General features: G+C 51.4%; 35 protein-coding genes, 1 tRNA gene and 1 pseudogene. 16 read left to right on the top strand and 21 right to left on the bottom strand.

The features are described 5' to 3' along the window. Window positions 1-485 precede the first annotated feature (485 nt). The 4 genes from pssA to rluD all read right to left on the bottom strand — a co-directional run bounded on the left by pssA (window position 486) and on the right by rluD (window position 5,863). On the bottom strand, window positions 486-1,331 hold the full coding sequence (gene pssA / locus CWE11_RS10455) for a CDP-diacylglycerol--serine O-phosphatidyltransferase (RefSeq protein ID WP_126777573.1): 846 nt from the start codon (window positions 1,329-1,331) through the stop codon (window positions 486-488). A gap of 134 nt (window positions 1,332-1,465) precedes the next feature. After that, a complete protein-coding gene (clpB, locus tag CWE11_RS10450; protein WP_126777572.1) occupies window positions 1,466-4,039 on the bottom strand; it encodes an ATP-dependent chaperone ClpB in 2,574 nt (857 codons plus the stop codon). Between the two features lie 76 nt (window positions 4,040-4,115). Continuing rightward, window positions 4,116-4,868 carry a peptidoglycan editing factor PgeF gene (gene pgeF, locus CWE11_RS10445; RefSeq protein WP_126777571.1) on the bottom strand — a complete coding sequence of 251 codons (753 nt, stop codon included), beginning with the start codon at window positions 4,866-4,868 and terminating at the stop codon, window positions 4,116-4,118. Between the two features lie 23 nt (window positions 4,869-4,891). Beyond that, window positions 4,892-5,863, bottom strand: a complete 972-nt coding sequence (gene rluD, locus CWE11_RS10440; RefSeq protein ID WP_126777570.1) for a 23S rRNA pseudouridine(1911/1915/1917) synthase RluD — start codon at window positions 5,861-5,863, stop codon at window positions 4,892-4,894. A gap of 122 nt (window positions 5,864-5,985) precedes the next feature. Between rluD and CWE11_RS10435 the strand changes: the two genes are divergently transcribed. Then, entirely contained in the window at window positions 5,986-6,708 is a 723-nt protein-coding gene (locus CWE11_RS10435) for an outer membrane protein assembly factor BamD (protein WP_126777569.1), read from the top strand. Window positions 6,709-6,741: 33 nt separating this feature from the next. Here the strand turns inward: CWE11_RS10435 and glnB are convergent, their stop codons facing one another. The 4 genes from glnB to CWE11_RS10415 form a co-directional block, all read right to left on the bottom strand. Further along, a complete protein-coding gene (glnB, locus tag CWE11_RS10430; protein ID WP_126777568.1) occupies window positions 6,742-7,080 on the bottom strand; it encodes a nitrogen regulatory protein P-II in 339 nt (112 codons plus the stop codon). Window positions 7,081-7,093: 13 nt separating this feature from the next. Next, window positions 7,094-8,713 (bottom strand): NAD+ synthase, encoded by a 1,620-nt coding sequence (locus CWE11_RS10425; protein ID WP_126777567.1) that lies wholly within the window; start codon window positions 8,711-8,713, stop codon window positions 7,094-7,096. 81 nt (window positions 8,714-8,794) lie between these two features. Beyond that, window positions 8,795-9,322 carry a DUF1285 domain-containing protein gene (locus tag CWE11_RS10420; protein ID WP_126777566.1) on the bottom strand — a complete coding sequence of 176 codons (528 nt, stop codon included), beginning with the start codon at window positions 9,320-9,322 and terminating at the stop codon, window positions 8,795-8,797. 18 nt (window positions 9,323-9,340) lie between these two features. Further along, window positions 9,341-9,946 carry a LuxR C-terminal-related transcriptional regulator gene (locus CWE11_RS10415; RefSeq protein ID WP_126777565.1) on the bottom strand — a complete coding sequence of 202 codons (606 nt, stop codon included), beginning with the start codon at window positions 9,944-9,946 and terminating at the stop codon, window positions 9,341-9,343. Window positions 9,947-10,256: 310 nt separating this feature from the next. Between CWE11_RS10415 and CWE11_RS10410 the strand changes: the two genes are divergently transcribed. The 3 genes from CWE11_RS10410 to pdxH are packed head-to-tail and all read left to right on the top strand — an operon-like array spanning window position 10,257 to window position 13,627. After that, window positions 10,257-12,002 carry an amidohydrolase gene (locus tag CWE11_RS10410; protein WP_126777564.1) on the top strand — a complete coding sequence of 582 codons (1,746 nt, stop codon included), beginning with the start codon at window positions 10,257-10,259 and terminating at the stop codon, window positions 12,000-12,002. Window positions 12,003-12,019: 17 nt separating this feature from the next. Next, on the top strand, window positions 12,020-12,982 hold the full coding sequence (locus CWE11_RS10405) for a DUF3369 domain-containing protein (protein WP_126777563.1): 963 nt from the start codon (window positions 12,020-12,022) through the stop codon (window positions 12,980-12,982). A gap of 6 nt (window positions 12,983-12,988) precedes the next feature. After that, window positions 12,989-13,627 carry a pyridoxamine 5'-phosphate oxidase gene (gene pdxH / locus CWE11_RS10400; protein WP_126777562.1) on the top strand — a complete coding sequence of 213 codons (639 nt, stop codon included), beginning with the start codon at window positions 12,989-12,991 and terminating at the stop codon, window positions 13,625-13,627. Between the two features lie 45 nt (window positions 13,628-13,672). Here the strand turns inward: pdxH and iadA are convergent, their stop codons facing one another. The 3 genes from iadA to CWE11_RS10385 all read right to left on the bottom strand — a co-directional run bounded on the left by iadA (window position 13,673) and on the right by CWE11_RS10385 (window position 19,170). After that, window positions 13,673-14,848: a beta-aspartyl-peptidase gene (iadA, locus tag CWE11_RS10395; RefSeq protein WP_126777561.1), complete on the bottom strand. Its 1,176-nt coding sequence runs from the start codon at window positions 14,846-14,848 to the stop codon at window positions 13,673-13,675. Next, window positions 14,849-16,297: a putative basic amino acid antiporter YfcC gene (yfcC, locus tag CWE11_RS10390; RefSeq protein ID WP_126777560.1), complete on the bottom strand. Its 1,449-nt coding sequence runs from the start codon at window positions 16,295-16,297 to the stop codon at window positions 14,849-14,851. It lies immediately after the preceding gene. Between the two features lie 98 nt (window positions 16,298-16,395). Continuing rightward, window positions 16,396-19,170, bottom strand: a complete 2,775-nt coding sequence (locus tag CWE11_RS10385; RefSeq protein ID WP_126777559.1) for a TonB-dependent receptor — start codon at window positions 19,168-19,170, stop codon at window positions 16,396-16,398. A 562-nt stretch (window positions 19,171-19,732) separates the two neighbouring features. Between CWE11_RS10385 and CWE11_RS10380 the strand changes: the two genes are divergently transcribed. Then, entirely contained in the window at window positions 19,733-21,511 is a 1,779-nt protein-coding gene (locus tag CWE11_RS10380) for a cyanophycinase (protein ID WP_126777558.1), read from the top strand. 13 nt (window positions 21,512-21,524) lie between these two features. Here the strand turns inward: CWE11_RS10380 and CWE11_RS10375 are convergent, their stop codons facing one another. Next, on the bottom strand, window positions 21,525-22,592 hold the full coding sequence (locus CWE11_RS10375) for an Ldh family oxidoreductase (RefSeq protein ID WP_126777557.1): 1,068 nt from the start codon (window positions 22,590-22,592) through the stop codon (window positions 21,525-21,527). Between the two features lie 153 nt (window positions 22,593-22,745). On the opposite strand from CWE11_RS10375, the gene CWE11_RS10370 reads away from it, so the two are divergent. The 7 genes from CWE11_RS10370 to aceA all read left to right on the top strand — a co-directional run bounded on the left by CWE11_RS10370 (window position 22,746) and on the right by aceA (window position 31,820). Next, complete coding sequence (locus CWE11_RS10370) at window positions 22,746-23,759, top strand: 6-phosphofructokinase (protein ID WP_126777556.1); 1,014 nt, start codon at window positions 22,746-22,748, stop codon at window positions 23,757-23,759. A gap of 48 nt (window positions 23,760-23,807) precedes the next feature. Next, on the top strand, window positions 23,808-24,725 hold the full coding sequence (speB, locus tag CWE11_RS10365; RefSeq protein WP_126777555.1) for an agmatinase: 918 nt from the start codon (window positions 23,808-23,810) through the stop codon (window positions 24,723-24,725). Continuing rightward, window positions 24,722-26,632, top strand: coding sequence for a biosynthetic arginine decarboxylase (gene speA, locus CWE11_RS10360; RefSeq protein ID WP_126777554.1), 1,911 nt, complete (start codon window positions 24,722-24,724; stop codon window positions 26,630-26,632). Before speB ends, speA begins: the two co-directional genes overlap by 4 nt. Before the next feature lie 143 nt (window positions 26,633-26,775). Further along, window positions 26,776-26,851: transfer RNA gene (locus CWE11_RS10355), tRNA-Phe, on the top strand. 318 nt (window positions 26,852-27,169) lie between these two features. Beyond that, entirely contained in the window at window positions 27,170-28,609 is a 1,440-nt protein-coding gene (gene nhaD / locus CWE11_RS10350) for a sodium:proton antiporter NhaD (protein WP_198675634.1), read from the top strand. 222 nt (window positions 28,610-28,831) lie between these two features. Continuing rightward, window positions 28,832-30,442 carry a malate synthase A gene (aceB, locus tag CWE11_RS10345; protein ID WP_126777552.1) on the top strand — a complete coding sequence of 537 codons (1,611 nt, stop codon included), beginning with the start codon at window positions 28,832-28,834 and terminating at the stop codon, window positions 30,440-30,442. Window positions 30,443-30,482: 40 nt separating this feature from the next. Then, on the top strand, window positions 30,483-31,820 hold the full coding sequence (gene aceA / locus CWE11_RS10340) for an isocitrate lyase (protein WP_126777551.1): 1,338 nt from the start codon (window positions 30,483-30,485) through the stop codon (window positions 31,818-31,820). Window positions 31,821-31,881: 61 nt separating this feature from the next. Here the strand turns inward: aceA and aceK are convergent, their stop codons facing one another. Then, window positions 31,882-33,630, bottom strand: a complete 1,749-nt coding sequence (gene aceK / locus CWE11_RS10335; RefSeq protein ID WP_241971781.1) for a bifunctional isocitrate dehydrogenase kinase/phosphatase — start codon at window positions 33,628-33,630, stop codon at window positions 31,882-31,884. A gap of 122 nt (window positions 33,631-33,752) precedes the next feature. On the opposite strand from aceK, the gene CWE11_RS10330 reads away from it, so the two are divergent. After that, window positions 33,753-34,688 (top strand): LysR family transcriptional regulator, encoded by a 936-nt coding sequence (locus CWE11_RS10330; RefSeq protein ID WP_126777549.1) that lies wholly within the window; start codon window positions 33,753-33,755, stop codon window positions 34,686-34,688. Between the two features lie 51 nt (window positions 34,689-34,739). On the opposite strand, the gene CWE11_RS10325 is transcribed toward CWE11_RS10330, so the two are convergent. The 7 genes from CWE11_RS10325 to CWE11_RS10295 all read right to left on the bottom strand — a co-directional run bounded on the left by CWE11_RS10325 (window position 34,740) and on the right by CWE11_RS10295 (window position 46,179). Continuing rightward, complete coding sequence (locus tag CWE11_RS10325) at window positions 34,740-36,614, bottom strand: S8 family peptidase (RefSeq protein WP_126777548.1); 1,875 nt, start codon at window positions 36,612-36,614, stop codon at window positions 34,740-34,742. Between the two features lie 361 nt (window positions 36,615-36,975). Next, on the bottom strand, window positions 36,976-40,152 hold the full coding sequence (locus CWE11_RS10320) for an amidohydrolase family protein (protein ID WP_126777547.1): 3,177 nt from the start codon (window positions 40,150-40,152) through the stop codon (window positions 36,976-36,978). A 170-nt stretch (window positions 40,153-40,322) separates the two neighbouring features. Further along, window positions 40,323-41,684 carry a GntP family permease gene (locus tag CWE11_RS10315; RefSeq protein ID WP_126777546.1) on the bottom strand — a complete coding sequence of 454 codons (1,362 nt, stop codon included), beginning with the start codon at window positions 41,682-41,684 and terminating at the stop codon, window positions 40,323-40,325. 18 nt (window positions 41,685-41,702) lie between these two features. Beyond that, window positions 41,703-42,611 (bottom strand): EAL domain-containing protein, encoded by a 909-nt coding sequence (locus CWE11_RS10310; RefSeq protein WP_126777545.1) that lies wholly within the window; start codon window positions 42,609-42,611, stop codon window positions 41,703-41,705. An 86-nt stretch (window positions 42,612-42,697) separates the two neighbouring features. Beyond that, entirely contained in the window at window positions 42,698-44,029 is a 1,332-nt protein-coding gene (locus tag CWE11_RS10305) for an MFS transporter (protein WP_126777544.1), read from the bottom strand. 42 nt (window positions 44,030-44,071) lie between these two features. After that, on the bottom strand, window positions 44,072-45,424 hold the full coding sequence (locus CWE11_RS10300) for a hypothetical protein (RefSeq protein WP_126777543.1): 1,353 nt from the start codon (window positions 45,422-45,424) through the stop codon (window positions 44,072-44,074). Between the two features lie 5 nt (window positions 45,425-45,429). After that, entirely contained in the window at window positions 45,430-46,179 is a 750-nt protein-coding gene (locus CWE11_RS10295) for a VC0807 family protein (RefSeq protein ID WP_126777542.1), read from the bottom strand. A gap of 118 nt (window positions 46,180-46,297) precedes the next feature. Between CWE11_RS10295 and CWE11_RS10290 the strand changes: the two genes are divergently transcribed. Together CWE11_RS10290 and CWE11_RS10285 are read left to right on the top strand one after the other, a co-directional pair. Further along, window positions 46,298-47,323 carry a M28 family peptidase gene (locus CWE11_RS10290; RefSeq protein ID WP_126777541.1) on the top strand — a complete coding sequence of 342 codons (1,026 nt, stop codon included), beginning with the start codon at window positions 46,298-46,300 and terminating at the stop codon, window positions 47,321-47,323. A gap of 100 nt (window positions 47,324-47,423) precedes the next feature. Then, window positions 47,424-48,773 carry a serine hydrolase domain-containing protein gene (locus tag CWE11_RS10285; protein ID WP_241971780.1) on the top strand — a complete coding sequence of 450 codons (1,350 nt, stop codon included), beginning with the start codon at window positions 47,424-47,426 and terminating at the stop codon, window positions 48,771-48,773. A 21-nt stretch (window positions 48,774-48,794) separates the two neighbouring features. On the opposite strand, the gene CWE11_RS10280 is transcribed toward CWE11_RS10285, so the two are convergent. Further along, window positions 48,795-49,325 carry a hypothetical protein gene (locus CWE11_RS10280; protein ID WP_126777539.1) on the bottom strand — a complete coding sequence of 177 codons (531 nt, stop codon included), beginning with the start codon at window positions 49,323-49,325 and terminating at the stop codon, window positions 48,795-48,797. Between the two features lie 277 nt (window positions 49,326-49,602). Here CWE11_RS10280 and CWE11_RS10275 point away from each other — a divergent pair. Beyond that, window positions 49,603-49,824, top strand: a pseudogene (locus CWE11_RS10275) (transposase); the annotation flags it as partial. Window positions 49,825-49,938 lie beyond the last annotated feature (114 nt).

Below are 49,938 nucleotides of genomic sequence, written 5' to 3'. Positions count from 1 at the left end.
TGCAAAGTTGCTTCGTCACCCCAATTAAGAGGCCGAAGCGGCTCAACTATATGAATTTCTGGTGTCTTACTTTTTAGTAAGGCTCCTGCTTTCTAAGCTGAACCAGTTGCCAAATTAATGGCTTGGTTGATGCTTGTCGTCGCAAGTGCCCACACAGATTGCTTGGCTTGATAAATTGTTAAAGAACGTTGCTTCTTTCCGAAGCAGGGATGCGAATTTTACGCTCCCGGGCGAGGAAGTCAAGACCTTGGATTCAAAATTTTTGATTCTTCGGTGTTTCTTTCTCGCAGTCACTTTGTCGGTGACAACGGAGGCGCATTATAGAGATCGTTTGGACTTGATCAAGCGGTTTTTTCAAAAAGAATTCTAACCGCTGAATTTCTGAACAAGGCGCTTAGAATTCCAACAAAAAAGGCCGCACGTTTCATCGTAGCGGCCCTTTTCTTTTCGTTTCTGTGTAACGCAAGAAGCGATTTCAGTGAAGATTATTTGTTTTCTTCCTTACTCGCTTCGCTTGTTGATTTCTTTTCGGCCGTTTTTTTGTCCGAACTTGGTTTCGGAGTATCGGCGTGATCATCGCGACCATCATCGGAAGGGTCGCCGATCACATCCTCCAGCTTAAGCTTGCTGACATTCTTGATGGTCATTACTGGCCCTGAGATGGCGTAGGCCGTAAACATCAAAAATAAAACAACCGCTGGAGCGGTCGCAACCACAACAAAGATCAACACGATTAATAGAAGAACAACAAAGTTCACATTACTGCGCCAGTCGACTTCCTTGAATGAGTGGTACTTAAAGTTAGATACCATCAACAGACCACATGCAATGGTGAAAAGCACAACCAAGAGGCTCACGTTGCTCGGATCGATCTCATATTTCGCGCCCACCCATACCAAGCCAGCGATGATCGCTGCCGCACTCGGAATAGCGAGACCTTGGAAATAGCGTTTGTCGGCAGTCGCAAGTGCTGTGTTGAATCGCGCCAAGCGCAGCGCCCCACCCGCAACAAAGATAAAGGCAGCAAGCCAACCGAGCTTCCCTACATCATGCAAAGCCCAATTGTATGCTACGAGTGCAGGGGCAATACCAAATGACACGATATCGGCCATTGAGTCGTATTCCGCACCGAACTCACTCTGAGTATTCGTCATCCGCGCGACACGTCCATCAAGTCCGTCAAATACCATTGCCACAAAAATAGCAATGGCAGCCAACTGAAAGTCACCGTTCATGGACGCGACAATCGCATAGAAACCGGAGAACAAACCTGCTGTGGTCAGCAAGTTTGGCAGCAAATAAATACCGCGACGTTTCGTCTGTTCTGGCATAAATATCCTTGATAACTAATGTTCGGAAGCTCAAATCTTTAACTTTAAGCATATCACACAGGGTTCTTGCTTTGACAAGCGAAATCAAAAAAGCCCCTCGCACATGACCGCCGAGGGGCTATCTTAACCTAGCTTTACTGCGTAATTTCTAGGCCATGTGCTCCAGCATCCACGAGAATAGGTTTACCTACAACCAGTTCTCCATTCAGCAATTTTCTTGCCAGTGGATTCTCGAGCTCCGCCTGAATTGCACGTTTTAGCGGACGAGCGCCGAAGACCGGATCAAACCCGACCTCCGCAAGTTGCGCAAAGGCTGCATCAGACACCTCCAAAGTAAATCCACGCTCTTCAAGCCGCGTCAACAAACGGCTCATTTGAATCCGTGCAATCTTCTGAATGTGTTCATTGTGCAACGGGTGGAACACTACAGTCTCATCGATCCGGTTCAAAAACTCAGGGCGGAATGACTTGTTAAGAACATCCTGCAGCATCGCTTTCATCTCATCATAGTCAACGTCATGAGCATGCTCTTGAATCAAGTGCGAACCCAAATTCGAGGTCATGATAATCACGGTATTCCGAAAATCGACGGTGCGCCCATGCCCATCAGTGAGTCGCCCATCATCCAACACCTGTAACAGGATGTTAAACACGTCTGGGTGAGCTTTTTCCACTTCGTCGAGCAACACCACCGAATATGGACGACGCCGAACCGCTTCGGTTAAATATCCACCCTCTTCATATCCGACGTATCCTGGAGGCGCACCCACTAATCGAGATACCGAGTGCTTCTCCATAAACTCCGACATATCGATTCGTACCATGGCATCATCCGTATCGAACATGAAGCGCGCTAATGCCTTGCAAAGTTCGGTTTTCCCGACCCCAGTAGGACCTAAGAACAAGAATGAACCGATTGGTCGATCAGGATCGCTTAGCCCCGCTCGTGACCGACGGATCGCATTCGAAACCGCAACGACCGCTTCATGCTGACCCACAACCCGGTGATGCAATTCATCTTCCATTCGGAGTAATTTCTCCCGTTCGCCTTCGAGCATGCGCGACACAGGAATACCTGTCCAACGCGAAAGAACTTCCGCAATTTCTTCATCGGTGACGCGGTTTCGCAATAACGTCATGTCTTGCATCTCAGCTTTGAGTGCAGCTTCGAGCTGCCGCTCCAATTCAGGAATTCGCCCGTACTGGAGTTCAGCCATGCGATTGAGATCTCGCGCGCGATTTGCAACCTCTAGTTCGTTTCGCGCCTGATCCAACTGTTCCTTTATATGTTGATGACCTTGCACCGCGAGTTTTTCAGATTTCCATACATCTTCTAACGCTTGATAGTTCGCTTCTAGCTCAGACAACTCGGTGTCGAGTAACTCGAGACGCTTCTTACTCGCATCATCCTTTTCTTTCGCCAGAGCTTGGCGCTCTAATTTCAGTTGAATAATGCGCCGCTCGAGGCGGTCTAAGTCTTCGGGTTTTGAGTCCATCTGCATCCGAATGGATGAAGCAGCTTCATCAATTAAGTCAATTGCCTTATCCGGAAGTTGGCGGTCGCTAATGTACCGATGCGACAGCGAGGCTGCGGCAACAATCGCTGGATCCGTAATTTCCACCGAGTGATGGAGCTCATACTTTTCTTTAAGTCCGCGAAGAATCGCGATGGTATCCTCTACCGAAGGCTCCTCCACGAGTACTTTTTGGAAACGACGCTCGAGCGCGGCATCTTTTTCGATATATTGGCGATACTCATCAAGCGTTGTCGCACCCACACAGTGGAGTTCGCCTCGCGCAAGAGCAGGCTTTAGCATATTACCCGCGTCCATCGCACCATCCGCTTTTCCTGCCCCAACCATAGTGTGCAACTCATCAATAAAGAGAATGACCTGACCTTCTTCTTGTTGGAGCTCGTTCAAAACAGCCTTCAAGCGCTCTTCGAACTCACCGCGATATTTGGCGCCCGCTAACAAAGATCCGAGATCCAGCGAAAGTACTCGTTTGTGCTTCAATCCCTCCGGCACTTCGCCATTGACAATTCGTTGCGCCAAACCCTCTACGATCGCCGTTTTACCCACGCCCGGCTCACCAATTAAAACTGGATTATTCTTAGTTCGGCGCTGAAGTACTTGAATCGCACGCCGAATTTCTTCGTCTCGACCAATCACCGGATCGAGCTTTCCTTGTTCCGCTCGCTCGGTAAGGTCGACGGTATATTTTTGCAATGCTTGACGTTGATCTTCCGCATTCGGGTCATCAACTTTCTGCCCTTTTCGGAGTTGTTGAATCGCTTTCTCAATTCGCTCCGTCGTAAGACCTTGCGACCGTAATAGCTCGCCCAACTTTCCTTTATCTTCTATTGCAGCAAGGACAAAGAGCTCACTCGAGATATATTCGTCTTTGCGCTTTTGCGCATATTTATCGGTGAGGTTAAGTACGTTGGCGGTATCCCGAGATATTTGAACCTCGCCACCTGTCCCCGATACTTCTGGAATCGCGTCGAGTGCTTTTGAAAGTTGCGTTCGGAACGTTGCAAAGTTCACACCCGCATCCTGTAACAGCGGGCGAACCGTCCCACCATCTTGGTTCATCAAAGCCAGCATGATGTGGATCGGTTCAATATATGGGTGGTCGCGACCTAACGCCAAGGACTGCGCCTCTGCGATCGCAGATTGAAATTTACTGGTAAAACGATCCATGCGCATAGTGCACCTCACTCACAAACAAACGTTGCTACTAATGTGGGTGCTTTTTCAGTACTTTCAAGCAGGTTGGAAAGAATTATTTACGGGTCGACGATTCGCTACGCCAGAGTACTGAGGCCATCCGCCCCGTGGCGCCGCCGGCTTTACGATAGGAAAAATAGTGCGTCGATTGTGTGAAGGTACACTCGTTACACGAAGTGACTGCCAGAACACCCTGTGCCTCAAGTTCATTGAGGGCGATCTGATAGAGGTTTGCAAGGAATTTCCCACCGCGGGGGATAAATGCGCTCTGATGACGCGTGTTCCGATGGCTCATTGCGTCAAGAACATCATGACCCACTTCGAACGCATCTGGCCCAATACAGGGACCCAGCCACGCTTGAATCTGATCAGGAGGACACGCAAACATGGCCACTGCGCGTTCAATAATACCAAGCGCAATGCCACGCCAACCGCAGTGTAACAATGCGAGTTCCTGGCCGTCGGACGATGCAAGGAATACTGGGAGGCAGTCGGCCGTGAGAATCGCAAGCACCACATCCGGCTGATTGGTGTAGGCACCATCCGCTTCAGGTATATCTTGCAAACCGCTCGCACCGACTCGCACAATTTGATTGCTATGAATTTGCGATAACCAATTCGGCTCCTGGGGAAGTTTCAATTGGTCCCGCAAACGTGCGCGGTTTTGCTGAACCGATGCAGGCAAATCGCCTACATGTGTTCCTAGATTAAGAGAATCATACGGAGAGACGCTCACGCCACCCGAGCGCAATGTCGTATGCGCCTGCACCGAAGAAGGAACATTCCAAATCGCAGGTAACGTTTTCATCACTCCTCCCTCTCGTCGGGCCATCAGGATTCCGCTTGATGAAGCGCGTTGTCTTCGCGCATAGCAACCAACAGTTGCTTCATATCATCCGGTATTGGCGAGTCCCATTGCATATCCTCACCGGTCCGTGGGTGCTTGAGCGCCAACCGAGTTGCATGCAATGCTTGTCGCTGAAACCCTCGTAAAGCGCTTATAAAAGCGTCGCTCGCTTGCTTCGGTGGACGCGGACGGCCGCCATATTGCGGATCGCCGACCAAAGAATATGACAAATGCGCCATATGCACCCGAATCTGGTGAGTTCGACCACTTTCAAGACGTAAGCGAACGCGCGTATGCGCCCGGAACCGCTCCGCCACACGATAATGCGTTACGGCCGGTTTTCCATTAGGTTTCACCGCCATCAAAGTTCGCTTCGACGGATGCCGTCCGATCGGTGCATCGATGGTTCCGCCTGCGGTCATTACTCCGGTCACAATGGCTTCATATTCACGGGTGATTTCACGTGCTTGCAAAGCGGCGACCAATGCAGTGTATGCCGCAATCGTTTTTGCCACCACCATCAAGCCGGTGGTCTCTTTGTCCAAACGATGCACAATACCAGCACGCGGAAGTTGTTCAAGGGAGGGGCAATGATGCAAGAGTGCGTTTAGGAGCGTTCCATCCGGCGTTCCTGCGCCTGGATGCACGACAAGTCCGGCAGGCTTGTTGAGTACCAATAAGTCATCATCTTCATAGACAATATCAAGGTCGATTGCCTGAGGCTCAGAGAACACTTCGGCTTCCAGCTCAGCTTCTAGCGCAATTTGCTGACCCGCAATCACTTTCTCGCGCGGTTTCGTGACCACGGCACCATCGACTTGGATATTTCCCGCTTGGATCCACGTTTTCAAACGTGAACGTGAGAAGTCTGGGAACATTTCAGCTAATGCTTGGTCCAATCGTGCTCCGAGCAAATGCTCCGGAACTACTGCTGTTTGTTTTACATAATCAGTCATAAAGAACTTGCGCTGTGCATCCTCGTGTCAGTGCGCTACAATCCGAGCTCGGTGCCTAGTGTACTCCAGATGATGAAAAACATCACAGGGAATTCAACGTAAAAAAAGAGACCCAAAGCCCAATGAAAGCAGTTTTACCGATCGTTATCCTCACACTCCTCTTCCTCAGCGGCTGTTCATCACGCCCTCAGGATCAATCGCGCTCGAGTGTTGAGCAAATGTACGAGACCTCGCAAGGATACATTCGCGGTGGCCGTTATGCAGATGCTGCGGCATTACTCCGACAAATCAATAACCAGTTCCCATTTGGACCGTTTGCACAACAAGTCCAGTTGGACCTGATCTTTGTTGAATATAAAATCGGGGAACAGGATCGCGCACTCACCACCATTGATCGTTTCTTGACGTTGAATCCAAATCACGCAGACAACGATTACGTGCGTTACATGCGCGGGCTCGTCCATCTCCAAGCAGAAGGTGCATTCTTCCAAGACCTCTTCCGAATCGACCGAAGTGACCGGAACCCGGTGTATGCGGAAAACGCCTTCCAGGATTTTCGTGAGCTGGTAACTCGCCATCCGGATAGCCCATTTGCAGCGGATGCGCGCCAGCGGATGGTTGGCATTAAAGCCCGCCTTGCTCGCCATGAACTAGCCGTCGCAGAATATTACCTGCGTCGGGGCGCTTACATGGCTGCAGCAAATCGCGGAGTGTATATCGTGGATAACTTCCAAGATGTAAACGAAGTGGAACGTGCTTTGGAGATTATGGTGTCTGCATATTCAGCATTGGGTCTAAATGAGCAAGCAGACGATGCGCGGCAGGTGTTACGCGCGAATTTCTAAAGCGCGCGGCAAGACATCGTAAAAAAGAGGACGCTAGATTGCGTCCTCATTTTCTTCTCCAGTCCGAATGCGGATGACCCGCTCGACCGCTGAGACAAAAATCTTTCCATCGCCAATTTTACCCGTGTGAGCAGTCTCGGTAATCGCTTCAACACACCGCTCAACATCCTCATCAGCCACGACGATCTCAATTTTGACCTTCGGTAAAAAGTCGACCATATATTCGGCCCCCCGATACAACTCGGTGTGCCCTCGTTGACGACCAAAACCCTTCACTTCCGAAACAGTCATACCAGCAATCCCTACCTCAGAGAGTGCTGCGCGCACGTCATCGAGTTTAAACGGTTTGATGATTGCTTCTATTTTTTTCATCTTCCCTTCCTATTTAGGCATCCAAGATTTGCTGAACATACCGACTCGTAATGGGATAACGGCGATCTTTGTTAAAGTTTCTCCGCGTCACCTTAGGTCCAACCGCTCCTTGTCGGCGTTTGTATTCATTTCGCTCTATCAAACGAATCACGTCACGCACGGTCTGTTCATCATACCCTGCTGCCACTAAATCTGCGACTGAGAGATCACGCTCGGCATAACCATCAATGATTTCATCAAGAATATCGTATGGGGGTAAGGAATCCTGATCTTTTTGGTCCGGAGCTAACTCCGCTGACGGCGGACGCGTAATCACACGCTCTGGAATGGCATTTCCAAGGGTGTTTCGATATTCAGACAGGCGATACACCAAACTTTTCGGTAAATCCTTGATGGGCGCAAACCCACCACACATATCCCCGTAGAGCGTGCAATACCCAACGGCCAACTCACTTTTATTCCCAGTGGTCAGCACGAGCGCACCATATTTGTTCGACAACGCCATCAAGAGCACCCCGCGGCATCGAGCTTGCAAGTTTTCTTCGGTCACATCACGGGTGGTGTTCGCAAATAGGGGAGCCAACGTGTCCATAAAGCTATCGACCATCGGCTCTATCGCGACCACATCAAACCGATTTCCAAGCCATTCACTTTGAGTGCGCGCATCCTCAATACTGATGTCGGCGGTGTAACGGTAAGGCATCATCACGGCGCGCACTCGATCTGGCCCCAATGCATCAACCGCGAGAGCGAGCGTCAAAGCCGAATCGATCCCACCGGACAGACCGAGTAACACGGATTTGAAGTTATTCTTTTCAACATAATCACGGAGCGCCATTACAAGCGCTTGATAGAGGCTTTCTTCGTTCTCGAGAGATGGAGGCAGTGTCTGTTTTTGCACTTGCTTCCCGTGAAATTCAGCAGACATTACTGCCTCTTCGCAGTGCGGTAAGTGCAATGCAACATCTCCGTCCGCATCCAAGACGACAGAGTTCCCATCAAACACGACTTCATCTTGACCACCGACTAAATTCACATACACCAGTGGCAATTGATTTTCCTGACAACGGGCCTTCAGAACCTGTAATCGCTGTGGATATTTGTATTCTTCAAATGGGCTAGCATTGACGGACACCAGAATATGGGCCCCTGCTTCCTTGGCTCGTTTGGCCGGCATTTCGTTCCAAAGGTCTTCGCAAATAAGTAAACCGATACGTTCGCCCTTGAGCTCGAAAACAACCGTCTCCGTGCCAGGCGTAAAGTAACGTTTTTCATCAAATACCCCGTAGTTCGGCAGAACTTGTTTGCGATAACGCGCCAGCAATCGACCGTGGTGGAAGATCGAAAGCACGTTCCATACTTGCGTTCCATCCGTTTCTGGATGACCAACAGCCACAGCACAATCGCCCGTTGCTTGTGCGATTTCCTGCAGAGATATTGCGACTGCTTGATGGAGATCCGGACGAAATAACAAATCTTCAGGTGGGTAGCCGGTAATCGCTAACTCGGGGAAAACTAATAAGTCCGTCTCGGGGTGATCAGCCATCACACGCACAATCTTTTGTGTGTTCTCTCGAATTGCGCCCACGGTGCAATTGATTTGGGCCAGACTGATCTTCAATGGGGTCGACATGGCGTTACTCATGATGAAAAACTTGGCTGCGGATCATAGCGTAAGGGGAATATGCGGGCAATGTATGCAATGCGACATGGACTACTGATCAGCCAACAATAAAAAACGCATTCCAGCACTTCGGACATAATACCCAGCGTCTTCGTTCCCTTCAGCAGGCGTTGCAATATCAGCCCACTGGTAATACACATTGCGGTGAACCCGCGCACGCATCCCATCGCGAACTTGAACCGCAGGTAAATTAGCGTCGACAACAAGAGGATGTTCCTCGCTTAATATATAGCGTTCACCCACATTCGTTGTCACTTGGATAATCGGCTCGCCCTGATGATGTTGTTGTTCCCACGAGACGACAACAAAAGGCAGGTCCTCCACCTGAATACCAATTTTTTCAACCGGAGTGACCAAGAAGTAGCGATCACCTTCGCGTTTTAGAACGCGCGCAAATAACTTGACGAGTGCTTGACGACCGATCGGAGAGTTTTCGTAATCCCACTGGCCTGAAGCGCGAATTACAAGGTTGATGTCACCACAGTACGGTGGATTCCATTGATCAACAGGCGCTTTCTCTTGATGTTCAAGTTGTTTCGCAAACGCGGTTAAGTCCATAACAAAACGCCTCTGAACTTAACCTTGGCGGAGTAAATACCATAATGTGGCTTCGGTGCGATTCGAAACCTTAATGGCTTTGAAGATAGCGGACAAGTGAACACGAATGGTGCCTTCGGTAATTCCCAAAATGTTGGCAATTTCCTTGTTTGAAAGCCCTTGCGCCAAAAGTTGCATAATTTCTTGTTGGCGTGGAGAAAGCTTTCGCTCGGCTTCTGATTGCTGGCGATAATTTAAACTTTCCGCCGGTAGGTATGCTTTGTTTTGTAGAAGTCCGTGAATCGCTAATTTCACGTCTTCTGCTGCAGCATCCTTGCGTAAGAAGCTCTTCGCTCCTTGATTTACCGCGCTTTGAATCTCATTCGGTTGGCCACGCCAGGTAAAAAGCACAAGATGTGCACTCGGAGCTAGTTGGTGTAAACGTGAGACCAGATGACGATGGTCAGCATCCGGTAAATCCAGCTCCGTGAATATCAAATCAAAGTGCTCCCCAGACAACAGGTAGCTCTCTGCAACTTCGAGCGAAGTGGCTTCATATATTGCAATGCTTCCCGGGTACGTCGTGATCACGTGAATCAACCCGGAACGGGTAAAGAAATGAGGATCAATGATAAGAATTTTCATAGATGACCGAGTACCGAAGTTAGATGCCTTGAAATCCGTGACAAGGGACACTCCCCACTTTAACAAATATATTAGTGAAGTGTTAGTAACTACGCGAGTTTTCGTTTTTTTTATTGCAATTATTTTGTAAAGGACATCCTTTACATACGGTCAACCAAGCTAAAAAACGTATAGAATTAAGTCCGGTGAAATATTTTGAAAAATTGAGTATAGTGCTCACAGGGAACTAACGATTAAATAACAAACACAAAAGAATTGATCGACTTGGCCGCCAAGCGTTCCCTTAACGGCCCACAAACCGAGGCAAATTATGCAAACACACTTTGCTAAGTTAATTCCGCTTTTCTTCTTGCTTTTCAGCGCTATGCCCGTCGTGAGCGCGCTTGAGGACGCCGACGCCCGCACGCAAGAAAAAGAAAAGAGTTATAGCCGCCACAAGGTTTTTCATAACCTTAACGGCTACACCTTCGCCGGTGGTATCGGCGATTACGCAGAGCTCAACCAGTTCTCTGTGATTGTCGTGCACAAAGGAAAGATTGTTGCCGTAGGTGACGAGGAATTGGTCACCAAATATGAGGGTGCACGCCAATACGACCTACGTGGTCAAACCGTGATTCCAGGCATTGTTGATGCCCATGGCCATATTCAAAGCCTTGGCGAGAATCTCGTACAAATCGATTTGCGCGGAATGAACAGCCGCACTGCAGCGGTCGCCAAGGTAGCCAATTATGCGCATGACCATCAAGACCTTCCGTGGCTGATTGGGCGTGGTTGGAACCAAGAACTGTGGCCAGACCGTCGTTTCCCCAGCAAAAAAGATCTCGACGAAGTTGTCAGCGACCGGCCGGTCTGGTTGGTTCGAATTGATGCGCATGCAGGCTGGGCGAATAGTAAAGCGCTCGAACTTGCTGAGATCACCAAAGACACGCTCGATCCTCCTGGCGGACAGATTATTCGCGATTCAGAAGGCAATCCAACCGGTGTTTTGATCGATACCGCCATGAATATGGTGCAAAACGTCATGCCACCGATTTCCGATGAGCAACTGCGTCACGCCGTGAATCTAGCGTTTGAGCACCTGCTTGAGTTGGGTATCACCCAAGTCCACGATGCGGGTGTCGATACACGCGGTCTCGACTTATTCAAAGAGCTCAGTGAAGATAAACGCCTGCCATTGCGTGTGAATGCCATGATTTCGGCAAGGGATCCCGCATTGATGGACTTGTTGGCTGAGGGCCCATTCCGAGATGCTTACGATCGATTACAGATTAATAGTGTGAAACTCTATGGGGACGGCGCCCTTGGAAGCCGCGGTGCGGCGCTTATTGAGCCCTACTCCGATGACGAGGACAACACCGGTCTGTTAGTTACCCCTGAAGAAGACTTGATGCCGCTGTTTGGTGCAATTCACCAAGCTGGATTCCAAATCAACTATCACGCAATCGGAGACCGCTCGAACAAGTTGGCACTCGATACGTTTGCTGAGATTTTCGCCTTGGAAGCAGAGCAAGAAGAAGCATGGCAAACCGATCCGCGCCATCGGGTCGAGCATGCACAGGTTGTGCGCGTTGGGGATATTCCGCGTTTCCTCGAGCTTGGCATTATTCCCTCAATGCAACCGACCCACGCGACCAGTGATATGAACATGGCAGAAGATCGGGTAGGTTCAGAACGGATTGCCGGTGCCTATGCATGGCGTAGCTTCCTGGATCAAGGCTCGCTTATTGCGGCAGGCTCTGACTTCCCGGTTGAACTTGCAAACCCATTCTACGGCATTCATGCGGCTGTGACCCGTCAAGACCGTGATAACCAGCCTGTCGAAGGTTGGTATCCTGAGCAACGTATGACTATCGAGGAAGCCATCCGCTCGTTCACAATCGATGCGGCCTATGCAGGACACCTCGAGAGCCGCACCGGCAGTTTAGAAGCTGGTAAATGGGCTGATTTTCTGGTTTTATCAGCGGACCCTTTCCAAGCCAAGCCAGAGAATCTCTGGCGAATCCGCGTCGAACAAACTTGGGTTGCGGGAGAGCGACACTTTCAACGTAGCCACTAGCTGGGTGAGCCCCATTTATGTCAGATGACTTTTTGTTTGCAGAAGAAAACTCCCATCAAGAGGCTCCCGCAGTGCGGGAGCCTTTTCACGTATTGATCGTCGATGACGATGAGGAAATCCACGTCATTACACGCATGGCGCTTTCCGACTTCTCGCTTGATAAACGTCCGCTGCAATTTCACTCGGCCTACTCCGGTGAGGAAGCAAAAGCAAAGTTACGCGAACGGAATGACTATGCGTTGATGTTGTTGGACGTTGTCATGGAATCCGATCATGCAGGTCTCGATATCGCTCGGTGGACTCGAGAAGAGCTAAAAAACCGGCTTGTTCGTATCGTATTGCGCACCGGTCAGCCTGGGCAAGCACCTGAAGAAGAAGTCATCGCCAAGTATGATATTGATGATTACAAAGAAAAAACGGAGCTAACTTATCGCAAACTCATGACACTAATGTATTCAAGTTTGCGCGCGTTTCGTGATCTGCAGGCAATTGAGCGGTACAAATGTGGTCTTGAACGAATCATTAAAGCCTCAGCTGAAATTTTTTCCGCGCAATCGGTCCATCAGTTGAGTCAAGGAATCCTTGAACAGCTGGTGGCCCTGTTAACGCGCTCGGATGCTGCAGCCTACTGCAAACTACACCTCGAGGGGTATACCGCAACGGGAACATCAGACACTCCCTTCTCGATTATTGCGGCAACCGGCGAATATAAAGATCATATTGGTGATATGTTGCAGCAAGGTTCAGACAAGCAAGTCATCGAATCTTTGCGCTCGCGCAATGAACCCGTTGCCTATGAAGTCCATAATGAAACCTATTATGGGCTATATCGGACAACCTTGGGTCATTTCTATCTTCTGTATATTCGAGGAATTAGCGAGTTGTCGGAAACCGATAAGCACTTACTGACGTTATTTATGAACAATACCGCCATTGCGTTCGAGCACACTGAGTTGCTCGGGCAACCACGACAAAGCTGAGGTGCTATGAGCTTGCGAGATATTCGTCGCGACTATGAACAGCGACAATTGAACTTCAATGATTTGAATCCCGACCCATTTGTGCAATTTCAACAATGGTTCGATGAAGTAATCGCGAGCGAGTGGAATCTCGATCCCACCGCCATGACCCTCGCAACCTGCGCCAACGATAAGCCGACCCAACGCATTGTGCTGCTCAAGGATATGTCAGCAGATGGATTTGTTTTTTACACGAATTACCAAAGCCAAAAGGGCCAGCAACTTCTCGCGAACCCGAATTGCAGCTTGCACTTCGCTTGGCTCCCGATGGAGCGCCAAGTCACAGTGGAGGGAGCTGCTGAGCGCTTAAGCGAGGCTGAGAATACTGCGTACTTTCAATCTCGACCCCGTGCAAGTCAACTTGCGGCGTGGGCCTCGCAACAAAGTCAGTTTGTTGCCGGACGGGACAAACTTGATGCGCAGTATCGCGAGGTTGAAGCACGTTTTTCTGAGCAAGAAACACTTCCACTTCCGCCATTTTGGGGCGGGTTTCGGGTCCGCCCAACGCAATTCGAATTTTGGCAAGGGCGCGCGGCGCGTTTGCATGATCGCTTCCGCTACCGCTACGCGAGCGACAACTGGGTTCTCGAACGCTTGCAACCCTAATGCGAAACGAAATAAAACCGCGGGCTTTATCCCGCGGTTTTCATTTTATGCAAATGTGGATTTAACGACAGCCTTTCCATCCGAAACAAGACGCTTACCGCGTGACCATACGGAATTCACAGACAAACTATCTCGCTCGAGCAATACAAGATCCGCCGACTTCCCGACTGCCAGTTCCCCTTTATCAGATAGTCCAAGATAACGCGCAGCATTGGTACTCACTGCGTGCAGCGCATGAGAAAGCGGAATCTCATACTGGGTAACGGCTTCAACAAAAGCATCATGCATCGATTGAACACGCCCCATTTTGAGTCCCACCAAGTTCCCGGTCTCGTCAAAGTCGGGGAGGCTCGCGTTCCCATCAGAGCTGAAACTAATCATCTTGTGGGAGAGCCCCGCAGCCAAGGCTCGATGCAGGGATTCCGCCGCACTAAGCTCACCTTGCGCCAATAGCTCTGGGGTCGTGCTTGCTGTGACGTCCAGCACCATCCCCTGATGCGCTAGGTCATAGCCATGCTCGAGTAATTCAATCGAACGATTCATGTGCGTTGGATAAAACTGCGTGGCAGGAACTGGGAAGCGAGTAATCACTTCGCGTAATAGCGCCAACTGCTCGGGTGCTTCTCCAATATGTAAGAACACAATACCGCGCTTTCCAGACAGCATTCCCCCCACCCTCGCGTCGGCGGCAATGCGCGCAAGCTCTTCGGCACTCGGGTGCGATCCACGATGATCAGCAATCGCCACTTCACCCACGCCAATAAATGCATCAATCAACATAATATCGTCGCGCACCGAACCGGTGATGGTCCGTACTGGAACTTCATAGGAGCCGGTGTAACAGTGAACCGTCAGACCTTCGTAGGTCAGTGCATGCGCCTTCGCCAAAAGATCCGGCAACGTTCGTGTCGTTGCATCGGTTCCAAGACACGCTACCAAGGTGGTCACCCCGGCGAGCGATGCATCCGTCAAGGTCATCTCGGGTGTCCGGGTGTGGAAGCCACCCTCGCCACCGCCACCGGTTATGTGCGCAAGCGGATCAACAAACCCGGGAACTGCATAAAAATCCCGACCATTGATTCGCTCAATCTCAATGCCTTGCCCCGCCAGACTAAGATTAGTTCCCATCGCCAAAATCTGTCCACCGGCGACTACGATGTTGGTTGGTCCAAGCGCATGAGGAGCGAACACCTCGGCACCTTCAATTAGAGTTAATTTCATTTACTGGAATCCCGTAAAAACAGCGGCCAGCACGATCAAAATCGAACTCACCATTAAAAAGAGCTGGAAACGCCAAATGGCTCGGACCCACACGGCCCAATCTAATTTGACGGCCCCAAGACAACCAATCAACGCCGCAGATGTTGGCACAATGATATTGGTGAGGCCATCACCAAGCTGAAAAGCAAGAACCGCAACCTGCCGCGTCACTCCCACCAAATCAGCTAGTGGTGCCATCAATGGCATAGTCAGCGCAGCCTGGCCCGAGCCTGAGGTCATGAAAAAATTAAATACCCCCTGAAAAACCAACATAGCAGTTGCAGCGATCGGCTCATTGGCGGCGCCCATCCACTGCCCTGCACCATACAAAATAGTATTCAGCGTTGATGGGCTGGTGGGGTCATCTCCCCCAAGCAACAAAATGATTCCTTTTGCGAACCCGACAATCAGTGCGGCTGGTAGTAAATCTTGTGCACCACGGGTAAAGGCACCGGACATTTCATTGGCCCGCATTCGCCCACTCAGAACTGCAACTAGGCCAATCACAATACCCATCACAAAGAACTGGGTAGCGATTTCGGGGATATAGTATCCGCGCTGGGTTACTCCCCAAATGACCCAGACAATACCCAGCGTGAATAGCACTAAAATAAGTGTATCCACGGGCGTGAACTTACTTTCGAGCTCGACCCCCTGAGCAACCTCGTTTGCCGCGGTTTGACAGCGTGTTCGCGCTGCGTAGCGCAAGGTAAAAATCAGGCCACAGGTAGTGAGAACAAACCAGACGCCCATTCGAAATCCGGCCCCGGAAAGCAATGGAACTTCTGCAATGCCCTGCGCGATAGCCACACTAAATGGATTCATCCACGAGGCTGCAAAACCAATCTGGGTTGCTACATAAGTCACTAACACGACCGTGACTTTATCGTAACCAAGCCGCGTCATTACCGGCAGCAGTACCAAACAGAATGCAATGGCCTCTTCGCCCATGCCAAACACCGCACCGCCCAGCGAGAATACAAAAAACAACAGCACCAAAAACAGCTGATCATATTTTTGTGTTCGCTGGATCAGAGCAAGAATACCCCGCTCAACACTGTGGGTTCGAACAATGATGCCAAAGGCTCCACCCACCAGCAGAATAAAAGCCATTACGCCGATGGCCGATCCCCATTTGGTACCCGAAACCAGTCCTTCGAACGGGATATTAGCAATGCCAATCTCACCTCCCTCCGCAAACCAGCGGAGCGATGCGGCATCGTCGACTCGCTGATAGGAGTCGGCAATGATCACCTCCCGAACTTGTTCTCCCGAGGGTGTCACACGGGTCACAGATTCGGTCTCGAATTGTCCCGCAGGCACAAGCCACACGAGTGCAGCCGCAAGCAGCGCAACAAAAAATAAAATGACGAACGTATCCGGCATTTGCCGGGACATTGACTTGCTCATGAATCACTCTCTTGGTGCAAATGAAACCAATGCTCACCCCACTTGAGAGTGAGCATTGGCAAAGACCTATCGTTTCTTATAGGTCACGCTTCATGCGATTAGAAGCGATACATGGCACTGAGGCGGTAGAAACGACCCATGGTGTCATGGTTGAAGTGATCCACATTCGCACTGGTGCCATAGGCATACGGTGCTTGACGATCGAACAAGTTCTCAATATTAAAGCGAACGATCAGGTTCTCTGAGAACTCATAGCCTACCGTTGTGTTCACTTTGGTCCAACTTGGAACTTTGCGGTTTGCACTAATGCCCAATCGATCCAAGTCCGCTTGGCGGAACCCTTCAATATCATCATCGTAGCTGCTGGTGTACTGCACTCGGACATTTCCAAACCATGCATCACGGCTCCAGCGTAACGTATTGGTGAGGATGGTTTGCGGGTAGCGGAAGGTCCCTTCAAGACGCTCAGGTTCTGCGTTCTGTGACAACTGACGCTCAAACTCTAACAGATGGGTCACATCGGTCAACCAGGTGAAACGAGCAACGCCATCAATATCAAAATGATGGGTGTAGGTCAGATCAATACCTCGGGTCTTCTGGGTCCCCAAGTTCTCCAGTTGTAAGTGAACATCACCCGCTAATCGGCTGGTGACAATCCCGACACCGTTTTCGTCACATTCTTCAAAACCAACACCTTGGCTCACGGTCGCTGGAAGCTCGCCACAGAAACGTAAGCTCGGATCCGACAAGCTACGTTGGAGGAGAAACTCCCCGTCAACACCCACAATATTATTGTGCTCAAACTGCCAATAATCGAAAGTCAACGTAATGTCACGATTGGGGCTGAATGCAAATCCAAAACTCAGTGACTCTGAGTCTTCCGCTTCCAGATCTTCATTACCGAAAACCTTTGTCAGAATATTGCGCTCAACCTGTGTTTCACCACAGTAGTTGCCACGAAACTCTGGCTTACAATCGAGGTTAAAGGAGCTTAGCGTAATCTCAGCACCCACTTGACTCAGTGACGGAGCGCGGAAACTCTGTGCCCATGAACCACGGAATACCCATTCGTCGGTTGGAGCCCAGCGAAGACCCACTTTCGGATTAAACTCACCACCAAAGTCGTTGTAATGGTCATAACGTCCAGCAACTTGCGCATCAAGCGTTTCGGTAATTGGAATAAAGAGCTCTGCAAATGCAGCCCATTGATTCCGACTCGCCGAAGCACCCGTTGAACCGAAGCCAATCACGCCCGGCGTGTAGTTGTTCTCAAAGGTTCCGCGGGCCAGTGGATCAGGACGATCACTGACTTCTTCGCGCCGCGCCTCGACACCAAATGCAGCTGACAAAGCACCATGGCGCAGTTCAGTCAGGTCACCGGAGGTCCGGAAATCAATGGAGTACAGTTTAGACACCCCATTGCGCGGAAGCTGTTCTTGCAATAAATCGAGTACTTGCTGTGAATTATTTGCTTGGCCACCAAACGGGTTATACCAAAGTCCACCATCTCCCGGTGCACAATTTGTGCTGCCATCAGCACAGAGCTCACCAAACAACGAGGCCTCAAAACGTTCCCGATTGAAAATACCGGCAACTGCTTGTTGCTCAGAGCGCGACTCCGAGTAGCTGGCGGCAGACTCCCAGAACCAGTTCCCCCAACTTCCCTCGAGGCCTGATACAAAACGCATGCTGTCAGTCGTGTTGGTAATGGTGCGACCATCTGGGAAGCGGCCCCAACCACGAATTTCATCGAGCGGTGCTTCACCAATGGAATCCCATAAATCGAGGAATCGATCACGCAGCTCGTCTGGCATGTTTGGATGATCAAAGGCTACATCATAGCCTGACCAAGGTGCGCCCGTTGAGTTGCTCGTTGCTTCAGAACGGGTGAACATAAACTCGTTGAACCAAGTCACTTGATCAAATTCATGCGTCACCATCAAACCAGCACCCATAGTCTCAAGCGCCGTGTACGTGGGGAGGAAGGCGTTTTGGTTGTATTCACAATACTCACCAAATGAGCCAACTTTACTTAAATTCTCGGGACATCCAGCCTCAACGTAATCATCATCATCAAAAAAACGAGTATTCCAGCTTGGGAAGGTCCCCTGCTGACTTGGGAAGAAGCTTTGCGCCGTGCGCTCGCGGTCTCGGTCAAATAGCGGCTTACGATCATAATAATCAAAAAATGCAGTCACGTTGGTGTTGCCGAAGTTGCGGCCACTGATCAAGTTCACACTGGTTTTTCCATCGTTCGAACTTGCTTCGGAGTTCCCGTAACTCACATTCAGTTCCGTGCCCTCAAAGTCTCGACGCAGGACGTAGTTGATGACCCCGGCAATCGCATCTGCACCGTAAGTCGCTGAAGCGCCAGTGGCCAGAATATCGATACGCTCAATGGCAGAAAGTGGAATTGAGTTGATATCGACAAAGTTTTCGAAGTTGTTGGCAAACGAGCTCGCACTCACCCGCCGTCCGTTGATCAAGGTCAGTGTTGACGATGCGCCCAGTCCCCGCAGCGAAGCGGCAGCTTGGCCAACCGGTGAATCGCCCTGCAGCGCACCACTTGAAAATGTTGAGAAACTGCCCTCACCACCGCGTGTTTGCCCGACTTCACGGAGTAACTCGGAAACCGTCGTGGCCGATGAATTGCGAATGTCTTCTGCGCTGATACTGATGAGTGGTTGCGCACCCTCAAGATCCACCCCTCGGATCTGTGATCCGGTCACTTGAATGCGCTCAACCCGTTGAGTAGTCGTTGTTGTTTCTTCTTCGGTTACATCTTCATCTTGCGCCAGCGCAGCCCCCATGGAGAGTGCGAGTGCTGAGAGCGACATACCGAGAATAGGATTCCGTAAGCTTCCGTAGTTCATAGCTAACCCCAAATATTTTTTTATAGGTATAAAGCTCCGAATCGAGACGTGAGAACGCTCAGATCGGAGGCCTTTGCTTGAAGCCCACACCCGAACCGCTAGGCGGATCTGGGGTGCAAGGCAGCAAAAATTTTCAATAAAGTTAGGTTCGTGCGGGAAAGTGCACGAGCGACGGACATAGGCCACCGCAACTGACTGTGGTCAGTTGAGTTCCTATTCGTCCCACCACTCGGAGAGGTAAAAACTCTGATAGTGATAGGCTGATAAACGAGGGGCTTTTTTCAACATAAATGCGTGAAAAGCTTTCGCTATCTCCTAAAAATTGCGCAGATAAATTGGCTTAAAATTCCATGCCGTGTGACACGACATCGGACAATTATTTCACAATCAATGCCGCAAGGAAAATGAACTCGTAACATTGACTTCACAGATGATTTAGCATTAGTTTTACACGCTGTCAAACGTCAGGCAATCTGATATTTGCATTACATCTGCTTCGGGCTTGGGTCCTTTTTTACCCACTTTCCGCCTTCTTATAAAAATCAGAAAGATGAGGTTTTTCGTGACACAATTAAAGCCAATCGCCACATTTAAGCGCATTTTATCAACCACGAAAAACACCCTTCAATACAGTTTAACGGTGTCTCTTCTGGCTTTTTCGCCGACCCTTTTTGCCACGAACGAATCGAATGAAACCACTGCAACTGAACCATCATTCGAGTGGAACTTGATGCTGGTCGGCGGTTCCATGAACACCTGTTCAAGCATGTCTCCCCGGCGTTGTGAAAATACCCATTGGATTGATCCCGCGACGATGCGAACTACAACCTATGTCGCTTTAACGACAGAGAATCTCGAACGACTTGCGGCACATGAATCGTGGTCACAGCATAACGAACTACAACGACAACTGATGCGTGCTTTACGGGCAACCGCACGCTCAAATGGAACGCACTTGGAGCTCTCAGAATTAAGCGGGCGTCTACGAAATGGCTACCCAAACCTCTGGCGCGAGCTCGATAACGCGCAGTGGCGCTTGGTTCGCGACATCCTTCAAAAGGCTGAGGCACCTGAACAAGCCGAAATCAGTCGGCCAGAATTAAGCGTCCAGCCTGAAGGCGCTGCCCTGTTTGAAACCTTCGCACGGCGCATTCAAGCCATTGCGGAACGGCAGGACCAGGAGGCTCGCGTACTTGTCGTAACCGCTTCAGGGATGGATTCCTTTGATGCTGTCGACTTTTATCTCAATACTTTTCGTGCATTTGGCATTGATGCACAGTGGCTCCCGATCGACGCTGCGCTCGGTGCAGTACTCTCAAATGCATCATTCGATGATTCCGACGCGCGCACTCGAGCATGTGAGCAACTTGACGAGGTCCGTGCTCAAGTTCAAGGAACCCATGAGCGCGCCCGCGTTTATCCGTGGTTAGCAGAACAGCAACAACAGGTTTGCAAGGATCCGGATACCCTGCTCGCTCTCATCGAATCAGCTCAAGGTATGTTCATAAACGGTGGGGATCAAAGTCTGACGCGCCAAGCATTTATTCACACCGATGGAACTCCGTTTCCCTGGCTGCGCGAGATTCAGCGGCGGGTGCACGCAGGAACCTTTATCGCCGGCGGAACCAGTGCGGGAACCGCCGTGATGACCGAAGCCCCAATGATTACCAACGGAACCAGTCTCCAAGCGCTGAAAGAAGGTGCGGTCGCCATGCCCGGCCCTCCTCCATTTGATTGTGAACGCAACGACACCTGCGCCCCAGCTCAAAATGCGGATAGCCTGACGTACCGGGCAGAAGGCGGTATCGGGTTGTTTCCATTCGGGCTGCTTGATACCCATTTTTCAGAGCGCGGACGGCATGGCCGGTTTACGGTATTGCAAGCATCCACTGGCACACCGATGGCAGTAGGAGTTGATGAAACCACCGCACTGTTAGTCGATACCCGCAGCGGTGATTTCCAAGTACAAGGGGCGCATGGCGTTGTTTTGCTTGAGCAGGCGGCTGCTGAGGCTGAGGGATTTCATGCACGCAAAAGTTATTTACGCCATGGATCGTCGGGTCGTTTCGCAGAAAATGGAGCGCTCGCATCGGTCCATTTCAGTCCGGCTGCGCATCCCGACACGGCGTTTGCAACACCTGGTCGCGGTGAATTGTTGCGGGACCGCACTTTGCTCGGAGCGCTCAATCAATGCACAGGTGGCTCTACGACTTTATTCTCTGGCCAGCATGAAGGGTTCGTCCTGCAACTGAACGCCGATGCACTCACATCCCTTGCCCACATCGACGGTGGGTGTGAATGGGTGCATGGGCTTCTGCTCATTGCACCTCAGACGCCCTAAAGCATGCATCGGTTTAGTCGGTGAGCTCCACCAGAGTTGCTGCGGGCAACGGCACATTAAGTTTTTGTGCCAAATGCTGAAGACGAGGCCAGGTCAACTCATCAAGGAGCACGCCTTCGCGCAGTTGCGTGCGTTTTAGTTCCAAGGCCCGCTCTCCCGGGATTCGCACTGCCGCCTTCGGAATGGCCGGCGCGGATTCTCGGCAGCGGCGCAACAGATCATCCGTCACGGTAAGAAAATCCTGGCGAGTTCCAAACGCTTCGGGATCCGCAACATGCACATATAAAGTATTCATCTCGCCATCAAACGCGCCTTGCAAACGCCCATAGTTTGACAGGCCAAGGGTCAGAATTTCACTCATTAGGCACAAGCCGTACCCTTTATAACCGAGGTCCGTTCCTCCTAAAGGGAGAATGGCGCCGTCGCGCTCAATGTACTCCGCAGGATCGGCAGTGGCCTCACCGTTTTTGGCGATGATTGCTGGCCATGGCAGCTGCTCTTTGCGATCGTAAGCCTGACGAACTTTTCCCGCGGCTGTAATTGAGAAGCTCATATCCAACACCAGCGGTTCGCCACTCGTCGGTGCGGCAAAGCCATAGGGATTCGGGGAAAATACGCGTTGCACACCACCAAATGGCGCCACACTCGATTGAGCTGGGGTCGCAGCAATCATCGAGATGACCATGCCTGCATCGGTCGCGGCCTGTAAATAAGCCGCAAGACTCGCAACATGTTCACAGCGTTTGACGATCACGGTTCCCGTTCCCGCAGCGCGCGCCATGCGAATGGCTGTGCGCACGGCTTTTGGGGCCACATAAAGTCCGGAAAGTCCTTCTGCATCCCACGTTTCGATCGCGGAGCGGCGGCGCAACACTTGCACCTCCCCTTGGCCTTTCATGGCCCGCGACTGCAGTTGCTTCACGTTATAGGGCAGCCGCCGAACGCCATGGGTTCGAAAACCCAGTAGATCCCCTTCAACGAGCGAGGTGGCCATCGCCTCGGCAATTGAATCCGCGGCTCCTGCAGTCCGCAAACATTGCGAAACGAATGACATCAATTGCGCGTGCTGCACCCGAACCATGAAAATCCCCTCTGTGATGAAATGATGATACGCCTGCTTTGCAGTCTATCGCGAAAATCAGACTTGGTCAGCGTTCGATTAGCCGTTAAGCTGTAAGGCTATTTGGTTGTATACTAACGCGAAACATTTGCGCTCAGAAGAAAGGAAGAATGAATGAAGAAAATCGCTGTGATCACAAGCGGTGGTGATGCGCCCGGAATGAATGCCTGTGTACGGGCGATTGTCATTACCGCGTGGCAGCATGATATTCAAGTGATCGGATTTCGTCACGGCTTTCGGGGCATCGTTGATGATCTCAATCAACCCCTGCATCCAGATGATATGCGTTTGGTCAGCCAACGGGGCGGAACCTTTCTGAAGAGCTCTCGTTATCCTGAGTTTCGTGAAGTCGAGAGTGCACAGCGCGCAGCAGCCGTTTTAGACAAGCATCAGATTGATGCCTTAATTGTGATTGGCGGTGATGGCTCGTTTCAAGGGGCGCATCACTTGGCAAAGTATTGGAGCGGCCAAGTGATCGGCGTTCCCGGTACGATCGATAATGATTTGGCGGGAACAGACACCACAATAGGTTTTGCAACCGCGGTCGATACTGCGATGGAAGCCATCGACCGAGTTCGTGAAACGGCCGAAGCCATGGCTCGAGTCTTTTTGATTGAAGTGATGGGTCGCCACGCAGGTTTTATCGGTTTACATGCAGCAATCGCGAGTTCCGCCGAATCGATGCTTTTACCCGAATTGGAGCCGCAACCCAAAATTGCTGAAATCGCAGATAATATTTTAAGAGCACGTGCGTCGTTTCCCGACAGCAGCTATGTCGTGGTTGTTTCTGAGAACTTGTGGCCCGGTGGCGTTGCTGAATTGGCCAAAAGCCTCTCAAAAGCGACTGGCGTCACCTGCCATCCATGTCCCCTAGGGCATATACAACGAGGTGGGCGCCCAAATGCACAAGATCGTATTCTTGCCATGCAACTGGGGCACGCTGGAGTCCTCGCGCTGTTAGATGGGAAGTCGGAAATTATGATCGGCAAGGAACAAGAACACGTAGTCGAAGTTCCCCTTGCCTTGACGTTCAAACGGGATAAGCCGTTAGACCCACGTCTGGTTGATCTACAATTAGGTCTGCAAGGCGTAAATTTCACTTCAAAAAAGGGCGCTGAAACCGCATAATAGCGGCCCTTTTTTGCACACTGAGACACGAGAGAAGGTAATTGCACATTGGCTAATACATTTCCTGTTCCAGTTACGTTAGACGAGCCAGTTCGCGCCTACTTCGGGGCCGATCTCGCAACAGACATTCAATCGAATCAAACCTACCTGATAGGCTTTGGTTTTGACGGCACAGCGTGTTTCCGCAAAGGAACCCGTTATGGGCCCGATGGCCTTCGATCTATTTCGGAAGATATTGAGTCGTATTCACCTTATTTGGATGCGGATCTGGAAGATCATGTGTTTTACGATTTAGGAAATCTCCAACTCGGCGATAGCACAGATGTTGAATCTCAGTGGCGCCATGCGACAGAAGACTTTAATCGGATTTTCGATCCGATTGATTTCGCAGCCGAAGGGATCAAGGTGGTCACGCTCGGTGGGGAACACTCCATCAGCTACGCGCCCATTGTGAAGTACTTGAAGCAGTACCCTGATCTGGTTCTGTTGCATCTTGATGCCCATGCGGATTTGCGCGATGGCTTTACTGGCTATCATTATTCTCACGCCTCCATTATACGCCGAGCGCTTGACCACTTTGGTCCTGACCACCAATTGATCCAGTACGGCATTCGCTCAGGAACGCGCGAAGAATATCAATACATGCGCGAGCATGGGACCGTGCGAACCTCGCGCAAAGATTTTCTAGAGAGCGTCGCGGCAATTCCGGCAGACCGCCCTATCTATCTCACGCTCGACTTAGATTATTTTGACCCCTCTTTCCTGCCGGGAACAGGGACGCCCGAGCCGGGTGGTGAAGACTTCCACTCCTTTGTGAGCTTGGTCAAACTTCTACGCCAACGTAACTTTGTTGGGTGCGATGTGGTGGAGCTTTCTCCTCAAATCGATCCAACCGGAAATTCTGATGTGTTCGCGGCAAAAATTGTTCGCGAACTTTTATTGACCCTGGAGGCCAGCCGAGCATGAGTAATTGGACCATCGAAGACGCTGAAGAGCTATATGGAGTGAAGCGCTGGGGGGCTGGTTATTTCTCAATCGGTGAGCATGGGAATATTCAGATTTCACCAAATCATCGCAAGCCGGATGTCTTTATTGACATGCAAGAAGTGCTCGATGAAATGCAAGCTGAAGGCATTCAATTTCCGGCTGTTATCCGTTTTCACGATATTTTGCGCTCTCAGGTGGAAATCCTGAACGAAACGTTCCGGGAAACGATCACAAACGCGGAATACGAAGGCGAATACGTCGGCGTTTACCCGATCAAAGTGAATCAGATGCGGGAAGTCGTCGAGGAGATCCTCGACGCAGGTGAACCCTACAACTATGGTCTGGAAGCAGGCTCAAAGCCCGAGTTGATGGCGGTGCTTGCATACAACGATAACAGCGAAGCACTGACCATTTTGAATGGTTACAAAGATGAAGACTATCTGACGCTCGCGCTGCTCGGACGCCACATTGGCCGTAAAATGATTGTGGTCGTTGAGAAGTTCTCTGAACTCGAGATGCTTGTGCGTTTAGCCAAGAAACTAAAAATCGATCCAATGATCGGACTGCGCTCCAAGATGATGGTTCGCAGTACCGGCAAGTGGTCGAGCTCCAGTGGCGATCGCGCCAAATTCGGTCTTGGAATTGCCGAGATCGTCAACGCCATTGAGTATTTGAAAGAGCACGACATGCTGCATTGTGCAAAATTATTGCACTTCCATATTGGTAGCCAGTTGTCCGACATTCGGAAGGTCAAAGAAGCCGTAACTGAAGGCGCTCGCTTATACGCGAAGCTCGTTCAGATGGGCGTACCGCTCGAGTATCTGGATATCGGCGGTGGCTTGGGAATCGATTACGACGGAAGCAGTACCACGACAGATTCTTCACGTAACTACTCAACCGAAGAGTACGTCGCGGACGTGGTATACGGCGTCAAGCAGATCTGTGACCTTGAAGACGTCAAACATCCTAACCTAGTGAGCGAAAGTGGCCGTGCCATTACCGCGCATCACAGCTTGGTGGTGACCAATGTCGTGGGTGAAGTAAATCCTGCTGCGACCAATTATGATGTATCACCTACGGAAGGCGAGCACGTTTTGGTCAGCAACATGCGTGAGCTGATCGGCGCCAATGATCTGCACCCACAGGAACGCTTTAACGACGCGGCGGCCTATAAGCAAAGCGCCTATGAAGCATTTAAACTCGGGATTCTAAGTGTTCTCGAGATGGCGAAAATCGATACCATGTATTGGATGACGCTCACGGAGATTCATTCAGCACTGGACGATGAGACGCGTCAAATTCAAGAACTAGAAGAGCTCGAAGACACCCTTGCGAGTCAATACCTCGCGAATATGTCTATTTTCCAATCGGCGGCAGATACGTGGGCCATTGGGCAGCTCCTCCCTATCGTCCCGCTGATTCGTTTGAACGAAAAGCCTCAGGTTCGCGTGTCGATTGCCGACATTACCTGTGATAGTGACGGCAAGATTGGGAAGTATATCGAGAATAATCACATCAGTGACAACATTCCGATGCACCGTCTCAACAAAGGTGAAAGTTACCCGATCGGCATGTTCTTGACCGGTGCATACCAAGACGTCATGGGCGATATGCACAACCTGTTTGGCCGGTTGACGGAAGTTCATATCTTCAGTCATGACGATGAGCCAGGCGCGTTTTATATCGAAGAAATCGTTCCAGGTCACAGCGCTGAGAAAGTACTCGAAACCATGCAGTACAACACTGACTACATGGCAAAGATGGTCAAAAAAGCCATTGATAAGCAAATTCGCAAAGGTCATTTAGCACCCCGTGAAGGCGTCAGATGGACGGACTTTTACGAGCGTTGCTTGTCGGGAAGTACTTACTTACGCTACGACAAATAAAAGGTTCCGCGGGAAAACACAGAGAAATGTGTATTTCCTGAGCAATTAAACGTGAACTGGCAAAAACCGGTTGACTTGCACAGCGCAAACACGTTTAATTGCATCCGTTGTCGCACAGGACACTGTGTCCGGCAGCTCGGTTTGCCCAGATAGCTCAGTTGGTAGAGCAGGGGATTGAAAATCCCCGTGTCGGTGGTTCGATTCCGCCTCTGGGCACCATTTATTCCCGAAAGCCCTGCTCGCAAGAGCGGGGCTTTTTTGTTGCACACGGCTCGCTTCACCCCGTTGCCTCCTCCGGCCTTGGCTTCGATCGTACCTACTTCTTAGTAACCCCAAAAAATGTTAGTCATTCGTTAAATTTATCAATCCATTGCCTAGGGATTGTGGTAATCTTGCGCCGCTTTTTGCGGTCAGCAGAGAAGTTTGCGCGATTAACTTCATCTTGAGCCCAAAATGCCGATAACTCACCTTTCAGGCACCGATCGCGGTCCTCGCTTCGTGTCTGTGTTGCTCGCTTGCTACGAACAGGTTATGACCATGAAATTTGCTCTGCTCCTTCTTGCCCTGCTAACCCTCTTCGTGAGCCCAGCAGCCTTCGCGGCTGCGCCGGAAATGGATTTAACCGGTACAGGGCTTGGATTGTTCGCGCTCTTTATTTTCTCCATCGCCTATCTATTGGTGATGGGCGAAGAAAAGCTCCATATGCGAAAGTCCAAACCTGTGCTGGTCGCCGCTGGCGTAATCTGGATTATTATCGGTTGGATTTACACCCAGCACGGCATGCAAGCAGCTGCAGAGAGCGCATTTCGCACCACGCTCCTTGAATTCGCAGAACTCATGTTATTCCTTCTTGTGGCCATGACCTATATCAATGCCCTCGAGGAGCGCCGTCTCTTTGACGCCTTACGGTCATGGCTGACGCGACGTGGTTTTAGCTATCGCTCGCTGTTTTGGATTACTGGTATCCTCTCGTTTTTTATCTCACCCATTGCGGACAACCTCACCACCGCCCTTTTGATGTGTGCGGTCGTTATGAAAGTTGCCGAGGGAGATAAAAAATTTATCGCACTGAGCTGTGTCAATATTGTCGTGGCCGCAAACGCAGGGGGCGCCTTCAGTCCGTTTGGCGATATCACCACCCTGATGGTTTGGCAGGCAGGATTAGTAAGTATCCATGAATTCTTAGTGCTCTTTATTCCCGCCGTCGTCAATTATCTGATCCCTGCGGTCATCATGAGTTTCTTTGTGGAAGATAAAAAGCCGATCGCAAATGACGAGGTGGTCGAGCTGAAGCGCGGAGCCATCCGCATTACACTCCTCTTCTTGCTGACGATTGCAACCGCGGTTGCCTGTCACACCCTACTCCATTTACCCCCTGTTTTGGGCATGATGATGGGCTTGGGTTACTTGCAGTTCTTTGGTTACTTCCTGCGCATGACCCTGCCCGGTTCCTTGGCACGCAAACGCGCAATGGCCGAACGTGCAGGTGATCAGGAGCGCCTAAAGCGGCTCGGAAGTGTCGTACCTTTTGACGTATTTAGCCGCGTTGCGCGAGCAGAATGGGACACCTTGCTGTTCTTCTACGGCGTTGTGATGTGTGTTGGCGGTCTTGGGTTCTTGGGCTATCTGGCCCTGATGTCCGATTTTCTCTACACCCAATGGGATGCCACCTACGCCAATATCGTCCTTGGCATGGCTTCCGCGGTGATTGATAACATTCCAGTTATGTTTGCGGTGCTGACGATGCAACCTGACATGTCTCACGGGCACTGGCTTCTTATCACACTGACCGCCGGCACTGGCGGAAGTCTCTTATCGGTCGGATCCGCCGCTGGGGTTGCACTGATGGGCCAAGCGCGAGGGTATTACACCTTCATGAGCCATTTAAAGTGGGCACCGGTCATCTTCCTTGGCTATGTCGGTGGAATTCTTGCGCATCTATACTTAAATACGCACTCCTTTACCTTGTACGGATGAGGATTTAAGCCCTTGTTTCGCGTCCTGCGCCATCATCGATCGGCGCGGGACCGCCCGCCCACAGCGCTTTTTATGCGCACATTGACCAAAATTCACTCAATTTATGAGGAAAATAAATAATCTTCGTGAATAGCTAGAATTCCATTCATAGATTGGATGAATGAAAAATCCAATCGCATACTCAGTCCGTGATGAACAAAAATTCAACATACGGACGACACCATGACTTCAGTTTTAGACCGCTCTGAACGCACCGCTGCTTCAGCTAACGAGCTCTCAATCGCCGCAGCATACCGCGCCGGAGCCGATGACATTCTGACCCCCACAGCTTGCCAATTTCTTGCCGCATTGGTCGAAGCCTTTCAAGAGCGCCATCAGGAATTACTCGCCCAACGAGACATTGCACAAGCACAGTACGACGCCGGTGCATTGCCTGATTTCGACCCCGCCACACGGCAAATCCGCGACGGCCAATGGCGCGTGGCGCCCATTCCCGGGGACCTGCAGAAACGACATTTGGAAATCACCGGACCTGTGGATCGAAAAATGGTCATCAACGCGCTGAATTCAGATGTCGACGTGTTTATGGCCGACTTTGAGGACGCCCAATCCCCCACGTGGGAAGGTCTAATTCAGGGGCAGCGGAACCTGAAAGATGCCAATCAAGGCACCATTCAATTTACCGATATCGCAAGAGATAAGTCGTATCAGTTGAACGATAAGACCGCACTCCTGATCGCTCGGGTTCGCGGACTGCACTTACCTGAGAAACATGTGGAATTTCAAGGTCAGCCCATTCCCGGCGCGCTGTTTGATTTTGCACTTTACTTCTATCACAACGTCAAGACCCGCACTGCGCAAGGCTCGGGTGTCTATTACTACATCCCGAAGCTCCAACATCATCAAGAAGCTGTGTGGTGGAATGATGTGTTTGCCTTCACCGAGAATTACTTCGCTCAACCCAAGGGCACCATTCGCTGCACGGTACTGATCGAAACCTTACCAGCGGTCTTTCAGATGCACGAGATTTTGCACGCCCTCAAAGATTACATCGTGGGCTTAAACTGTGGACGTTGGGATTATATTTTCTCCTACATTAAAACGTTGCGGGCGCACCCAGACCGTCTTTTGCCTGACCGCCATACGGTCACCATGCAGCAGCCATTCTTGCACGCCTATTCCCGCCTCTTGATTCAAACCTGTCATCAGCGGGGCGCATTTGCGATGGGCGGCATGGCGGCGCTTATTCCTAGCAAGGAACCGGCGGAAAATGAAACCATTTTTGCCAAAGTGCGCGCCGACAAGGAACGGGAGTTTGGCGATGGACATGATGGCACTTGGATTGCTCACCCGGGACTCGCTCCTATTGTGCGCGACGTTGCAGCGAAATATATCGGGGATTATCCAAATCAACTCCACGTGACGCGCAGCGATGATCCACCCATTACTCAAGCGGACTTACTCACACCCTGCCCTGGCCCCTACACGGAGTCCGGTGTGCGGACCAATCTGCGCGTGGGTCTGCAATATATTGCCGCATGGCTTGCTGGAAAAGGCTGCGTACCCATTGAGGGCCTGATGGAAGACGCGGCCACTGCGGAGATTTGTCGCACCTCGATCTGGCAACTTCTCACGCACAAAAAAACGTTGGATTGCGGCACACCGGTAACCGCTGACTTTGTGCTTCGCCTGCTCGATGAGGAGGCTCGCAAAGTGACCGAGAACACCTCTGAATCGCTTCCGTTTGAGGCCGCTCAAACTCTACTGAAAGATCTTATTGTAAGTCCTGAACTCACTGACTTTTTAACGCTTCCCGGATATCGCCAACTGTAGTCGATTGCCCGAACCGAATTAAAACCCAAGGAGCAAGACCATGAAAACGAAGACAGAAACACAGCCATCCAAGGCCCAAGCACTTGCACACAGCTGGGCGACCGAAGCTCGCTGGAAAGGAGTCCAACGGACCTACAGCGCCGACGATGTCATTCGCTTGCGCGGTTCCCGCCAAGTAACCTACACCCACGCACAGGAAGGCGCTGCCAAGTTATGGCGCTTGCTCAACGGTGATGCCAAAGCAAAATTTGGCAAAGACTATGTCAACGCCCTCGGTGCTTTGACCGGTGGTCAAGCGGTACAGCAAGTAAAAGCGGGACTGCAGGCCATTTATTTATCAGGATGGCAGGTCGCCGCGGATAACAATTCAGCCGCCAGCATGTATCCGGATCAATCGCTCTACCCGGTTGATTCCGTGCCAAAAGTCATTGAGCGAATCAACAACTCGTTTAGCCGAGCGGATCAAATTCAATGCGCCAAAGGCATCACCCCCGAACACCCCGATTACATTGATTATTTCGCCCCGATTGTGGCCGATGCCGAGGCTGGATTTGGTGGCGTTCTGAACGCCTATGAACTGATGCTCGGCATGATCAAATCCGGCGCCGCAGGCGTGCATTTTGAAGATCAGCTGGCCTCGGTGAAAAAATGTGGCCACATGGGTGGGAAAGTCCTCGTCCCGACCCAAGAAGCGGTGCAAAAACTGATTGCTGCCCGGCTCGCGGCGGACGTTGCTGGAGTCGATACCCTCATTGTTGCGCGGACCGACGCCAATGCAGCCGATCTGCTCACCAGTGATGTCGATCCGAACGATGCACCTTTCATTACCGGAGAGCGCACCGCCGAAGGCTTTTACCGGGTTCGTCCGGGGATTGAGCAGGCCATTTCACGCGGGCTTGCCTATGCGCCTTATGCGGATCTCGTGTGGTGCGAAACCGCCAAACCAGATCTCGATGAAGCACGCCAGTTTGCCGAAGCGGTCCATGCGAAATATCCGGGCAAGCTGCTCGCGTACAATTGCTCACCGTCATTTAACTGGAAGCGACACCTCGACGACGCCACCATCGCGAAGTTCCAACGGGAGCTCGCTGCCATGGGATATAAGTTCCAATTTATCACGCTCGCGGGTGTCCACAACATGTGGTACCACATGTTTAACCTCGCTTATGACTACGCCCGAGAGGATATGAGTGCATATGTGAAACTGCAGCAAGATGAATTTACTGCAGCGGATCGAGGCTACACCTTTGTCGCGCACCAACAAGAGGTGGGTACAGGTTACTTCGATGATGTCACAAACGTTATTCAGGGCGGCGTGTCGTCCGTCACTGCTTTGAAGGGTTCAACCGAAGAGGAACAGTTCTCGGTGCCCGCGTAAACCACGTTCAACCCTGTGCTTCCTCGCAGGTTTGCTCCTCAGAGGCCATCTCCTCTGTGCCTCAGCCCGACATCTTGTCGGGCTTTTTTTTGCCGCGAAAACGCACCGATTGAGGATACGGAAAGATATCTGCCATGATGCCTTGGTGGATGCGCTTTTGTTGCGACTGCCAGTACTCGGGCGTCAACAGCTCCGGATGCAGTGCACAAAAATGAGTACGAAGTTTCGGGTTCGGGAAAACAAAGGTCGCGATCTGCGCCGGAAATACATCCCCAGGCGCCACCGAAACATTGCGATCGGCTCCCAGCATATCCTCATAGCTTTCCGTGTGTGGAAGCGCACGAAACGTCATTTCATGCAGGTACTGCACCTCGTCATAGTCATAGAAAACCACGCGCTTTCCGCGCGTCACACCAAAGTTTTTTAACAGCATATCACCGGGGAAAATATTCGCCGCCACCATTTCTTTAATCGCGTCACCGTAGTCCCGCAGAATCCGCTTGGCCGTGTCATCATCGGCATTTTCCAAATAGATATTGAGCGGAATTAGACGCTTCTCGATGTAGCAATGACGGAAGATCACCAAATCATCTTCCAGCACTAGGGTATTCCCAATCGTCCCTTGCAGTTGCTTTAGAAGCTCCGGTGGAAAACGATTGCGCGGTAAGGCAACCTCTGAGTACTCCATGGTATCCGCCATCCGACCCACCCGATCATGGCGTTTGACCAGTTGATAACGGGCCAGCACGGTGTCGCGGCCAAAGGGTTTGGATTCGGGAAAGTGATCACGAATCACTTTGAACACATACGGAAAGGACGGCAAGGTAAACACCATCATCACCAAACCCGGAATTCCCGGTGCGGCGATAAATTGATCATCCGTGTGGGCTAAATGCTCAAGGAGCTCCCGATAAAATTCATTCTTCCCTTGTTTGTGAAAGCCAATCGCCGAATACAACTCCGCATGAGTTTTGCGAGGCATCAGCCCCTTTAAAAACCGAACCAATGCGGAAGGCGCTCGGGTCTTCACCATAAAGTAGGCGCGCGCAAAGCTGAAAATTACTAACATCTGCTCGACGTCCGTAATTAATGCGTCCAAATACAGCGCACCATCACGATTCATCAGGACTGGCACAATAAATGGGTAGTGAGCATCTTCAGTGACAATGCGTCCAATGATGTACGCTGCCTTGTTGCGGTAAAACGGACTGCGCAGAACATCGAGCCGAAACTGATGGGCACTGAGAGCTTTCACACTCGCTTGTTGCGTGAATGCTCGGAGCAGCTGTTGAATATCACCTTCAAGATCCGCGAAAGGCGCGCCCAGATCCATGTCCTGGACAATCTGCCGAATGGTTTCTCGCACCCCGTCAGCCACCGGAAAGTAGCTTTGATATTCGGTCTCAACCGCCACCGGGATGTGCTGCGCCAGCGTCGATTCAACAAAGATAAATTGGTTGTGGAAATAACGCCGATGAAACAGTTTACAAAACACCGAATTAAAAAAAGTTTCGGCCAGCTCAGCTTGAGGGTGAAACTGTAAAAAACTAGCGTACTGTTGGCGCACGCCAGTCCACAAGGTTTCATCGAGAGTTTCTGTCTGAAGCTTTCCTTGCAAGGTCACCACGCACTCGTGCACGCGCTCATCATAAAAGCTGATACGTGCTTGGGCGGCCGCTTGAATTGCAGCCCAATCCCGGGCCACGAAGCGCGCTTTGGCCTGTTCTGTGATCGCCTGAAATCCCTGATAGTGACCATGGAATCCATGCAAAATAACTCGGGCTATTTGCTTCCCTACTCCCTGCGTCACAACACCTTCCTCTCGTGGTTTCAACGATTTTCTTTCGCGATTATGCGGCTTCAGATTGCAGAACGTCACAGTCGCTTTATAATTCATCGTACTTATTCTTTACTGCAGAGACAATTCACTTCATGAATCATTTTCGGCATGTCGATCTGAACCTGCTCATTTATCTCGATGCCCTCTTGCGAGAACGCAATGTCACGCGAGCGGCAGAGCAGTTGAACATTACCCAACCGGCCATGAGCAACGGCTTAAAGCGTTTACGTAATTTGCTCAACGATCCGGTGCTGGTTCGCACGTCCGAAGGCATGGTTCCCACTGAACGGGCGCTCGCCATGCAACAGCAGGTTCGCCAAATTCTGTACTCGGTTGAAGAGGTGATTCAGCCGTCGCGGTCGTTTGTGGCCACCGAGAGTGATCGGGTGTTTCGCATCATGGTGTCGGACTATGCGGCATCAACCTTAATGTCCCCTTTGTTAAAAGCGCTGCGCGACCAAGCACCACACATTACCATTGATCTCATGACCCCAAGTGATGTCAGCTTCCATGATGTGGAGAACGGCAAAGTGGATATCGCCATTAACCGATTCGATGACCTCCCCCAGAGTTTTCATCAGAAGAAGTTATGGGATGATGACTTCAGTTGTTTGATTCATCATAAACACCCAATTTTGCAGGACTACACCCTAGAATCCTACTTAGCTGCCCGTCACTGCTGGGTGAGCAAAACTGGCTTCGGTGTGGGTATTGGGATGACACCTGATGCCGTACAAAAACTCGGATGGGTGGATGAAGCACTGGCAAAACTTGGGCATCAACGGCGTATCAAGGTGTTCACTCGAAACTATCACGTGGCCATGCACCTCGCACGCGAAGGGCTGATTGCAACCCTGCCGACTCGGGCGGCAAAACTCTATGAGAGCAGCCCGGATCTGGTACTTCGGGAACCGCCTTTCCCCATTCCTATCATTGATTTGCAGATGATCTGGAGCCCACTCTTGCAGCACGATGAGGGCCACAAATGGTTCCGCCAACTCATTGTCGATGTGGCGGCCCAAAAATAAAAAAGGCCGGGTCCCCCCGGCCTCAGTACACCAATCTAAGAGATGACGACGTTAGTTTGAGTACGTAGCCTCAAGCCGCACGCCGCTGTATGCTTCATACGCATACACACCGAAGTACCAGTTTCCTGGGGTCGGGTTATCAATGGTACACACCTCATCATTCCCCCACTGATACGGACGGCAGTCCCAATCATTAAGAGAAGGTTGCGAACCATAGCGCACGTAGAGATCGGCATCGCCGGTCCCGCCTGAAATTCGCACTTCAAGACGCGTCATTCCGCTTGGGATCTCCATAAAGAAGCGATTCCACTGACCAGTTGCTGCCGATAAGTTATCAACGGCACCACCACCGCTCTGACCACCGCCAGAACCCAGTGCCAGACTCACCGCAGCGCCCGCATCAATGATCCCGACACCACAACCACTGCACGCCGCAGGGAATGAACGAACTGAATCTCTGAGGATCTGTTCAACATTCGCTGCCGAGAGGCTTGGGTTGGCTTGACGAACCAATGCTGCAACACCCGCAACATGTGGTGCTGCCATTGACGTTCCTTGACTGTAACGATAGTTGTCAGCGCCAGGCGTTGTGGTCCCTGCATTGAACGTCGAAAGCACACCCTCAGGGTCGTTCGCAAAGCTTTGCGCACCACCTGGAGCCGCTAGGTCCACAACCGCACCAAAGTTTGAATAGTAGGCACGCCCACCATCGCGATTTGTTGCAGCCACGGTGACGACATTATTACAGCTTGCAGGGCTGAAGTTACCTGCGTTGGTATTGCTGTTTCCAGCCGCAACCACAATAACAGAACCCGCGTTCCGCGCACTGTTGATGGCCTGCTGAGTAACAGATTGACAGCTACCTTGACCACCAAGGCTCAGGTTAATCACATCCGCCGGATTACTGTTGGCCGGAACACCGGGCACATTGAGTCCCGCAGCCCACAAGATACCATCTGCGATATCCGCCGTGGTGCCACCACAACGCCCAAGTACCCGCACTGGGACGACTTTGGCATCATATGCCACACCCGCCACACCGGTATTGTTGTTGGTCACCGCCGCGACAGTTCCGGCGACATGGGTTCCATGCCAGCTCGAGTTTTGATTCTGCGGTGGACTATTAAAGCCACAGCCGCCGGCAGACACCCAATCACCCGGATCACGTGCATCGGAATCACGTCCGTCACCGTCATTGGCAATGAAGGGATCAGAAATCATGTCATAGCCAGGCAAGATATTCGCAGCAAGGTCCACGTGGGGACGGTAACCGGTATCGAGGACTGCGACAACGGCTCCTTGTCCAGTAATACCCTGACTCCACGCACCTTCGGTGTTAATGCCACCGACCGCTTCGCGATAATGCCACTGACTCGAATAACCCGGATCATTTGGCGCAGCTTGGAAGGTATGTATCCGGTTTTCTTCCACCTCAATAATGCCATCCATGTCACGCAGTTCACGCAAGATGGCTTGGACTTCACGTCGCTCGAGGTGCTCCTCAAGTTCAAATACATAGTGGTGCGCTAGACCCATGCTGCGCTGAAAACGCATGGTTTTTCCGGCGCGAGCAGAAAGTTCTGCGGCGCGCTGCTGCATCAGAGCCCCTCGCTCACTCGGGTTTCCGCGCACACGCGATTCCACTTCTGGATCTCGTTCGGGCGAAAATCTCACAATAAAACCGGTCACCAGACCGTCTTGTGGTCCGCGTTGGGATTGACCGCGCAAAGGACCATGCCCTTGACCTTGCCCACGTTGCGACAGCCCACGCGGTGCTGGATCAGCCACTTCCGTTTGAACTAGTGGATTCTCTGGTGTCGATGAATTTGCACTGTCTGCATGCAGCAAAAACGGTGCCGTTAAACCCAAGGCGGCGATGACCGCAAGAGACGTACGATTGATATAAGCTTGTTTTATTTTTTTCATATCCATTTTTCTTGTTGTTGAAGTTTATCGGGGGTCGGGGGATTGTTTTGTGAAGACCTCCTTGCTCTTTTTTGATTGATAACCCGCTTTGATAGCCCGCAGACTCAGCGGCCACTTGTTGAAGACCAAGAGTTAAGTAATAAAAATGTGAAGTAAACCCATAACAAAAAGCTAAATTTGTTACTTTAATGTTTATTTTTGCAGAGCGGGAAGAATGAGGGAATTCCCTCACGGCTAGCTTGCAGAGCGGACCATTAAAAGGCTCAAGCGACGGCTAAAGATTAAACAATGATATACAAAAAAAGCCCTAGGTATTCGCCTAGGGCTTTTGTAAAGAAGGGAAAACCCTCAGATTTTTTGCCTATTCAAAGTAGAAAGGACGACGTTCCCGTGCATTTCGGCCCAGTTCGTTCATCGTTTCCGCATCAAACAAGCGACCATTCACCATGGTGTAAATCACCCGGTCACTTACGCGCAGATTTTCCAATGGATTCCCATCAATAATCGCGAGGTCCGCCAACTTACCGACTTGAATTGAACCAATGGCATGCTCCATACCAAGGCTCTTCGCCGCATCGTAAGTTGCCGTGCGCAGTGCATTCAGAGGTGTCATGCCACCCTGCTCCATCATCCACACTTCCCAGTGCTGGGCCAAACCTTCACGCTGACCATGGGCACCCGAAGTCGACATTACACCGCGATCTTGCAACGCTTTCGCGCCGGCCGCGATATTGATGTGGTTGTAGTGATGCGAAGGCGCAAGCTCACGACGCATCGAGCGTGGCCGCAAAATGCGCTCAGGTACATATTGGCTCAAGCGTGGATGATTCCACACATCACTGTGAGCATACCAGTAGTTCTCACCCCAGATTCCACCGAAACCAACACCTAAGGTCGGTGTATAGGCGGTTTCGGTCTGGCTCCAGAACTGCAGCGCATCTTCGTACATAGCTTCGAGCGGAATCGAGTGCTCAATACTCGAATGACCATCGGCAATCATCGTCATATTGTGTTGATACAACGAACCACCTTCCGGCATTACCAACATTTCCAGCTCTCGCGCCGCTTGGATGATCTGCTGACGCTGATCCCGGCGGGGTTGGTTATAGCTCTTCACTGAAAACGCCCCGACTTTCTTCATCCGCTCGAGATGGAAACGTGCATCGTCGATGCTGTCCACATGGGCGGTGAAACCTGGGCCATTCGCACCATATAAAATGGTCCCGGTTGAGAAAATCCGCGGTCCGACAATTTTGCCAGCACGCTGCAATTCACTCGCAGTGAAGATTTGCTGGGTATTGTTGGATGGATCGTGAATGGTGGTCACCCCAAAGGTGAGGCCCGCATACAAAATCCAATTCTGCTGAGGAATGATTTGGTTCTCACCCTGCGCACCGTGCGCGTGGGTATCAATCAACCCAGGAATCATCGTCTTGCCGGTGAAATCAATCACCTCGGCGCCGCGCGGCACGCGCACATCTGGCTCTTGGCCGATCGCAGTGATTTGATTTCCTTCCACCACCACAATTGCATTCTCGATGACTTCATCGCCATTCATGGTAATGACGGTACCACCCACAAAGGCAATCGTTTGATCCGGCACATGGACATCGCGGGTAAAGCTAATGTTGGTGCCATCAGCAACCCGGGTGAAGTCCGTATTTCCGTCAATTGAGAACATACCGTTGAGATTGGCCGAATACAGCTCTGGGCCCAGCGTCCAATACAAGGTTGCGCTGTCTGACGTCCACGACAAGTTATCGCCCGCCCGTTGAGACAATTGCTCAATGGGGAACTGACGGTCGTTTGGACCGATCGCAATCGGTTGTCCACGCTCAACAAATGGCGTTACAAAGACGCGGAAGCGCTCAGCAAACGCGAGATATTTTCCATCTGGAGAAACCCGGAACTCAGTCGCGTGCTGTGACGTATAAAGGGTTCGTGCATCGCCGGTTGATACGTCGACACTGCGAAGTTCTGGGCCTGCAGGACCAAACCCTTGCACATAGACACGATCATTGCGCGAGCCAAACTGGGGTTGGTTTCCTGCCCGTGCAATGTGCTTTGGCTCATCGGCATCAAGCGGTAGGTAATATAAACCAGTGTTTAATCCATGCTTCGGGTCTGTCAGGTATCCGCCACTGATCTTGCGATACACAACGGCTTGGCCGTCTGGTGAGAATACGGGCTCGACGAACTTTCCAGGGCCAGTTGGGAGCACTCGCTCTGAACCTGAACGCAGGTTACGCACAATCACTTGGCCTTGTTCTTGATCATGCCATGTGGTGTAAACCAAATAGTTACCATCCCGCGAGAAGTTCGGGAATAACTCAAACCGGTCTGTGCGCGATGTCAGCCGTGATGGTGTTCCCTCTGGCAGAGCGCGTGTGTACAAGTGACCGAGCGCTTCATAAACCACGCGGCTTGCATTCGGTGCAACCGTTGCATTGCGCAGCATCCGAACCGAAAAAGTTGGCTCTTCAATGTGCTGACGGAAACGCAAGGTTTCTTGCACTTGCTTCTCGACATCTACTTGGAAAGGAATCTCGGCAACCCGCTGATTCTCAACGTTCACACGACGAATTTTACCCTTTGCATAGAACACGATTTCACGACTGTCCGCGGTCCAGTTCATGTGCGGATAGACACCGTGAATCGCCCACGTTTCTTGCATGTCGCGGCTCAAATCGCCATAGATTTCGCGCCGCTCACCCGTGGTCAGGTCAAACACGTACAGTTTGCTTTGAAAATCGTCACGGCTAACAAACGCGAGGTACTTTCCATCCGGTGATGGGGTCGGACGAATCGCTCCGCCGGTACCGCTGAGAATCGTCTCAATCTCTCCCGTTTCGAGGTCGTAGCGTTTGATTGAATAGATACCAGAGACCGAATCTTTATTATATTGGAAGGTATTTCCTGGCGTGTCGTCTTGTGAGAAGTACACATAGCGACCGTCTGGTGCAAACGCAGGCTCACCCAAATCTTTTTGATCATTCGGACGCTCGGTGAGCATAACCCCCTGACCACCGCGTTTGTGATACATCCAAACTTCGCCAGCGCCCAACGAACGACGGGCTGTGAAATGCTTGCGCGCCACCAGATACTGACCATCGGGAGACCAAGCGGGGCTGTTGAGTAACCGGAACGTTTCTTGCGTCACTTGCCACGCTTCAGAACCATCTGCGGTCATCACCCAAATGTTGTCACCACCACTTTCATCGGACGTAAAGGCAATAAATTGTCCATCTGGGCTATAAGTCGGTTGCATGTGCCATGCAATGCCACCACGGAGCAGCTCCGCATCACCACCGCTGGCAGGCACCCGATAAATGTCGCCTAACATATCGAACACGACATATTCACCATCGGGACTGATGTTGACTGACATCCAGGTCCCTTCGTCGGTGTTAACTTGCACGGTCTTGAATTCACCCATCGGCTCATTCACGGACCAACGCTCATTGGCCACTGTGGCGCTAGAAAAACAGAGCGCGGCAGCAACCCCGGCTATGGAAAGCCATTGCTTATAATTTTTCATCTTGAGTTCCTTGTTGCGATCGCATCAGCTTGTTTGTAAACGACCCACTTCGAATTGTCTATGTTGAAGCGGTAAGGGTCCCGTTCAGTGCGATAAAAGCGTGAGGGGAAACAGAAGGAGAAAAATAAAGCCGGGACATGCCCGGCTTTATTCTGAATTTACCCGTAAGGTCAGGTCAGCAACATGGCTGCGGCAACGACCACCAATGCGGCGAGCAGCGGCACCAACACAGTCACCACAAAAATATCCCGGTAGGCTTCTTTGTGGGTCAAGCCCATTAAGGTAAACAAGGCAATCACGGCACCGGAGTGAGGCAGTGAATCCAAGCCACCTGCCGCAAGATTAGCAACCCGATGGAGGATCTCCGGTGAAACACCCGCCTCAAGGTAGGCCGGGGCCAAGCTCGACATAAAGATTTGCAGGCCACCCGAAGCCGACGCGGTTATACCGGAGATAAGGTTCGCCGAGAGGAACACCGACACTAATGGCGGCAAGGGCAACTCCAACAGCCAACCGGCAAATGCATGGAAGCCAGCGGTTTGAATCACTACGCCACCAAAGCCAATCACAGCGGCTGTGTTAATGAGTGGTAAGAGCGCATCGTCTGCTCCTTGTCCTGCGGTTCGAACGAAGTTCTTGCGCACCGGCGGGAACAACAAATAACAAAGCACAGCCCCACTGAGCAGCGCAAAACTGGCCCACAAGACAGGCTGCGCCAGGGTAAAGCGAATCCACTCTGCTTCTACTCCAGCTAGCAGCAAGAACCGTGGGAAGGCAATCATGCCCAAAACCAAGACAATGGGTAACACCGATTTACCCATGGAGGGCAGCTTCTTGCCTGTTGCGGCTGCCATCGCAGCCATTTGTTCGTCTTTCGGGGTGGCCTGATACCCTTCCCCGCGCTCCGTAGCGAGTCGCCATTGGCGTTCGAGGTACCACATACCGAAAATCGCCATCAACGCACCCGCAAAAACTCCAAACCAGCCACCAGCAAACAAATCCGTGCCCAAGGAACGAGCTGCAATGACGTTATGAATGGACGGTGTTCCCGGCAAGGCCGTCATGGTGAAGGTTCCGGCCCCCAGCGCGATCGCGGCGGCATAGAGTCGGCGTGGAATATTCGCTTCGCGCATTAACGTCACACCAATCGGGTACATGGTGAAGATAACCACGAAGACCACCACGCCACCATAAGTCAACAGGGCGCACACCAACATGGCAATCAACAACGCACGTTTGGCACCTAAACGGCGCGTGATGCCCATCGCAACCCCTTGGGCCGCCTGACTAGCCGCCATGATACGTCCAAACAAAGCACCGCACAGAAACAGCAGTAAAAAATTCCCGGCGAAGGTAAATGCACCCGAAGCACCAAAGGGGAAATACTCTAAGAAGATTTCTTGAAACGCCATTCCGTTCGTCACTCCTATCACGAGGACAGAGAGCAGGACGGCAAGAAGGATATTGACGCCTCGAAGTGCCAAGGCAATCAGCAGGGCAAGCCCAAGCACCAAACCAAAATGACCGATCATGTGGGGATCCTTTTGCTTTTATTGTGTCTGTTGCAAGGTAGCAAACTCCTTCGGGTTAGGGAAGCCAGTGGTTTTGCTTGCTTCAACGTAATCCATAAACCGTGCGATGGGCATGGCGGGGGCAAACAAAAAACCTTGGCCATAGTCGCACCGACTGATCTGCAAAAATCGCAATTCCCCCGCTTGTTCAACCCCCTCCGCAGTGACCTCTAACCCAAGATTATGCGCCAGCTGCAGAATATCCTGATAGAACTGGGCACTGCGCGGATCCTCCGTGACATTGGTTAGCAGACTTCGGTCCATCTTAATACCCTTCAACGGCAGGTCTGCCGCATACTTTAAGTTCGAATAACCCCGACCGAAGTCATCAAGCCAGGTTGAAATTCCAAGTACCTGCAGCCGTTGAAAAAAATCGAGCAACCGCTGAGTCCAAACCAAAGCTGACGTTTCGGTAATTTCGATATGCAAAAACTCAGTAACGTGAGGCACGTCATCCAGCAACTCGCAAAACCACGGAATAAAGCATGGATGGTTGACACAATAGGCACTGAGATTAAAGGAGAGTTGCAGGGCCTGCCCAGTCCTGCGCTGGATGCGTGCAAAGTCACGACATGCCGTCGTAAACACCCAAGTGGTGATGGCGTGGATGTCACCGGAGTCTTCCGCTGCCGCAATAAATTGCTCAGGCCGGACTGGCTCCTGATAGTCATGGCGCCATCGGAGCAGCGCTTCCATACCAATTAATTGAAAGGGCTCAAGGGCGAATATCGGTTGATAATGCAGTTCAAATTCTTGACGCTCGAGCGCATGGGGCAGCGCTTCACGCAATTGATCCGAAAGCGCCGCTGGGGCGCCCTCTGAGGGGCAGGATGAACGCGCATACTCCGCAATGGGCACATCGAGAACATCCAACATACGAACAGCCATAATCACTCTCCTTGTGTCAGTTCGTATGAGATTAGTGGCGATCTTCCTTCCTTGCCGAAAACCTCCGCAATTACCCTCCTTTTGTGTTAGTCACGGCTCGCTTTTGAGAGATCCTTTACTCGCGCGAGCAAGATACCGCCTATCACAAAGAACCCGATTACCAACAAGAGTGCGTCCTGGCGTGAGAATAAATCGGCGACCACCCCAAACATCGCCGCGAGCAACATGGCCATGCGATTGAACACTCCCCATAACCCAAAAGCACTGCCGTCGCGTTCAGGACTTGCTAACAAGCCAACCAAGCTGCGACTCGAGGCTTGAATAGAACCAATGCCAGTCCCCGCTAAGAGCGCGATAATTAAAAACACATCCCGCAACGACCATCCGAGCCAAGCGGCAAGATCATGAATTCCGTACATGCCGCCAATCGCCAATAACCAGATGCCAATCACCGAAAACAAGACTTTCCGGGCACCAATAAAGCGCTCCACAACCCCGAAGGCAATGGCACCAAACAGCGCACTGAATTGGGTTGCTAAAAAGACCGCCACTAAATCTTGTTGCGTCAGCCCAAGTTCACCGGTGGTGTAGATCCCGATGAACTTGATCACCGCCTGCACCCCAGCCATGTAAAACAAAAACGCCCAGAAAAACTTGAACAACATGGGCTGATCGAGGCGCTGACGCACGAAATTGAGGCTTTCATACCACGGGCGTCGCACCTGCTTCGGGGCAATCCGAGGCCGATGCTTCACCAGCAAAAATGTAGGAATCGCCACCAGCACAAAATAAATAGAAATCGCGATCATCGCCCACTGATGCTGCGCAATATAGCGTTCGGTATCGGTACCAGGATCCGCGGAAATAATCACCACCGACACCATTACCATGCTAATAAAGCCGCCGATGTACCCAAGCCCCCACCCAAGGCCCGAGACAAAGCCCATACTCTTGCGGGTCGCAAGTTCTGGCAGAAACGCCGACATGATCGCTTCACCGAGCATCCATGCAGTGTTGGTAATCAAAATAATCGCAATACCCCACCAAATATCGCCCGGCCCGACAAAGTAGAGCAAACAAGTGAAGGAAGCACAGATGGCAGTCGACCAGCCGAGCAAGACCTTTTTCGATTTCCCTTGGTCAATCCATTGCCCAACGATTGGTGAGAGCACCATCGCCATGAGGGTCGAACCAATAATTGCGATAGACCAATAAGCATCACGCCAGGCACTATCTTCCGGCACAATATAAGCGACAAAAAACGCGGAATAGACAAAGGAAATAACAATGGTGGTGTAGGCTTGATTGGCGATGTCATACATCGCCCAACCAAAGATTTCACGTTTTGGCGCATTCTCAGTGCGTCCTCGCGGTGGCGGGGCGTCAGCCGTGTGCGGGGTTCGATTCTCAGTGCTCAAGCCGATTCATTCCTTGTTGTTCAGGTTTATCAATCTATCGGATTATTGCGACATTTCCGTTTCAACAATGCCATTTCGATTCAACACCACTTTATAGCGCTGAATATCATCTCGGTCACTCCACCGCTCACGAATCACAATGTTGAGCACCGAGCGCTTCTCAACGAGCTCTTTCACTACCTCGCTGCCATCTTGTCGATAAATCGGGTAGCTGGTTTGCTCCAACAGTGGCGCCAGCACTTCGAGATCCAACACGATAGTCTCGCGGGTGGTGGCATACCCACTGAGAAAGCGCGACGTCAGCATCTTGGACCAACTGCTAAAATGCAGGACTGTCTCTCCCCGCTGCGGGGCACCGGCGCGGCGGGCTTTTTGAATGGGCTCCGGCAAATCATTCAGGCGCTTATAATCAATCCACTCCTGGGATTTTCCCACCATTTGTTCGGTATTTGGGTCCACAAACTGGTGCCGCCATTTCGGTCGCCCACGGCGCAACCAAAGCCACAGCTTCTGACGGACCTCGTCCCGAAACACTTCCCGCGCGCCATACAGCACCGCCACCAATAAAATGAACACGGCGGTCACATCAAACAGGACGTCCCGGGCACTTAAAATCATTAAAGAGACCGCGGTCATCAGGACCGCCGCAACCCCAGCTTTCACCATCCGCTCTTCGACTTTCCCGAGCTCTTGCCCAAGGCGGCGCAGCGTCACCGGATACTCAATCAGACGACGCAGAAGCCGCATTTTATTCGACATCCGGGTACTATCTTGCTCAACGCTGTCGGAATTGTATTTTTGCTCCTGCCGATACTTGCGCTCACGCCGAGCAATACGCAGCAGAAGCTCCCGCATATCTTGTTCATCATCCGCAAACTCCATCTCCGCGCCCAAGCGCAAAAACTGTTGCTCCGAGAACCAGCTCAAGTAGTTATCAATATTGGTATAGTAACGGCGCAAACCGTCATCTTTGGGCGCAGTGCGACGCAGACGCCGCAATATGGTTGCGCTCAGTTCCAGCAGTTCCGCAAGAGGCTCCCGCAATGATTCGGGCCGTTCGCGTAAGAAGCGTGCGACCTCTTGCTCCATTGCGGTGACATATTGATAGGCATACAAACTCAAACTCAAACGATACTCAGGGCTTTGGCGTTCTTGCTGACGAGCAATGCGCTGAATCAAACGACTGCGAACCAGCGGCTCAAGCTGAATTTGTGAGTGATACGTTCGGCTAACATGGAATACTTGGTGATAGAACGCCCGTTCCGTCACGATATCGGCCGTGAGCCCAAGCTCACCAGGCACAAAGAGGCACACATCGAGCTTATGCTCAGGGTAATCCCCAAGCTCACGAACGATTCGAACACTGAACGAGTCGTTGCTGTCGATAGTGACCATTGTGCTTAGCTTTCCTTATGCTCAGATGGATTTTCTGAAGGTGCGTCCTTATCCAGTGTGAACGCCTCGATTGACTCGCCCGTGACTTGTTTAATTTTATAGAAAAGATAGAAGATCGCGCCAAACATCACCACCATCGTCGGCAACACAATCACTGGGAAACTAAGGGCGGTCATCCGGCCAATTTCATTATTGAATGCCTCGGTGCCCGCCGGACTGACCACGATCGCTCGAGCCAAGAAGTAATTCAGAACCGCCGATAAAAAGAATGCGCCCGCGACCCCATTCCCTGCATAGTTGAGGGTCTTGCGAAACTCGAGGGATTTGCCGCGTTCTGCAACCCGCGCGTACAATGCATCGACATCCAACACCTGCCGATTGAGTAGAATCTTTTCAACCACAGGAAAGCGTGTGTACCGACTCGCCCACACCACCAAACCAAACACCGCCGGAACCGCGGCTTCCTTAATGGCAATGTATTTCGGATCCAATTGCAGTAAGCCAATCCCACCGGTCAGCAGTACACTGACTATTCCCAACACCGAGAATCCGTTGATTTTACGGCGTTGCCACAAGTCCCACAGACCATAACCCACAGGAAATGCCAGACCAATAATCAGGGCGTAAACAGGGCCGAGACGGTCCTCACTGCTCAGTTGCATCAAGATAATGACCGGCAGCAAAATATTAAAAAGAAGGTTCGATAGAAAGCCAGGTTGCTTCTCAGTCCGGGCATTGCGGGCGCGCGTGCTCATGCATTCTCCAAAAACACCAAACGAAAAACCTATGGTACGGGATTTCAGGGCAGTTTGCAGCTGCCCATTGCTAGGGTAAGATACGCCTTTATTCGAGTTTTACAGGAAATCAGTCAGCATGAGCACATCGTCTTGGATTCGCCGATTATGGCCCCTGTGGGTCCTGATCGTTATCGTGGTTGTCGTGGCTTGGCCGGGACGCATTGTTTATCTGAATATACTGACTGAACGTGAAGCTGCACGCATTGAAGCTATTACGCCTGCCCGGGGAGCAGACTCGACCCCTGTGCGATTAGATATTGATCGCATGATGGATGATCTCACCTGGCTGGCACACCCAGACCGGCAAGGACGTTTCCCCGGTTCGGAGGGTGGACTTGCCGCCCGCGCATTTATTGAAGCGCGTTTTGCCGAGCTTGGCTTATTGCCTGCTGGCACCGACGGTTTCTTACACCCCTTTACCCATGAAGGTGTGGAAGATGCCGCAAATGTGATTGGCATGATCCCTGGACGTGATCCCAATTTACGGGCCATTGTTCTGACCGCTCACTACGACCATCTCGGTGTGCGCGATGGTGAGATCTACCACGGCGCTGATGACAACGCATCCGGCACCGCGGCCTTGCTTGAATACGCACGCTTCTTTATGGAGAACCAACCGCATCACACCATGATCTTCGCGGCCGTCGATAGCGAGGAGCACGGTCTTTTAGGTGCTCACGCGCTTTTCAATACCGGACATTTTGAGCCAGCGGACATTGCGTTTAACGTCAACGTCGACATGCTCAGCCGCGACACCGACCAACTGCTGTTCGCGGTTGGTACCTACCACCACCCATGGTTGGTTCCATTGGTCCGCAGTGTGCAACGCGAGAGCGAAGCGCGCATTGTGATGGCTCACGACCGGCCACGTTGGGTTGCCGGGCATACCCAAGATTGGACCATGAGTTCAGATCACGGCGCTTTTCATAAAGTTGGCATCCCATTTATTTATTTTGGCGTAGCGGATCACCCACACTACCACACACCGCGTGATACAGCGGATAAAGTGGATGTTGATTTTTATCGCGTGACAGCGGAAACTGCGCTCAGTTTCACCTTGTTGATTGACCGGGTTCTGCAAGAAAAGATCCCAACCCATTGATACACGATTAGGTTAAGTTGATACGTCCATGTGGCAAGCTTTGAAACAGCGAGTACCCCATCGGCACTCCCGTAGCACGAGGCTCGTTACGCGTTTAAGCGTGGCGAGCGCAGTGCTACTTGGGGTGTTTAGCGTGGGACTGCTGAGCGTTGCCCCCTCCACCGCACAACCGGCTAAACCGCTCCTCACCACAGGCGATTTGCGCAGTACCTATTTGGCGAGCACAGCCGAGCATGCACCGGTGCAACTCAAACCATTCTCACTGGCGCCAGGTTTTGACGACTTCTTTCAAGCACAACTCGCCTCGGATGATGTTCCCGGTGGCGTATATGCAGTGGTTCACCGCGACCGTGTGGTCGAAATCAATACCTTTGGAGTACGTGCCCGCAATCAAGCAGAGCCTATCACTCCTGATACCGTATTCCGTATAGCCTCTGTCTCGAAGACCTTTGCTGGCAACCTTGCATCGATACTTGAGCAGCAGGGTTACTTCTCAATGCACGACTCAGTGAAACACTTTGTTCCAAACCTTGATTTCAAAAACCCCGATTATGCATTACAGCTGCAAGTTGAGCATCTACTGGCACAAAGCACTGGGGTCATTCCAAACGCGTACGACAACCTAATTGAAGCCAATTACGAGCGCCAGCAGATCCTGCCGCACTTCAATCGAATTAACCCGATGTGTACACCGGGTCAATGTTATGGCTATCAGAATGTATTGTTCAGCTTGATTGAGGATGTGATTCACGAGAGCACCGGGCAAACTTACGATGATTGGCTACAAACGCTGATCTTCCAGCCCCTTGGCATGCGCTCCGCTTCACTTGGTTATGAGGCCTACCACGTCGCCGAGAATAAGGCGCACCCCCATATTCGGGGACGCAATGGCTGGTTTACCCGCGAAGTGACCCCTCACTACTATCGCTATTCGGCCGCAGCCGGCGTGAATGCCAGTGCACTGGATTTATCCCAATGGCTGATTGCGCAAATGGGTTATGCACCCTCGGTGATGCCAGTGGATGTGGTGAGCAAAGTGCGTGAGCGTCGCGTGCGTACCGTCCGGGATTTGCGCCGGGCCAGCTGGCGCCCGTACCTCCGAAATGCCCATTATGGCTTAGGCTGGCGGATCTATGACTTTATGGGCCATGACATCGTTTATCACGGCGGTTGGGTACAGGGCTTCCGAGCGGAGATTGCCTACTCACCAGAGTTCGATGTGGGCTTGGTAATTCTGATCAACGCTGAGAGCAGCGCCATGAATGCCCTCGCCCCTGAATTCTGGCGCCAAGTGCTTCCACGCATGCAAGATGAACAGTTCGTGCCCTATTTGTACGCCAATGGTGTGCGAGAAAACCCTTACCTCTCACCAGGCGCCGGCTCCTTTATTGCCGACCACTTACCGCTCACGCCACCCGATTTGATTAGTGATTTGTTGGGAACGCCTTAGAGGCTGTTCGTTCCTGGTTATTCAGCCCTCTCGGACTGCTATCCGTGCGTTATTAATAAGCGTAACGAAGCCCTGTTCTTCCATCAGCTTAAGAAATACCGATAAAGTTACTTCGCTGACTTCACTCGGTGGTTCCTCGAATTCGCTGCTAAACGAAAAATTGAAGCTCGTCGGGTTATCTTCCGCAATTGATGTCTGGGTGGCGATAAAGTTCTCAATTCCCTCATCGGAGAGTTTCAGCTTGTACTGAGTTTTTCCCGCAGACTTTGAAAACAGCCCTCTTGTGGGTGCAATTGAAGTTTCATTGAGCACCACCAAAGGAAAGTGAAAGGTTCTGGAACCTTGGTCATAGTTCAACCTCATAGTTAACTCGGAGCCTTCAATATCAGCTCGCACGGGTTCTTCCAATTCCAATCTGACTCGCACCACCTCCGGTTGAATAGCGAGAAGTTCCTCTTTACCAAACGAACGAAATTCGAGCATTGTCCCTAATGGGATACTCGCGCACCCACTCATAAAAACGGCTAAGACTGCAGCGATAAAACGCTTCATATTTAAGACCTTATTTTAATCACTGCACATGGGCAGGCTGATTACCCTGCGGGTTAGCGCTCGAGCACAGCGGCACGAACGAAGTGAGCGTCGCAGGAGCCGCAGGCCCCGAATGCCGCGGTTTGTTATGTGTTTGGGTAGTAAACAATTGAGCTACCCTCGATTAATGCTTGTTAGTGCATCATTCTTTCTGTAATTTCGCCTGAGCTGGAAAAGGTGCAGGTCAAAGTTTATCCTTTTGATTTACCGACCAAAGTAAATTGAAAGAGGAACCACAATGACCTGCGATATACAGGATAGATCGATTGGCGATGTTTTGGAATTATTGATTGAACAAGGCTTGGACGGAACAGCCGAAGCGATCAGTATTTTACTCAATGAAGCGATGCGGTTAGAGCGAGAGCGACACCTCGGAGCCGGCCCCTGGGAACGCTCAGAAGAACGCCAAGGGCACGCCAACGGATATAAGAAGAAATCGCTGCAGAGCCAGGGCAAGATCGTGAACGTTTTTTAAGCAACGAAACGATCAGTTTGACGATCTGAGTTACCTGTGATCATATACTCCCTTTTTCGGGAGTTGAATCATGTATATCGAAGCTTTCACAAGCCACTT

It is taken from the genome of Aliidiomarina sanyensis (assembly GCF_003987175.1).
GTDB classification, from domain to species: domain Bacteria; phylum Pseudomonadota; class Gammaproteobacteria; order Enterobacterales; family Alteromonadaceae; genus Aliidiomarina; species Aliidiomarina sanyensis.
Note: the sequence above shows the minus strand (reverse complement) of the source record. Positions and strands in the feature narration are given on the sequence as shown.

What these genes read in the sequence shown, in the direction of transcription:
- pssA (WP_126777573.1), bottom strand. Translation starts at nt 1,331, where the DNA reads ATGCCAGAACAGACGAAACGTCGCGGTATTTATTTGCTGCCAAACTTG.
- clpB (WP_126777572.1), bottom strand. Translation starts at nt 4,039, where the DNA reads ATGCGCATGGATCGTTTTACCAGTAAATTTCAATCTGCGATCGCAGAG.
- pgeF (WP_126777571.1), bottom strand. Translation starts at nt 4,868, where the DNA reads ATGAAAACGTTACCTGCGATTTGGAATGTTCCTTCTTCGGTGCAGGCG.
- rluD (WP_126777570.1), bottom strand. Translation starts at nt 5,863, where the DNA reads ATGACTGATTATGTAAAACAAACAGCAGTAGTTCCGGAGCATTTGCTC.
- CWE11_RS10435 (WP_126777569.1), top strand. Translation starts at nt 5,986, where the DNA reads ATGAAAGCAGTTTTACCGATCGTTATCCTCACACTCCTCTTCCTCAGC.
- glnB (WP_126777568.1), bottom strand. Translation starts at nt 7,080, where the DNA reads ATGAAAAAAATAGAAGCAATCATCAAACCGTTTAAACTCGATGACGTG.
- CWE11_RS10425 (WP_126777567.1), bottom strand. Translation starts at nt 8,713, where the DNA reads ATGTCGACCCCATTGAAGATCAGTCTGGCCCAAATCAATTGCACCGTG.
- CWE11_RS10420 (WP_126777566.1), bottom strand. Translation starts at nt 9,322, where the DNA reads ATGGACTTAACCGCGTTTGCGAAACAACTTGAACATCAAGAGAAAGCG.
- CWE11_RS10415 (WP_126777565.1), bottom strand. Translation starts at nt 9,946, where the DNA reads ATGAAAATTCTTATCATTGATCCTCATTTCTTTACCCGTTCCGGGTTG.
- CWE11_RS10410 (WP_126777564.1), top strand. Translation starts at nt 10,257, where the DNA reads ATGCAAACACACTTTGCTAAGTTAATTCCGCTTTTCTTCTTGCTTTTC.
- CWE11_RS10405 (WP_126777563.1), top strand. Translation starts at nt 12,020, where the DNA reads ATGTCAGATGACTTTTTGTTTGCAGAAGAAAACTCCCATCAAGAGGCT.
- pdxH (WP_126777562.1), top strand. Translation starts at nt 12,989, where the DNA reads ATGAGCTTGCGAGATATTCGTCGCGACTATGAACAGCGACAATTGAAC.
- iadA (WP_126777561.1), bottom strand. Translation starts at nt 14,848, where the DNA reads ATGAAATTAACTCTAATTGAAGGTGCCGAGGTGTTCGCTCCTCATGCG.
- yfcC (WP_126777560.1), bottom strand. Translation starts at nt 16,297, where the DNA reads ATGAGCAAGTCAATGTCCCGGCAAATGCCGGATACGTTCGTCATTTTA.
- CWE11_RS10385 (WP_126777559.1), bottom strand. Translation starts at nt 19,170, where the DNA reads ATGAACTACGGAAGCTTACGGAATCCTATTCTCGGTATGTCGCTCTCA.
- CWE11_RS10375 (WP_126777557.1), bottom strand. Translation starts at nt 22,592, where the DNA reads ATGGTTCGGGTGCAGCACGCGCAATTGATGTCATTCGTTTCGCAATGT.
- CWE11_RS10370 (WP_126777556.1), top strand. Translation starts at nt 22,746, where the DNA reads ATGAAGAAAATCGCTGTGATCACAAGCGGTGGTGATGCGCCCGGAATG.
- speA (WP_126777554.1), top strand. Translation starts at nt 24,722, where the DNA reads ATGAGTAATTGGACCATCGAAGACGCTGAAGAGCTATATGGAGTGAAG.
- nhaD (WP_198675634.1), top strand. Translation starts at nt 27,170, where the DNA reads ATGAAATTTGCTCTGCTCCTTCTTGCCCTGCTAACCCTCTTCGTGAGC.
- aceB (WP_126777552.1), top strand. Translation starts at nt 28,832, where the DNA reads ATGACTTCAGTTTTAGACCGCTCTGAACGCACCGCTGCTTCAGCTAAC.
- aceA (WP_126777551.1), top strand. Translation starts at nt 30,483, where the DNA reads ATGAAAACGAAGACAGAAACACAGCCATCCAAGGCCCAAGCACTTGCA.
- CWE11_RS10330 (WP_126777549.1), top strand. Translation starts at nt 33,753, where the DNA reads ATGAATCATTTTCGGCATGTCGATCTGAACCTGCTCATTTATCTCGAT.
- CWE11_RS10325 (WP_126777548.1), bottom strand. Translation starts at nt 36,614, where the DNA reads ATGAAAAAAATAAAACAAGCTTATATCAATCGTACGTCTCTTGCGGTC.
- CWE11_RS10320 (WP_126777547.1), bottom strand. Translation starts at nt 40,152, where the DNA reads ATGAAAAATTATAAGCAATGGCTTTCCATAGCCGGGGTTGCTGCCGCG.
- CWE11_RS10315 (WP_126777546.1), bottom strand. Translation starts at nt 41,684, where the DNA reads ATGATCGGTCATTTTGGTTTGGTGCTTGGGCTTGCCCTGCTGATTGCC.
- CWE11_RS10310 (WP_126777545.1), bottom strand. Translation starts at nt 42,611, where the DNA reads ATGGCTGTTCGTATGTTGGATGTTCTCGATGTGCCCATTGCGGAGTAT.
- CWE11_RS10300 (WP_126777543.1), bottom strand. Translation starts at nt 45,424, where the DNA reads ATGGTCACTATCGACAGCAACGACTCGTTCAGTGTTCGAATCGTTCGT.
- CWE11_RS10295 (WP_126777542.1), bottom strand. Translation starts at nt 46,179, where the DNA reads ATGAGCACGCGCGCCCGCAATGCCCGGACTGAGAAGCAACCTGGCTTT.
- CWE11_RS10290 (WP_126777541.1), top strand. Translation starts at nt 46,298, where the DNA reads ATGAGCACATCGTCTTGGATTCGCCGATTATGGCCCCTGTGGGTCCTG.
- CWE11_RS10280 (WP_126777539.1), bottom strand. Translation starts at nt 49,325, where the DNA reads ATGAAGCGTTTTATCGCTGCAGTCTTAGCCGTTTTTATGAGTGGGTGC.